The organism is Mycobacterium venezuelense, assembly GCF_054919535.1.
Map to the genome: position 1 here is coordinate 167,837 of NZ_JBONDW010000007.1, position 56,854 is coordinate 224,690.

At 66.1% G+C, this 56,854-nt stretch carries 53 protein-coding genes (2 of these 53 cut by a window edge); 21 read left to right on the forward strand and 32 right to left on the reverse strand.

The features are described from left to right. The 11 genes in view from ACRCUN_RS13805 to ACRCUN_RS13855 are tightly spaced (at most 28 nt apart) and all read right to left on the reverse strand, a layout consistent with a single transcriptional unit that may run on beyond the window. A protein-coding gene (locus ACRCUN_RS13805; RefSeq protein ID WP_462142365.1) for a putative baseplate assembly protein crosses the window boundary here: on the reverse strand, positions 1 to 1,452 show its 5' portion. Its footprint begins 516 nt before the window's first position; the window shows 1,452 of its 1,968 coding nt (coding positions 1–1,452); it begins with the start codon at positions 1,450 to 1,452; its stop codon lies beyond the left edge, outside the window. 2 nt (positions 1,453 to 1,454) lie between these two features. Next, positions 1,455 to 1,913 carry a gp25 family contractile injection system sheath assembly initiator gene (locus ACRCUN_RS13810; RefSeq protein WP_462142202.1) on the reverse strand — a complete coding sequence of 153 codons (459 nt, stop codon included), beginning with the start codon at positions 1,911 to 1,913 and terminating at the stop codon, positions 1,455 to 1,457. Between the two features lie 4 nt (positions 1,914 to 1,917). Then, positions 1,918 to 2,202, reverse strand: coding sequence for a PAAR domain-containing contractile injection system baseplate protein (locus ACRCUN_RS13815; protein WP_067851183.1), 285 nt, complete (start codon positions 2,200 to 2,202; stop codon positions 1,918 to 1,920). A 14-nt stretch (positions 2,203 to 2,216) separates the two neighbouring features. Next, positions 2,217 to 4,031, reverse strand: a complete 1,815-nt coding sequence (locus ACRCUN_RS13820; RefSeq protein WP_462142203.1) for a VgrG-related protein — start codon at positions 4,029 to 4,031, stop codon at positions 2,217 to 2,219. 5 nt (positions 4,032 to 4,036) lie between these two features. After that, positions 4,037 to 4,801, reverse strand: coding sequence for a CIS tube protein (locus ACRCUN_RS13825; protein ID WP_462142204.1), 765 nt, complete (start codon positions 4,799 to 4,801; stop codon positions 4,037 to 4,039). Next, a complete protein-coding gene (locus tag ACRCUN_RS13830; protein ID WP_462142205.1) occupies positions 4,794 to 5,327 on the reverse strand; it encodes a phage tail protein in 534 nt (177 codons plus the stop codon). Before ACRCUN_RS13830 ends, ACRCUN_RS13825 begins: the two co-directional genes overlap by 8 nt. After that, positions 5,290 to 7,434, reverse strand: coding sequence for a hypothetical protein (locus ACRCUN_RS13835; protein ID WP_462142206.1), 2,145 nt, complete (start codon positions 7,432 to 7,434; stop codon positions 5,290 to 5,292). Before ACRCUN_RS13835 ends, ACRCUN_RS13830 begins: the two co-directional genes overlap by 38 nt. Before the next feature lie 12 nt (positions 7,435 to 7,446). Further along, the gene (locus ACRCUN_RS13840) at positions 7,447 to 7,593 is read right to left on the reverse strand and encodes a DUF6760 family protein (RefSeq protein WP_198538897.1); all 147 of its coding nucleotides are present in this window, start codon (positions 7,591 to 7,593) and stop codon (positions 7,447 to 7,449) included. Next, complete coding sequence (locus tag ACRCUN_RS13845) at positions 7,590 to 8,054, reverse strand: hypothetical protein (RefSeq protein ID WP_462142207.1); 465 nt, start codon at positions 8,052 to 8,054, stop codon at positions 7,590 to 7,592. Before ACRCUN_RS13845 ends, ACRCUN_RS13840 begins: the two co-directional genes overlap by 4 nt. Next, positions 8,039 to 8,485 carry a phage tail protein gene (locus tag ACRCUN_RS13850; protein WP_036437200.1) on the reverse strand — a complete coding sequence of 149 codons (447 nt, stop codon included), beginning with the start codon at positions 8,483 to 8,485 and terminating at the stop codon, positions 8,039 to 8,041. Before ACRCUN_RS13850 ends, ACRCUN_RS13845 begins: the two co-directional genes overlap by 16 nt. A 28-nt stretch (positions 8,486 to 8,513) precedes the next feature. After that, on the reverse strand, positions 8,514 to 10,055 hold the full coding sequence (locus ACRCUN_RS13855) for a phage tail sheath family protein (RefSeq protein ID WP_462142208.1): 1,542 nt from the start codon (positions 10,053 to 10,055) through the stop codon (positions 8,514 to 8,516). A gap of 189 nt (positions 10,056 to 10,244) precedes the next feature. On the opposite strand from ACRCUN_RS13855, the gene ACRCUN_RS13860 reads away from it, so the two are divergent. From ACRCUN_RS13860 to ACRCUN_RS13870, 3 genes are all read left to right on the forward strand, one after another. Beyond that, complete coding sequence (locus ACRCUN_RS13860; protein ID WP_462142209.1) at positions 10,245 to 10,970, forward strand: eCIS core domain-containing protein; 726 nt, start codon at positions 10,245 to 10,247, stop codon at positions 10,968 to 10,970. A gap of 20 nt (positions 10,971 to 10,990) precedes the next feature. Then, positions 10,991 to 14,842 carry a phage tail protein gene (locus ACRCUN_RS13865; protein WP_462142210.1) on the forward strand — a complete coding sequence of 1,284 codons (3,852 nt, stop codon included), beginning with the start codon at positions 10,991 to 10,993 and terminating at the stop codon, positions 14,840 to 14,842. Positions 14,843 to 15,214: 372 nt separating this feature from the next. Beyond that, positions 15,215 to 15,604: a hypothetical protein gene (locus tag ACRCUN_RS13870; RefSeq protein WP_462142211.1), complete on the forward strand. Its 390-nt coding sequence runs from the start codon at positions 15,215 to 15,217 to the stop codon at positions 15,602 to 15,604. Between the two features lie 80 nt (positions 15,605 to 15,684). On the opposite strand, the gene ACRCUN_RS13875 is transcribed toward ACRCUN_RS13870, so the two are convergent. Next, entirely contained in the window at positions 15,685 to 17,196 is a 1,512-nt protein-coding gene (locus ACRCUN_RS13875) for a hypothetical protein (protein ID WP_462142212.1), read from the reverse strand. 222 nt (positions 17,197 to 17,418) lie between these two features. On the opposite strand from ACRCUN_RS13875, the gene ACRCUN_RS13880 reads away from it, so the two are divergent. Genes ACRCUN_RS13880 through ACRCUN_RS13890 form a run of 3 tightly spaced genes read left to right on the forward strand, consistent with a single transcriptional unit; the run spans position 17,419 to position 20,308 of the window. Beyond that, a complete protein-coding gene (locus ACRCUN_RS13880; protein ID WP_462142213.1) occupies positions 17,419 to 18,903 on the forward strand; it encodes a peptidoglycan DD-metalloendopeptidase family protein in 1,485 nt (494 codons plus the stop codon). Next, positions 18,900 to 19,397, forward strand: a complete 498-nt coding sequence (locus tag ACRCUN_RS13885; RefSeq protein ID WP_462142214.1) for a hypothetical protein — start codon at positions 18,900 to 18,902, stop codon at positions 19,395 to 19,397. Before ACRCUN_RS13880 ends, ACRCUN_RS13885 begins: the two co-directional genes overlap by 4 nt. Positions 19,398 to 19,408: 11 nt before the next feature. Beyond that, entirely contained in the window at positions 19,409 to 20,308 is a 900-nt protein-coding gene (locus ACRCUN_RS13890) for an RsiV family protein (protein WP_462142215.1), read from the forward strand. A 22-nt stretch (positions 20,309 to 20,330) separates the two neighbouring features. On the opposite strand, the gene ACRCUN_RS13895 is transcribed toward ACRCUN_RS13890, so the two are convergent. From ACRCUN_RS13895 to ACRCUN_RS13905, 3 genes are read right to left on the reverse strand one after another with little or no spacing between them, the layout of a single operon-like run. Next, a complete protein-coding gene (locus ACRCUN_RS13895; RefSeq protein WP_462142216.1) occupies positions 20,331 to 22,340 on the reverse strand; it encodes a hypothetical protein in 2,010 nt (669 codons plus the stop codon). Beyond that, complete coding sequence (locus ACRCUN_RS13900) at positions 22,333 to 24,387, reverse strand: ATP-binding protein (RefSeq protein WP_462142217.1); 2,055 nt, start codon at positions 24,385 to 24,387, stop codon at positions 22,333 to 22,335. Before ACRCUN_RS13900 ends, ACRCUN_RS13895 begins: the two co-directional genes overlap by 8 nt. An 8-nt stretch (positions 24,388 to 24,395) precedes the next feature. Continuing rightward, entirely contained in the window at positions 24,396 to 25,076 is a 681-nt protein-coding gene (locus ACRCUN_RS13905; protein WP_462142218.1) for a Pvc16 family protein, read from the reverse strand. A gap of 640 nt (positions 25,077 to 25,716) precedes the next feature. Between ACRCUN_RS13905 and ACRCUN_RS13910 the strand changes: the two genes are divergently transcribed. After that, the gene (locus tag ACRCUN_RS13910; protein WP_462142219.1) at positions 25,717 to 25,878 is read left to right on the forward strand and encodes a hypothetical protein; all 162 of its coding nucleotides are present in this window, start codon (positions 25,717 to 25,719) and stop codon (positions 25,876 to 25,878) included. An 87-nt stretch (positions 25,879 to 25,965) separates the two neighbouring features. Here ACRCUN_RS13910 and ACRCUN_RS13915 read toward each other — a convergent pair whose 3' ends face one another. The 5 genes from ACRCUN_RS13915 to ACRCUN_RS13935 form a co-directional block, all read right to left on the reverse strand. Beyond that, the gene (locus ACRCUN_RS13915) at positions 25,966 to 26,592 is read right to left on the reverse strand and encodes a response regulator transcription factor (protein WP_462142220.1); all 627 of its coding nucleotides are present in this window, start codon (positions 26,590 to 26,592) and stop codon (positions 25,966 to 25,968) included. A gap of 206 nt (positions 26,593 to 26,798) precedes the next feature. Then, positions 26,799 to 27,428 carry a hypothetical protein gene (locus ACRCUN_RS13920; RefSeq protein WP_462142221.1) on the reverse strand — a complete coding sequence of 210 codons (630 nt, stop codon included), beginning with the start codon at positions 27,426 to 27,428 and terminating at the stop codon, positions 26,799 to 26,801. A gap of 190 nt (positions 27,429 to 27,618) precedes the next feature. Continuing rightward, positions 27,619 to 29,325 carry an LpqN/LpqT family lipoprotein gene (locus ACRCUN_RS13925; RefSeq protein WP_462142366.1) on the reverse strand — a complete coding sequence of 569 codons (1,707 nt, stop codon included), beginning with the start codon at positions 29,323 to 29,325 and terminating at the stop codon, positions 27,619 to 27,621. A gap of 89 nt (positions 29,326 to 29,414) precedes the next feature. Continuing rightward, the gene (locus ACRCUN_RS13930; protein ID WP_462142222.1) at positions 29,415 to 29,912 is read right to left on the reverse strand and encodes a hypothetical protein; all 498 of its coding nucleotides are present in this window, start codon (positions 29,910 to 29,912) and stop codon (positions 29,415 to 29,417) included. Next, complete coding sequence (locus ACRCUN_RS13935; RefSeq protein ID WP_462142223.1) at positions 29,909 to 31,402, reverse strand: peptidoglycan DD-metalloendopeptidase family protein; 1,494 nt, start codon at positions 31,400 to 31,402, stop codon at positions 29,909 to 29,911. The genes ACRCUN_RS13930 and ACRCUN_RS13935 overlap by 4 nt, the downstream gene beginning before the upstream one ends. A gap of 246 nt (positions 31,403 to 31,648) precedes the next feature. Between ACRCUN_RS13935 and ACRCUN_RS13940 the strand changes: the two genes are divergently transcribed. After that, a complete protein-coding gene (locus ACRCUN_RS13940; protein ID WP_462142224.1) occupies positions 31,649 to 32,443 on the forward strand; it encodes a hypothetical protein in 795 nt (264 codons plus the stop codon). A gap of 64 nt (positions 32,444 to 32,507) precedes the next feature. Here the strand turns inward: ACRCUN_RS13940 and ACRCUN_RS13945 are convergent, their stop codons facing one another. Both ACRCUN_RS13945 and ppgK read right to left on the reverse strand, forming a co-directional pair. Then, positions 32,508 to 33,932 (reverse strand): RNA polymerase sigma factor, encoded by a 1,425-nt coding sequence (locus ACRCUN_RS13945; protein WP_462142225.1) that lies wholly within the window; start codon positions 33,930 to 33,932, stop codon positions 32,508 to 32,510. Positions 33,933 to 34,137: 205 nt separating this feature from the next. Then, positions 34,138 to 34,947, reverse strand: coding sequence for a polyphosphate--glucose phosphotransferase (gene ppgK / locus ACRCUN_RS13950; protein ID WP_462142226.1), 810 nt, complete (start codon positions 34,945 to 34,947; stop codon positions 34,138 to 34,140). Positions 34,948 to 35,106: 159 nt separating this feature from the next. On the opposite strand from ppgK, the gene ACRCUN_RS13955 reads away from it, so the two are divergent. After that, positions 35,107 to 35,943: an inositol monophosphatase family protein gene (locus tag ACRCUN_RS13955; RefSeq protein WP_462142227.1), complete on the forward strand. Its 837-nt coding sequence runs from the start codon at positions 35,107 to 35,109 to the stop codon at positions 35,941 to 35,943. Here the strand turns inward: ACRCUN_RS13955 and cei are convergent. Beyond that, positions 35,917 to 36,567, reverse strand: a complete 651-nt coding sequence (cei, locus tag ACRCUN_RS13960; protein WP_462142228.1) for an envelope integrity protein Cei — start codon at positions 36,565 to 36,567, stop codon at positions 35,917 to 35,919. The genes ACRCUN_RS13955 and cei overlap by 27 nt on opposite strands. Positions 36,568 to 36,732: 165 nt before the next feature. Between cei and ACRCUN_RS13965 the strand changes: the two genes are divergently transcribed. Further along, positions 36,733 to 37,035, forward strand: a complete 303-nt coding sequence (locus ACRCUN_RS13965; RefSeq protein ID WP_067851231.1) for a DUF4193 domain-containing protein — start codon at positions 36,733 to 36,735, stop codon at positions 37,033 to 37,035. 59 nt (positions 37,036 to 37,094) lie between these two features. Here the strand turns inward: ACRCUN_RS13965 and ACRCUN_RS13970 are convergent, their stop codons facing one another. Then, positions 37,095 to 37,574, reverse strand: coding sequence for a DUF3093 domain-containing protein (locus ACRCUN_RS13970; RefSeq protein ID WP_462142229.1), 480 nt, complete (start codon positions 37,572 to 37,574; stop codon positions 37,095 to 37,097). 25 nt (positions 37,575 to 37,599) lie between these two features. Between ACRCUN_RS13970 and dut the strand changes: the two genes are divergently transcribed. Together dut and ACRCUN_RS13980 are read left to right on the forward strand one after the other, a co-directional pair. Beyond that, positions 37,600 to 38,064 carry a dUTP diphosphatase gene (gene dut / locus ACRCUN_RS13975; protein ID WP_462142230.1) on the forward strand — a complete coding sequence of 155 codons (465 nt, stop codon included), beginning with the start codon at positions 37,600 to 37,602 and terminating at the stop codon, positions 38,062 to 38,064. Further along, complete coding sequence (locus ACRCUN_RS13980; protein WP_462142231.1) at positions 38,064 to 38,831, forward strand: DUF3710 domain-containing protein; 768 nt, start codon at positions 38,064 to 38,066, stop codon at positions 38,829 to 38,831. The genes dut and ACRCUN_RS13980 overlap by 1 nt, the downstream gene beginning before the upstream one ends. Positions 38,832 to 38,837: 6 nt before the next feature. On the opposite strand, the gene ACRCUN_RS13985 is transcribed toward ACRCUN_RS13980, so the two are convergent. Beyond that, positions 38,838 to 39,536: a thioesterase domain-containing protein gene (locus ACRCUN_RS13985; protein ID WP_462142232.1), complete on the reverse strand. Its 699-nt coding sequence runs from the start codon at positions 39,534 to 39,536 to the stop codon at positions 38,838 to 38,840. A gap of 135 nt (positions 39,537 to 39,671) precedes the next feature. Here ACRCUN_RS13985 and ACRCUN_RS13990 point away from each other — a divergent pair, with 135 nt between their 5' ends. Further along, positions 39,672 to 40,043, forward strand: a complete 372-nt coding sequence (locus ACRCUN_RS13990) for an OB-fold nucleic acid binding domain-containing protein (protein ID WP_067851241.1) — start codon at positions 39,672 to 39,674, stop codon at positions 40,041 to 40,043. A 104-nt stretch (positions 40,044 to 40,147) separates the two neighbouring features. Next, on the forward strand, positions 40,148 to 40,741 hold the full coding sequence (locus tag ACRCUN_RS13995; protein ID WP_462142367.1) for a DUF3159 domain-containing protein: 594 nt from the start codon (positions 40,148 to 40,150) through the stop codon (positions 40,739 to 40,741). 6 nt (positions 40,742 to 40,747) lie between these two features. Here the strand turns inward: ACRCUN_RS13995 and ACRCUN_RS14000 are convergent, their stop codons facing one another. Then, on the reverse strand, positions 40,748 to 41,416 hold the full coding sequence (locus ACRCUN_RS14000; RefSeq protein WP_462142233.1) for a potassium channel family protein: 669 nt from the start codon (positions 41,414 to 41,416) through the stop codon (positions 40,748 to 40,750). A 34-nt stretch (positions 41,417 to 41,450) separates the two neighbouring features. Further along, the gene (locus ACRCUN_RS14005; protein ID WP_462142234.1) at positions 41,451 to 42,125 is read right to left on the reverse strand and encodes a potassium channel family protein; all 675 of its coding nucleotides are present in this window, start codon (positions 42,123 to 42,125) and stop codon (positions 41,451 to 41,453) included. A gap of 108 nt (positions 42,126 to 42,233) precedes the next feature. On the opposite strand from ACRCUN_RS14005, the gene ACRCUN_RS14010 reads away from it, so the two are divergent. Further along, positions 42,234 to 44,231 carry an APC family permease gene (locus tag ACRCUN_RS14010; protein ID WP_462142235.1) on the forward strand — a complete coding sequence of 666 codons (1,998 nt, stop codon included), beginning with the start codon at positions 42,234 to 42,236 and terminating at the stop codon, positions 44,229 to 44,231. Beyond that, a complete protein-coding gene (locus ACRCUN_RS14015; protein ID WP_462142236.1) occupies positions 44,228 to 45,421 on the forward strand; it encodes a class I SAM-dependent RNA methyltransferase in 1,194 nt (397 codons plus the stop codon). The genes ACRCUN_RS14010 and ACRCUN_RS14015 overlap by 4 nt, the downstream gene beginning before the upstream one ends. Here the strand turns inward: ACRCUN_RS14015 and ACRCUN_RS14020 are convergent. Genes ACRCUN_RS14020 through ACRCUN_RS14030 form a run of 3 tightly spaced genes read right to left on the reverse strand, consistent with a single transcriptional unit; the run spans position 45,418 to position 48,268 of the window. Next, positions 45,418 to 46,698, reverse strand: a complete 1,281-nt coding sequence (locus tag ACRCUN_RS14020; RefSeq protein WP_462142237.1) for a D-amino acid dehydrogenase — start codon at positions 46,696 to 46,698, stop codon at positions 45,418 to 45,420. The two genes, ACRCUN_RS14015 and ACRCUN_RS14020, sit on opposite strands and share 4 nt — an antisense overlap. Next, positions 46,695 to 46,847 (reverse strand): hypothetical protein, encoded by a 153-nt coding sequence (locus ACRCUN_RS14025; RefSeq protein ID WP_462142238.1) that lies wholly within the window; start codon positions 46,845 to 46,847, stop codon positions 46,695 to 46,697. Before ACRCUN_RS14025 ends, ACRCUN_RS14020 begins: the two co-directional genes overlap by 4 nt. Continuing rightward, a complete protein-coding gene (locus ACRCUN_RS14030) occupies positions 46,844 to 48,268 on the reverse strand; it encodes a sodium:solute symporter family protein (protein WP_462142239.1) in 1,425 nt (474 codons plus the stop codon). Before ACRCUN_RS14030 ends, ACRCUN_RS14025 begins: the two co-directional genes overlap by 4 nt. A 133-nt stretch (positions 48,269 to 48,401) precedes the next feature. On the opposite strand from ACRCUN_RS14030, the gene ACRCUN_RS14035 reads away from it, so the two are divergent. Further along, the gene (locus tag ACRCUN_RS14035) at positions 48,402 to 49,568 is read left to right on the forward strand and encodes a CdaR family transcriptional regulator (protein ID WP_462142240.1); all 1,167 of its coding nucleotides are present in this window, start codon (positions 48,402 to 48,404) and stop codon (positions 49,566 to 49,568) included. Positions 49,569 to 49,577: 9 nt separating this feature from the next. Here ACRCUN_RS14035 and ACRCUN_RS14040 read toward each other — a convergent pair whose 3' ends face one another. Together ACRCUN_RS14040 and ACRCUN_RS14045 are read right to left on the reverse strand one after the other, a co-directional pair. After that, the gene (locus ACRCUN_RS14040; RefSeq protein ID WP_462142241.1) at positions 49,578 to 50,657 is read right to left on the reverse strand and encodes a GGDEF domain-containing protein; all 1,080 of its coding nucleotides are present in this window, start codon (positions 50,655 to 50,657) and stop codon (positions 49,578 to 49,580) included. A gap of 121 nt (positions 50,658 to 50,778) precedes the next feature. After that, positions 50,779 to 52,005, reverse strand: a complete 1,227-nt coding sequence (locus ACRCUN_RS14045) for an FAD-dependent oxidoreductase (RefSeq protein WP_462142242.1) — start codon at positions 52,003 to 52,005, stop codon at positions 50,779 to 50,781. Positions 52,006 to 52,078: 73 nt separating this feature from the next. On the opposite strand from ACRCUN_RS14045, the gene ACRCUN_RS14050 reads away from it, so the two are divergent. From ACRCUN_RS14050 to ACRCUN_RS14065, 4 genes are all read left to right on the forward strand, one after another. Next, positions 52,079 to 52,705, forward strand: coding sequence for a TetR/AcrR family transcriptional regulator (locus tag ACRCUN_RS14050; protein WP_462142243.1), 627 nt, complete (start codon positions 52,079 to 52,081; stop codon positions 52,703 to 52,705). Positions 52,706 to 52,771: 66 nt separating this feature from the next. Further along, positions 52,772 to 54,064, forward strand: a complete 1,293-nt coding sequence (gene nhaA / locus ACRCUN_RS14055; RefSeq protein ID WP_462142244.1) for a Na+/H+ antiporter NhaA — start codon at positions 52,772 to 52,774, stop codon at positions 54,062 to 54,064. A gap of 28 nt (positions 54,065 to 54,092) precedes the next feature. Beyond that, positions 54,093 to 56,006 (forward strand): 1-deoxy-D-xylulose-5-phosphate synthase, encoded by a 1,914-nt coding sequence (dxs, locus tag ACRCUN_RS14060; RefSeq protein ID WP_462142245.1) that lies wholly within the window; start codon positions 54,093 to 54,095, stop codon positions 56,004 to 56,006. 21 nt (positions 56,007 to 56,027) lie between these two features. Then, positions 56,028 to 56,854: the 5' portion of a TIGR03564 family F420-dependent LLM class oxidoreductase gene (locus ACRCUN_RS14065; protein ID WP_462142246.1), read on the forward strand. Its footprint extends 79 nt past the window's final position; the window shows 827 of its 906 coding nt (coding positions 1–827); it begins with the start codon at positions 56,028 to 56,030; the stop codon falls past the right edge of the window.

A 56,854-nucleotide genomic window follows, 5' to 3' on the forward strand; every position in this document is an offset into this window, starting at 1 on the left:
CCGTTCGTCGGCGGCGGTCAGGCAGTGCGCCCTGGCGACTTCCGGGGCGATGTCGAGGGTCAGTTGCTCGAAGTCTTGTGCCGTGACGGCTTTTCCGCGGGTCCGCAGCAGCAGCGGGCCGCGCGCCTTGACCTCGTCGACGGTTTCGGCTTCGGCACCGCCTACCGCCGCCCTGCGATTTTCGACCCGCGACACATACGGCACACTGGTTTTGAGCACGCGGATCTGGCCGACGCCGACGTTGCCCTTGCGGCCGCCGCCGGTGCGATAGGCCGACATCCTGATTGTCGCCGTCTTCCGCGGGATCCTGCCGTACTGACGAATGGTGCCGTCCGACTCGCGGACCACGGGGCCGAACACGACCTCACCGGCGACCGGGTCGATATGAAACGACTGACTGGAATCGTCCTGATCACCGAAGTGTTCCACCGGCCTCCAGTCGGTCATGTCACCTTCGGCGACAACACGCAACGAACTGCCCGCCCACGGAAGAACCGGCCGGTGCTGCAATGCGAAGCGTTGCCCGGCGGTGCCGTCGGACGTGCCGATCGTCTCGTCGCGCACGACCCGGGCGTGCACGATGCGCGCGGTACCGCCCACCGTGCACGCCGAGATCGAGGTGATGAACGGAGACTCGCTGTAGGTCGACTGCCCGGGCGCGGGGTCGACCAACCGGCAGCGCAGCCAGCCGCGGGCTTCACCGCCGACGCGCGGCGGGGAATCGAGCACATGACCGCGCGGCACGTGCAGGATGACGTCGCCGGGCTTGTTGAACGCCTTAGTCTCGTCGGGTCCTGGTTCGCACGCCACCCAGTCGTTCCCGGTCCAGGCTTCCCACAGGTACGGGGGGTTGGTGGGGTCGACGCCGACGCCCGAGACCCGGCAGTTCACCCGCAGCAGCACCGCGCACGACGGTACCGCCCGGTCGAGTCCGATCAGGAGTGCGTCTCCGGGCATCGGACGTTCGGAGAAGCAGCGAAATTCGTTGCCGCCGACCTCATTGCGTTGCGTGACGGGTTCGCCGCCCTCGGCCATCGTCGCGACCCGGCCGCCGTCGAGCGAACACGGAATGATCTCGAGCTTCTCGATTGTCGAGAAGACGATCGGTTCGTCGAGATCGGTGCGGTCGGTGCTGACCTCGGATTCCTCGCGCACGGTGATGGGTTGTTGTTGGGGTGCCGACAGCCAGAAGGTCGCCTCGCCCTGGGCGGCACCGGGTGGTCGCAGTTCCAGGCCGAGCAATTCGAGGAACTTGATGTAGTTGCGATCCGGAACCCGGTTGAGCCGGTAGATGAGCTGGTCGACCATCATGGCGAATGTCTCGATCAGCGTGATGCCGGGGTCCGAGATGTTGTGGTCGGACCACTCGGGGCAACGGCGGTGGACCAGCCGGCGGGCGTCGTCCACCAGGCTCTGAAAAGTCCTGTCGTCCAGGTTGGGTGCGGGCAGCATCGTCACGCCTCATTCAGCTGGTAGGCGGGTGGCAGCTCGCCGGCCTCGGGAGCGCCGGCCTCGTCGGGTATCACATAGAACGGGAACACCAGGTTTCGTTCATCGTTGTAGCCGCGGATGCGGTAGCCGACATCGATGTGGGCCATGCCGAGATCGTCCCGGTTGAACAGAACCCTGACGTCCTCGACATCGATGCGCGGCTCCCACACTTCCAAGGCCCGGCGAACATCGTTGGCGATGGCCGCCAGTGTGGCATCGTTCATCGGCGAGAACAGATGGTCCTGTATGCGACAACCGAATTCAGGACGCATCGGCCGCTCTCCGGGAGATGTCCTGATGATGATCTCGATCGCTTGCTCGATGTCGCGGACGTGCGTGGCCAGACCGATCCCGTTGGTGGGGTCGACTTGCAGCGGGAAGTTCCAGCCCGCGCCGATGAAATCGTTGGTGAAATCGCTCATGTCGTCAGCCTCCGATCAGGACCGTGGGGCAGCCGGGCGGAAGGATCGGCGCGCCACAGCCGGTCATGTCGCCGACGCGGGCGGCCGGCATACCGCCGATCAACACGGTCGGACAGCCCGGCGGCAGGATCGCATTGGGCGGGTGGGGTACGACCCCGGGGAATGCGCACGCGTGAGTGGTTCCCACTACTGCGGCAGGCATGCCGCCGATCAGCACGGTCGGAACGCCCGGGGGACCAATGGTGCCGGGATGTGCGGTCAGATCGCCGACGCGCGCGGCTGGTGGCATGGCCGTTGCTCCTCTCAGTTGATCTTGACCGGTGCGCCGGTGATGACGTTGGGCCCACCGGCTTTGAACTCGCCGGCGGCCTTGGCCGCAACCTTGACCGTGGTGCCTTTGAGCGACAACGCGACCTGGGTGTCGACATCGACGGCTCCCGATCCACCCGACACCGTGACACCGTTGGTTGCGGTGATGGAGATCTTCTTACCTTTGAGTTGCAGGTCAGAGGACGCTGCGTCGACAGTGATGCCCTTCTTGCCCTCGATCAGGACGCTGCCGTCGCTGTGCACGACGATGCTCGTGCCCACCGAATCCAGGGTCAGCTTGAGCTTGCCGTCGCCGGTTTCGGCGGTGATCCCCTCGGTCTTGCCGTCTTCGTCGAGAAGATCCAACCGGTGGCCGTTGCGCGAGACGAACGAGCGCCGGTTGACCGCACCGGATCCGGTGTCGATCAAGTTGGGTCCCTTGGTGTTCACGGTGTCCACACCGTTGTACAGACCGCCGAGGACGTAAGGCCGTTGCGGATCCTGCTGCTCGAACGCCACGAGCACTTCGTCCCCGACTTCCGGTATGACCATGGCGCCGCGGTCTTTACCGGCCCCAGGCTGCACAGTCCTGGCCCAGTCGCTGACGTAGTCGTCGGACAGCCACGGGAAGGTCAGCTTGACTCTGCCCTGGTGGGTGGGATCGTTCGCGTCACTGACCACACCGACCGTCACCCCAGCCGCCGTCGAGGCTCGCCCGCCTGCCGCGGTCAGGCCGTAAAGGCTGCGTTCCTGGCGGCCGGTCACCGAGAAGGCCGTCGTGTAGCCACCATTGGCCGGGTCGTAGCGGTGGCGCGCCGCGGTGATGGTGTACTTGCCGTCGAACGGTTGGCCCGCATTGTCGATCTTGATGCTCACGTTGGCCCGCAGTTTCGGATTACCCCGGGCGACCGCGTCGATTTCGGCGAAAGAACTGCCGATTTCCTCGGTGAGCGCGGCAGCGGCGGTGTCGGCCTCGGACTGCGTGCGGTATGCGACGTCGGAGGCGACATAGCGCGGATCGCCGAACGGCTTGGCAACATCCGCGGGCTTCATGGTCGGAAGCTCAACGCTTTTCGTGCTGGCCGCAAGCGTGCTGACGATCTTGCGTTTCTGCGCTACATCCCACCCGCGCACCTCGACCTCGGCGACTTGTTCCGCGGCGGTGATCACCGACCGGAACCGCAGGAGGTCAGTACCCAGCCGCAGCACCAACGGATCGGTGTCTTGCGCGTCTTGCGACGGCGCACGATTGGCTTCCTCACGCGGACGGAAGTTCAGCTTGTTGTCCCGTACTGTCAGCTCATAGCCGATGCGTCGGGCCATCGCATCGAGGAACTCCCAATCGGTCTGCCCGAATTGCCCGAGATGATCGAAAACCGTTTTACTCGCTTCGATTTCGCCGGCGGCGATCTTGGTCCGCTGCGAGATCTCGGTGACGGCATCCGACGCGGTGGTCTGCGCGTACGACTTGGTGTGGCGGCCCCGAAACAACCGGTGCGCTGGATCGTAACCGCGGATGACCGTGAACGATCCCGGCCCACCGACCTCGGCTTCCAGCGATGTCACCTCGGCCTCGATCAGCTTTTCGGGCGTTTCGGTCTGTGTGCTGGAGATCGTGATCTTGACCTTCGTGCCCATCTTCACTTTGGACTTCTCGATCACGATCCGATTCGGGTCGCGGAAGCGCAACATGAACGCGTCAGGAAGGCGCAGGCTCGAATCGACATACGCCGACGTGAGCAGCGGGCTGATGTCGTCAGGCAGTGCGGTGCCGTCGAATTCGATCAGGAACGACGCGGCGGTGGCCATGCTGATCAGACCGCCCCTGCCACCAGCGCTTCGCGCCGCGGCAGCTTGAGCCGGGTGCCGTTGGGTACCCGCATCGGATCATCGATGTCGTTGTAGGTGGCAAGCGCCCGCCACAGTTGGGGGTCGCCGTACTCACGGTAGGCGAGGAGGGCCAGCGAGTCGCCGGTGACCATCGTGTGTACGTCGTCAGCCCATTGCGCGCCGGACGTGGGGTTCTGCTTCGGATCGGGCGTGACGTCGATTTCCTCCAGATTGATCGAGCAGGTCGCTCGGATCGGAACACCGTTCGCGGCGAATCGGGTGTACTTGGCCTGTACCTGGCTGATGTAGGCGGCGAAGCTCTTGACCTGACCCCAGTTGAAGACCACCAGAAACGGCATGGCCTGGTCACCTTCGGTGCACGGGACACAACAACTGAACAGCTTGTCCACCGATGCGACGACGTCGACGCCGTCTTTGGCGGTCGCGTCGAAGTACAGCTCGAGGCTGAGCTTGCAGGGTTCGGCCCCGGAGAACTCGGGCGGCCCGGCCTTCTTCTGCTTGGTCGGTTTGCGTTCCCACTTGGCCGACTTGGTGATCGAGACCTCTTTGGGGTTGAACTGGAACGTCACCTTGTCCTTGAGGGACCCCAGCTCCGGCTTGCCACCCTTGACGTGCTTGGGTTCCCAGAGTTCCAGAAATGCGTACTGGGGTTGTGCCCAGGTGTCCGGAGCGCTGTCGCCCTTCCTCTCGGGTGGTGGCGCTTTGAGTGCGATCGTCTTGTCAGCCATTGGGACTGCCTTTTTCCGGAGTGAAACCGTGGTGGGCGATTTCTAGGGTCTCAGTGAAGACTTTGGGGGAGTCCAGGTTCAGGCTCGGGCCGGTCCAGCGAACGGGCACCACACCTTCGAGCTGCCAGGTCATCACCGGATTTCCCGCGGCGTCCATGGCTTTGATCTCACCCGTGGTCGGTTTGAGCCCGTTGAGTGCCTTCACGATCCACCTGGTCAGCTTTTCGCTGTCGGGGCCGATGGGACGGGTCAGCTTGATGTTGCTGTATTTCATCCGCGTCGGCAGTTGCCAGATCAGCCCGTTGTTGCCGCCCTCCTCACGCTGTTCCATCACGACCTCTAGGCCGAAACCTTCGCAGCTGCTGAACTTTCCGACGTCGGTCTTGTCGAACTTGACCGCGAAACAGACCCCGACGAACACCTCGTCTTTGTCTTCCGGCGGCAGTTTAGGGGGGCTCATCGGTCTTTTCTCCTCGTCGCGCAACCGCTCATCGGCCCAGGTCCATGAGGACACCAGCCCGCTCACGGTCCAGCCACAGTTCCGCGCGTAACCGTGCCGCCAACGGGTCGTAGAGCCGGTTGACCAATTCGTCGACGTCGGGCGCGGCTGGGGCCGGCGCGCCGATCGCCGGGGCGGCCGTCAGCATGGGCCCGGCGACCGGCACTTCGGTCGACGGCGGTGCGGAATCGCCTACCGGTGCCGGCTCGGGAGTCGATTCGGCGGTTTCGCGCTGCACGCTCGGCGGGGCGAACGTGATGGTGTTCGTGGCGGCGTCGTAGCTCGTCCTGTCGGATGACCCCGTGCTGAGCGGTGTTTCATGCGTTGACGTCTCGGCGAAGGAGTGACTGTCGCCCACCGCGGCGGTGGTCACGTGCTCGAATCGATCCGGCGAAGGGCCGAACATGCGTTGCAGGCCGATCGGGCGAGGGTTGTGGAAGACGTCTGAGTGTTCGTGCGGCTGTGTCGATTCGGCGCTGCGCTGCACCTCGCCGCTTCGACGCACGGGCGGCAGCACCACAAGGCGCCTTCCTGCCGCGGTCGATCGCTGGACGATGGACGGTGCCGACAATTCCGCGGTGCTGCGTGGCGGGCCGGCGGCGGGCTGTGGTGTGGAGTGGGCCACCGGCAATGTCATGCGCTGCACGGCTTCGGGTTCGGCTGCGCCGGATGCGGGGTCTGCGGGTGCAAACCGATCGGATACGAACAGCTCCAGCGATTCGAATTCGGGCGAGTGGCTTACCGCGGTTGAGGACGGCAACTGAACCGATGTCGGAATCTCGCGAGGGCTCTGGTCGGAACGGACGTGCGGACCTTCGGCCGCCGCGGGAACCGGTGGACGTGCGGACGCTTCGGCGGGAGACCGCTGCACAGCCGGCGATCCGAGACGCGCCGGCGCCGCCGCGATCGGCTCGGTCCGGCTCAACGGGCGGGCCTGGACGACGGGCAGGCGCTGGACGGCGGTGGTGGGGGCCTGGGACGCACGCGGTGGAGCACCCATCGACGTCGTCGTGCTGCTCGGCTGATCCGGTGTGACGGCGATCCGGTGTACGACGAGTTCGGGCGGTGCGCTGCTCGTATTCGGCGCAGGTGTCGGCGGCGTGGCCGGTACGGCGGAAGGCTCGGTGGTCGCTTCCGCCGGAGCGTCGGCATCGATCGGCACCACCGTCGGTGTCGGCGATTGCGCGGATTCGGCGATGGAGCTATTGCTCGCGTCGGGTAGCGGGGTGCGCTGGATCGCCGCGGCCTCCCGAGCCGTCGGCCCGCTGCCGAGCGCGTTGCTCGACACACCCCCGGGCACATTCTGTGGTGCCTCTACCTCGGGTCGATTGCCACTGACGGGTGCGGGCGGTTCCGCAGCGGTCAGCGTCCGAAGCGCAGGCAGCGGTGAACTCGAGGGGAGACGCTGAACTGAAGACAGTGTTCGCAGCGGCGCCGCGGTCGGGGTGTGCTCGTGAACTTTCGGAAGTGGCTGCACCACAGGCGAAGTCATACCGGTGTCGGATGGTGTCCGCTGAACCGGCGTCGGCGCTGCGGACGGGGGTGCGGTGGGCGCGCTCACCGATGGGGCCGGCAGCTCGGGTGCCGGACCGGGCGGCGGTGCGGGCTCGTCGGCCACGTCCAACGGTCGACGCTCATCGGGATCGCTGGCCTCGACCATCGCCTTCGGTCCCGCATAGGCCACGTCTGTGGCGTCCACGGCATAGACATGCGGTGCCGGCTCATCGACTTCGGCGACGCCCTCGGCGGTCCGCTGAATTGGCGCGGCGATCCCAACGTGCGCTCGCTGTACGGATGGAAACCGAGGATTCCACGTCCTTGGCGTCGGTTGTGCCGGCGGCGCGGGCGGCGGTGCGCTTGCACTCGGGGCGCTTCTTGCCAGATTCAGCACGGGCAGGCGGTCGGCATTCTCAGCTGCCAACAGTTGAACCGGGCGGGTGAAACCGGGGTTCTGTGAGGTGGTCAGTGACTCGGTGAATCCGGCCAGCTGGGCGGTGGATTCGAGCCCGACGGTGCGTTGCAGGGGAGCCATCCGTTGCCAGGACGGTGTCGGTGGGATCACCGGCGCGGGCGGGCTCGCGGTCTGCGCCGCAGCCGAATCCGCTGATCGACCCCAGGGCCACCATTTGGGCATCGGTGCCTCCCTCTAGTTCTGTGCGGCGAGGTTGCGGGTCAATTGCACGAATCTGCGGCGGTCCGCATGCTCGAGGTCGAGCACCGCGTCGAGTTGCCAGTGCAGGTGGTAGGCGAGGTAGGAGACCTCGTCGTAAAGTGCGTCGACTCCGCACGTCACGATTCCCCCAGGCGGCTCCCGGCAACATCGACGGCAAAGTCGTTGCTGCAGTGCGGGCATGTGACCCGGGCGTGCGTATGGCCGTCTTGATTGATTCGGCGGTACAGGTCTTGCAGGAAGGCCAAGTCGGACGCGAACAAATTCTCGATGACTCCGCCGTGCACGTCCTCGATCCCGCCGATGCGGGTGACGACGCGGCTGATCAGTACCACCGCAAGGTAATTCGGGCTTTCGCGGACCCGGTCATCGCGTTGCGAGACCAGTTCATCCCTCGCGGTCGCCAGCCGCATGACGCCGTCGCGGTGGACGGTGCCCGCCGGGTCCACGTAACCGCGGGGCAGTACGAACGGGAACTCGGTGCGCAGTTCGCGTATTTCGTCGGCGGAAGGCATCTGCCCCGGCGCGTCGGCCAGGGCAGAAGTCCCGTGAATGTTGCCTCTGCGCATCAGGCCGGTTCGCACTTCTCGTATGTCAACACGAGCTTTTCGGTCATGACGCTCGTGTCGCCGGCCTTCATCGAACTCAGTTCGAGGCTCTTGGGCCACGCCGCGGTGAGGTTGTAGCGCTTGACCTCCTCGCCCTCGTAGTCGAACACGATGATGGAGCCACCCTTGCGGGCGTCCTTCATCTTGCCGAGCTGCGAATCCTTCACCCACTTCTCGAACCCGTTGTCCTTGGTCAGTGGACGGGTCAAGGTGCATTCGCCGGCTTTCCACCGTCCAGGCAACTTTTTGACGTTGTATTTGCCGTCCTTGGCCATGTTCGATTTGTATTCGATGACGTCCTGCTCCATCTTGAGGCCGGTCACCTCGGTGATGGCCTTGATCTGTATGCCGTCGAACTCGAGTCCGAACGAGTGGCCTACCGAGCTGTCGTCGTCCTGCAGCGCCATGGTTGTCTACCCTTTCCTTCGGTGTGGCTTACTCGGCGACCAGGCTGGTTCCGCCGGAATACTGCGAGAGGCGGAAAATCACGAACTCCGCGGGTTTGACTGGCGCGACACCGATCTCGCACACCACTTCACCGGCGTCGATGCCTTCGGCAGGGTTGGTCTCGTCGTCGCACTTGACGTAGAAGGCCTCGTCGGGAGTCAGCCCGAAGAGCGCGCCTTTACGCCATTCGTTGACCAGGAACGCGCTGATGGTGCGGCGGATCTTGGCCCACAGCGAGTAGTCGTTCGGTTCGAACACCACCCAGTCGGTGCTGGTGAGAATCGACTCCTCGAGGTAGTTGAACAGGCGCCGGATGTTGATATACCGCCAGGCCGGGTCCGAAGACAGCGTGCGTGCGCCCCAGACTCGAATGCCACGACCGGGAAACGCGCGAATGCAGTTGATACCGACCGGGTTCAACAGATCGTGTTCGCGGCGGGTGATCGAATTCTCGACATCGATTGCACCGCGGACGATTTCGTTGGCGGGAGCTTTGTGCACGCCCCGCGTGTCGTCGTTGCGGCCCCAGATCCCGGCCACGAACCCGGAGGGCGGCAGGTACTTGCCGCCGCCGGTGGTGACCCACGGCCAGTACAGTGCCGCGAACTTGGAGTCGTAGCGTGCCTTGTCCACTCGCCATTCTTTGATCTGCTGGGCGTTGAGGCCAGGAGGCGGGTCCAGGATCGCCATCCGGTCACCCATCAACTCGCAGTGCGCGATCATCGCCGTCTGCACCGATTGCACGGTGTCCAGATCGATCGCGCCGCGCTGGTACGCGGTCAGCAGATCCGGCATGCAGACCATGGTGATCTCGTCGATGGTCTCCAGACCCGCGACACCGCTGCGTTCTTCGACGTTGCCGACGTAGTCGTCGCTGCTGAGCCGCTCGGGCGCAGTCGCCACCGCGACGTCCTCGGGTGCGGCCAACGCGATCTGCATACCTGCGTGCAGGTCTTCGGCCGGCTTGCCGGGGATCTGCTCGACCTTCACCGTCTGCGACGCGGCGTTCACGACGGTGGCGACGTTGTTCTTACCGCGGGCCGTGGTGACGTTGGGAAACTCCTCGACGACCTGGCCGTCGCGATGCACGACGAGCTTGACGCCGCTGGGCTGTTCCTCGCCCTCGTTGTGGAAATTGCTGATCTCGACACGCAACCGGTCGGGAGGCGTGCTCGGGTCGAGCGCAAGAATACGGTAGTTGGCCAGCACGGCCTGCGGAGTCGCTTCCAGCTGGGGTTGGCCACCGGCCGAACCGTTTTCGCCTTCGCCGTCCCCGATCCGGACGATGTACGAATTGCCACCGCCGTTCTGGAAGTACGCCGCGACGGACTCGGCCAGGCACGCGCCTTCGATGGTGTCGCCGAAGGTCTTCTTGTATTGGGTCCAGTTGCTGATCAGCGTGGGCTTGTTGAACGGACCTTTCTCGGCAAGGCCGATGAACGCCGCAACAGCGGTGCCCACGCCTTCGATAGGCCTTGAGCCGGAGTCGGTTTCCTCGACATAGACACCCGGCGACAGATACGTCGGCATTGCGCCTCCTCGGTGGTCTCGATGGGCTGGCCACGATCGTGCGCTGGTTCGACGGGCGAGACGAGGAGCGCGGGGACTGCCGCGTGGGCACCGCTTCGTGCACTTTGAGGCAGTCCCGCCCGCGCGCCTTGCCAACCACCACGCGCACACCGGATCGTTGATGTACAGACGCAAGGGAAGCGGGGCAGCATGCGAACCCACGACAGCGATCACACGCACGCATCGGAGTTGCGTCCGAAGGCATCTCGGCTGGAGGAGCCGGAATCGGCGATGGCCATCCGGGCAGCCCTGTCGGGCAGGCTCGACGCTGCGGGCCCGGCCGGGGTCGCCGGGTTGCAGCGCGTGGCGGGCAACTCCGGCGCGTCGGCTTTGATGGACGAGGACCGCTCGCCGGTGCACAACGTGATCGGTTCGGGCGGTTCGCCGCTTCCGGCCGATCTGCGGACGGATATGGAGGGCCGGTTCGGCCATGACTTCGGTGACGTCCGCGTGCACAGTGACGGCGCGGCCCACGAATCGGCCAAATCGGTGAACGCCCAGGCGTACACGGTCGGATCTGACATCGTCTTCCAGAGCGGGAAGTACGATCCGGCCTCGGACGCCGGCAAGCACATGATCGCCCACGAGCTGACGCATGTCGTTCAGCAGCGCAGCGGGCCCGTCGACGGCACCGACGCGGGCGGGGGCGTCAAGATCAGCGATCCGTCGGACCGCTTCGAGCGGGAGGCCGTGGCGAACGCAGACCGCGTGATGGCCGGCCCGTCGCCGTCGCCGGTCGCCGCTGTACCCGCGGGTGTGCAAAGGGCTGCCGACGACGCCGCGGTCCAGCGCCAGGAGGAGCCTGCCGAGGAAGAAGAGACGGCGCAGACCTTCGTGCAACGCCAGGACGAAGAAGCCGAAGAAGAATCGGCCTGAGCAGAGTCGGCGTATCGGAAATGACGGAGCCGGCTCGGGCCGCACGGCCGGTCAATGACGCACTGACGGAGGGCCGTAGGAGAGCCGGGCCGGCGCGACCCAACGGCGGTGCGGCCGGTCTCGCGGCGCTGCAGCGTGCGGCTGGGAATGCCGCGGTGAACGCGCTGCTGATGGGTAAGCTCCGGGCTCCTGGCAAGGACGAAATCGACGCCGCGCTCAGGGAAATGCGCCGTGATGAGCCCGCGATCGACACGGTCGAGAAAGGCCTCAAGGCCGCCAAAGCGGTCGGCGTGCCCGTCGAACTCGAAGGACCGAAACCGCCACCGTCGGCGCTCGCGGTCACCACGACGGGATTCGGGCCTGCGGCGGTGGCGCCAAAGAAGCCGGTGCCCCCGCCCAAGCCCGTGCCGGCCAAGAGTCCCCTCGGTAAGGCCGCGGCCAAGCCCGCCAAGCGGACGGGCGGGGGTGGTGGTGCCCGACCGGCGGCGACACCGACGGCTGCCGCGGGTACCGGCGCATCGGGTTCCGCGGCGTTGTCTGCTGATCAACTGTTGCAACCGCCGGTGCCGCCGAAATCCGTCAAACCGGGTCAGGATCCGGCGTTTTCGGCCGTGACCGCGAATGTGAAGTCCTTCGCCAAGGAGAAGCGTGCGCATCCACCGGCGGCCGCCAAAGCCAAGGAAGCACAGGATGCCGCGCTCGCCCCGACCGACGACATCGCGGGTCAGGCCAAAGCCGCCAAGGTCGACACGATGGACGCCCAGCAGGCTGGGTCGTTCGACAAGAAGGCGTTCATCGCGGCGGTGAAGGCGGCGATCGAGGCCAAATCGCCGAAGACGTTGAGCGAAGCCGACAACTACGCGAAGTCCGGCAAGGCGGGCGAAGTCAAAGGCGATGTCAAAGGCCTGGTGACTCAAGGTAAGGAGGGTCAGGAAAAGGACATCGAGACGGCCACGGCCGCGGCGCCCGACACCTCCAAGGCCGTCGCGAAACCGGTCACGCCGATGGGACCGGAACAACAGGGCCCGGCGCCGGCCATCCCGGCGGCAGGCGCGGTGCCCAAAGCGGCGCCGCCCGAGCAACTCAACCTCGAGGCCGGCAAGCAGCAGGCCAACCAGGAGATGGCCGACGCCCAGGTCGACGAGAAGCAGCTCGCCGAGTCGAACGAGCCGGATTTCCAGCAGGCCCTGGCCGACAAGAGAGAGGCCGCCGCCCACGCCGATACGGCTCCGGGCGCGTTCCGCAAACAGGAGGCCGACGTCATCGCTCAGTCGAAGACCGAAGCCGCCGCCGAGACGAAGGCCGGTGTAACCGGCATGCAGGGCTCGAAGGCCGCCGCGCTGGCCAAGCTCGTTGCCGACAAGGGCAAGACGAAGTCGAAGGACGAGGCGAAGCGCGCCGAGGTCACCGCCCGCGTCCAATCCATCTTCGCCGCGACCGAAGCCGACGTGAAGAAGATCCTGGACGGCATCGACCCGAAGGTCGAGAAAGCGTTCGAAACCGGCGAAGCCGACGCCCGCAAGATCTTCGAGAGCTACGTCTCGGCCAAGATGTCGGCATACAAGAAGGACCGCTACAGCGGTTGGCTCGGCGGATTGCGTTGGGCCAAGGACAAATTGGTCGGCATGCCCGACAAGGTCAACAAGTTCTACGAGGCCGGCCGCGAGCTGTACCTCAAGCAGATGGACAAGGTCATCTCCGACGTGGCCGACATCGTCGGCAACGATCTCAACGCGGCGAAGAAGCGGATCGCGACCGGCAAGGCCGAGATCGCCTCGTACGTCAAGAGTCTGCCGGCCAATCTGCAGAAAGTCGGCGCCGAGGCATCCAAGGAGATCAACGACCGCTTCGAGCAACTCGAAGACGACGTCAAATCCAAGCAGGACGCCGTCGTCGACACCCTTGCGACCAAGTACGTCGACGCCCGCAAGGGCCTCGACGAACGCATCGAGGAATTGCAGGCCGAGAACAAGGGACTGGTCGACAAGGCGATCGGCGCGATCAAGGCCGTCATCAACACGATCCGCAAGCTCGCCGCGATGCTGATGGACACCCTGGCGCGGGTTTCGAGTGTGGTCGGCGACATCATCAAGGCCCCGGTCCGCTTCCTGGGCAACCTGGTTGCCGGCGTCAAGGGCGGCATCATGCGGTTCAAGGACAACATCCTCGAACACCTCCGCAAGGGACTGATGACGTGGCTGTTCGGTGCCCTGGCCGAGGGCGGCGTCGAGCTGCCCGACAAGTTCGACCTGCAGGGCATCATCAAACTTCTCGCGTCGCTGTTCGGCCTGACGTGGCGCAACATCCGCAACCGGCTGGTCAAACAGATCGGTGAGCCGGCGATGGCCGCGATCGAGAAGGGTGTGGAGATCTTCCGCACGATCGCCACGGCAGGTGTCGCCGGACTGTGGCAGATGCTCGTCGACAAGCTCGGCGACATCAAGGAGATGATCCTCGAACAGGTCAAGGACTTCGTGATCACCCGGATCATCACCGCGGGCATCACGTGGCTGATCGGTCTGCTCAACCCCGCCGCGGCATTCATCAAGGCCTGCAAGCTGATCTACGACGTCATCATGTTCTTCGTCAACAACGCCGAGCGGATCATGAAGTTCGTCAACACGGTGATCGACTCGGCCGTCGACATCGTCAAGGGCAACGTCGGTGGCGTCGTCGCCAAGATCGAGGACGTTCTCGGGCAGATGGTGCCGATCCTGATCGGCTTCCTCGCCAGCGTCATCGGCATCGGCGGCATCGGGCAGAAGATCCGCGAGATCATCGGCAAACTGCAGAAGCCCGTCAACAAGGCGATCGACTTCGTCATCAAGACCGGGCTGAAACTCGCCGGACCGATCATCCGCGGCCTCAAAGGAATTGGCGGCAAGGTCAAGGCGAAGGTCGCCGCGGGCAAGGCGTGGGTCAAGGGTGTCGGGACGAAGGTCAAGGCGAAGGTCTTCGGTGGCGACGACTCCGCAGAGGGAAGACAAAAGCGGCTAGACAAGGGCATGGCCGCAGGCGTCTCGGCTGCCAACCGATTCGCGGGCAGACCCGTTGGAGACAAGGTGTTGCGCCCGATGCTCAACGCAGTACGTGTCCGTTACGGGCTCGGCGTTCTGGAGCCTATCCAGCAGGGAGGGCATTGGGCTGTCCACGGTCAGGTACAGCGGGCTACCGCGCCCACGCGGGCCGCAGTGTCCGACAAACCTAACCAACAGTCCTCGCTAGAAGAGGTAATGAGCCACTTGACCAATCCGCCACTTCCTGATCTGCAGATCGCGTTGGACGTGTTCTCGAAAGAAACGCACGCCTTTGCAAATTGCCCCGACCAGAGTAGGCGCTACAAAAGCACCAGCGGGCAACACGCTGAGTGGCATTTTGACCGTGATGTCCGTGCAAACCTGGATCGCTGGGTCGATCCAGCGAAATATCCGCCCAGTTCGACCGTGCCTATCACCTTGAAACTCAACCGGACTCCGTGCGACCAGTGCAGTCTAGTTCTACAAAGCCTTCAACAATCCAAAATACGTGGCCGACGGGTGGACCTCACCGTCCTTGCTACGAGCGTGTATGGCGGCAAGGCGTTCGAGAGAAAGTTGCAGGAAGGAGAGCCAGATAAGACAGTGAGAGTGCCAATACCCCGCAGCAGCCTGGAGTCGCTCGCCATGTTGCAGAGCTCTGGCGTCAAACTCGGCGTTTGGGATATCTGGGACCGGATCGGCACTGCGGTCTTGGCGAGTGATTCGCGGTTAGCAGGACTCGATGCTGAACTCATCAAACGCAACCAAGCCCAGAGACGACTACTTGAGAGCCGGCTGGCAGGCGTCCTCAGCCAACTTACCAAGCCCGTCTGGGGATATGATCCCAAGCGTTAGATGCCATCGTCGATCTTCTTGAACGTGGCCGTTCGTCGACGACTGCTGGACTCGCATCCATTATTGAGGTCCACTGGAACGATGAAGCGCACAATGCGCAAGTTCCGGCGCGACTCAGGGTCTGCTGTCATAGCTTCCGCGCGTCACTTGGGAGCTGAGGATCGGCTTATTCAGCGCGCAACAACGACGCCGCAACGTACGCAGATCCTCACCGACCTCCAACGTGCCGCTGGTAACGCGGCAGTGGTGCAACTCCTGACCCGTCCACACCAGCCGACTGCAACCGTCCACAACGGCGGCCCGAGTGTCTCCCTACATGGCGACACGACCGCGGCGTTCGACGGCGGGACATCGAAGTGGACACCGAAATCGATGAAACGTGCGAAAAGCTGCACCGAATGCCCCGAGGACGACCCGTGCCTACATGCCGTGGGCACGTTCAACGTCACGTACAAGGCCGACGTGACGATCAAGATGCCCGACGTCCCCGACGGCCTCTCCGCGTGCCAGGAACGCCGGGTCCGGGCGTTCCTGCGGGACGTGCTCGGTCCGCATGAGCGTGAGCATGCCCGCCGGTTCCGAACCTATGACGGCACCACGACGCATCGCATCGACTTCACCGGTTGTGGGACTACGGCGCTGCAGGAGCATCTGCAGGAGATCCACGACAAGGAGGAGGCGAAGCGCCACGCCGATGCCGAAACACTGTCCGCCGCAATCGATCCGTTCAACAAGCCGATCGATCTCGACTGCAAGGACTAGTTGCCCAGAAGTGTGATATCGCCGGTGATAGCGCACTTTCAAGAGGAACTACGTCCGCTTGCCGCGACACGCCCGGATGCTCAAGAACCAAGGCCCGGCTGAGCCATGACCCGTCCCACAAATGCCTTCCGTTGCGTGGCCACAAAATAGGGACAGGGCATCGACATCGACACTTCGAAACTCACCTGCTCGACGCGCGGTGCAGGTGGCGGCGGCCCGGCCCCGACATAGCTGCCGCACCCGGTTTCGGGTGTGCCGGTGTAGCCCGGCGGACATACGCACGTGCCGCTGGCGTTGCGACTGCTGATTCCCGGACATGGGCTCACGCAACTGCCGTTGTAGAGTTCGGTCCCCGCGGGGCAGCCGCAGGTTCCGCCGGCGCCGCGCACTTGGCCCGACGGGCACGGGCTCACACAACTGCCGTTGTAGAGCTCGGTTCCGGCGGGGCAGCCGCACGTGCCGCCACTGCCCCGGACTTGCCCTTCGGGGCAGGGGGAGACGCAGGTGCCGTTGTAGAGCTCGGTTCCGGCGGGGCAGCCGCAGGTGCCGTCGCTTCCGCGGACTTGCCCTTCGGGGCAGGGGGAGACGCAGGTGCCGTTGTAGAGCTCGGTTCCGGCGGGGCAGCCGCAGGTGCCGTCGCTGCCGCGTACCTGACCGTCGGGGCATGGTTCGGGTTGGCAGGTGCCGTCGCTGCCGCGCACCTGGCCTTCAGGGCAGGGCTCCGGTTGGCACGTGCCGTTGGCGTCGCGGACTTGTCCCTCTGGGCACGGCTCTGGTTGTGGCGATGTCACCTTCGGACCCGTGGTGGGGCATGTGGCATCGGCCGCCACCGTGCTGCCGTCCGGGCACTGCTTGGTGCGTGGCCCGATCCTCGGCTCGGGACACATCTGATCGGGTGCCACGGTGGTGCCATCCGGGCATTGTTTCGGTGGCGGAGGAGGATTCGGCGCGCATGGGCCATCGGGAGGCGGTTGATGGGATTGTCCCGGCGGACAGACCGGCGTGCGGAATTCGTTGACGGGGAAGAACGAGATCTCTTCGACACGCCATCCCTCGGGGTTCTTCTTGGCGACCACCCGCTCGATGCGCATCGTATTGGTTTCGAGCTCTTTGCCGTCCGGCGTCTTGACAGTTTGGGTCACCACGACGGCGCGCTGCACGGTATCTGGCTTGTCCGCCGGGTGTTCGCCGGCAACCAGCAGCGCATCGGCGGTGACCTCGGCCTTCTTGGCCTTCCAGTCCTGCCACCACACGCTGTTGCCGCGTTCGAGCGTGTCCTTGCCCGCCCGAAGTTCCGGCCCGAAATACGGCAACGCGCGGTTATAGGCGTCCAGCGTCGACGAGTCCCGCGCGGGGTACCAGGTGAACATCGTCTCGAGGCCGTTGACGATCGCATCCTGGGCTTCGGCGGGAGCGGTCTCGTCAGCGTCCGTACCGGTCGGCTCCGGGGCGTTGCCGGACGGGCCGCAGGCCGCGACCACGAACACCGCGGCAGCAAGCAGCGCGGCAAGAAGGGCCTGGCCGCGTCGCCGTCGGCGGTGCCGGCAATCCGGGTGCCGTCGGCGGTGCCGACAATCCGGGTGGCGTCCCATGCCGTCTCCTCGCACCGGTATGTGTGCTGTCCCATCATTGTTCGGTCTGGACCGAGTCGCCGCGACGTCCGTTGGTGCGTTCGTCGTCGGCTGGTAGGGCAGTACTCGCTGACCGATCGGGCAAACCCGTCCTGCGGGCGATGACGAACCGTTGTGTGCGGCGGGACACTGCTCAGTGCAGGCGTATCTCCGTACTGCCGATGCCGCGACGAAAGATGAATGATGACAGCCCTCTTCACGGTTTCCAGGAGAGCTTTCCTGATCGCGCTGTGTGTGAGCGTCGCGGCCATGCTCATCACACCGGCGCCACCGGCCTGGGCGGCAGGGGTGTGTGCGCGCAACGGAAAACCATTGGCAGACGGCACGTACACCACCACGTCGGGTTTCGGGCCACGCGGCAACTCGATTCACCAGGGTGTCGATCTTGCGGGCAGTGACGGTACCGACATCTTCGCGGCGATGGACGGTACGGTGGCTGCCGCCGGACCGGCCAGCGGCTTCGGCCAGTGGATCGTGATCGACTCGCAAACCCGCACCGGCCTGGTGTCCACGGTCTACGGCCACATGTACCCCGACGGGGTGCTGGTGCGCCAGGGGGCGGCGGTCCGAGCCGGTGACCACATCGCCGACATGGGCAACAACGGCCAATCCACGGGCACGCATCTGCATTTCGAGTATTGGGAGGGTGGGCGGCTAAGCCACGGCCAGGCCGTGGATCCGGCGTTCATCGTGAACGGTCAAGGGACGTCGGCGAATCAGTCGACCGCACAACAGGCTTCGGCTGCCGCCGATTGCCGGACCGGGGTGCTCAAGCCGGGTCTGGTACCGCCTGCGTTCGTCCCCTGGCTGCTCAAGGCCGGTGCGATGTGCCAGGGCATCACCGCCCCGCTGCTCGCCGCGCAACTGGAGGCCGAGAACGGATTCCGGCACGGCCCGACGGCACCCGTCTCGTCGACCGGGGCCAAAGGGCCCGCGCAGTTCATGCCCGGCACCTGGAAGACATGGGGTAAGGACTATGACAACAGTGGTCCGCCGCCAGATGTGAACAGCATCGCCGACGCGGTGATGTCGCAGGGCGCGTTGATGTGTGAGAACTACCGATTGTGCTCGGCGGGAGTCTCGAACGGCTCGCTGGCCGGTGATCCGGTGGCCCTCTCATTGGCCGCGTACAACGCTGGATTCGGGGCGGTACAGCGGAACGGCGGTATGCCGTCGGGAGGTGAGTACACCACCCAGACGCAGCCTTACGTCTACAAGATCATGCAGCGCGCCAAGGCATTCGAGGCAAGTCCCGGCCTTGGTGGCATGCCGCCCGAGTCGGTGCCGGTTACCGGCGGACCGACGACGATCGTCGACGCCGCAACCGAGTTCAAGGGCAAGAAGTGGGTGTGGGGCGGCGGCGGAGTCGACGGCCCGACGCGCGATGGGTTCGACAGTTCCGGGTTGACCTACTACGCCGTCGTGCGCGGTACCGGCGGCAAGGAAATATTGCCGCGCACCGCCGACGAACAGTGGAACGTGGGCAAGGAGATTCCATTGGCCGAGGTGCAGCCCGGCGACTTGGTCTTCAGCGGCTGGGACCGGCATGACCGGCCGTCTCACGTCGGGATCGCTCTCGGAAACGGCGAGATGATCCACGCCGACCCGGCTCGCGGTGTGGTCGTCGCCGAGTTCTACCCGGAGTCGAAGGCGCGGCGCGTGTCATGAAAACTATTGTTGCCGCCGTTATCTGCCTGATCATCGTCGTCATCGGACCGGTCACCGGCTGCAGGTTGGATCCGCTGCCGATAGACCAGGCGGCCAGCGTCGACCTCAGCGACCCTGACCAGGTGATCGCCGATGCACTGACCACGATGTTCACCTGGCGCCCGACCCAGGACGAGTCCCCGGACGCGGCCTACCGGCGGGCAGCGGCTTACCTCTCCGGCGACCTTGCCGAGCAGGGCGAGCAGACGACCACACCGGGCCCGGGATCGCAGTGGGATCAATGGCGTTCTGATGGTGCGAACGTGACCGCCAAGGTGTATTTCCTGGCCGACGAAACACCACCGAACTCAACCGATGTCACCCACCGCGTGGTTGTGGTGGTGCAGTCGGTCGCGACGTTGGACAACCGGCTGATCGACGAGATACGCCACACCGCGTGGGTGACGGCGAAGCGGTCGAACAACGGTTGGCGCGTCACCAGTATCGAGTTCTGAGGGGGTATCCCGTGCTGTTCAGTGGTGGGCGGATTCTGGTGGCGGCCGCGGGTGCCATCGTCCTCGTCATCGTCGCGATCTACGCGGTGCGGTCGGTGTGGTGGGATCCCAACTCGAAATCGGCGTCGATCACGTCGCCGACCTCGGTGTCCGGCAGCATCGCGAGCACGCCAGAAACGGACGGCTCGGGCGGCGGCGGGTCGGGCGATGCCTCAGGTGGGGGCTCAGGTGGTGATACGGGTGGTGGCGGAGGCTCCGGCGGCGGAGATGCCGGCGCCGGGGGAAGCTCGGAGACACCCACTGAGCAGCCACCTTTCACCGCGGCAACCGAGCAGGTGCAGCGGTTCCTCGGCACGGTTTTCGTCGATGTCGAGGTGCCTCGTGTAGAGGGCGGCAATCCCGAGGTGGCCACGGTCTTCAACGACGAGATGGATACCGCGCTGCAGGCTCAGGCCGACTCGGTGACGGGTGGAAGCCTGGAGGGCCGTCCCGGTAGCGAGGTGCGGATCGGCGAGCGGGTACTCAGTGGCGTGCTGCGGACCGCGGCCGTCGACCTGGCCAAGGCGCATACGATGCCGTTGGCCAGCACGGTGGTGGTCGACTCTGAGAGCGGCAGCCTGATCACCTTGTCGTCGCTGTTCAATGACCTCGACGAAGGATTGGCCCGGTTACAGGAGGAGTCGGAGACGTTGGGGCCCAACACCGACTTGGGTGACAGCTTCGATACCTCCGGTTTGGAGCCGACCGAGGAGGTCTTCGGGCGGTGGTCAGCCGAATCCTCCGGTATGCGAGTGTTTTTCGAGCAAGGTGTCGTCGGTCCGATGGCGGCCGGCATCGTCGAGTTGACCATCCCCTGGGACAACCTGAGCGACGTCATGAAGCCGGGTGTGGCCGATATCGTCGCGAGCTAACATACCGCACAGGACACCCGGCTCACGCCGTACTGCGTTTGATGCAGAACCCGCCGATGATCCCGATTATCGCTCCGACCACCACCAACGGCACACCGTACGCGATACCACCCGATTGCAGCCTGCTCATCGCGAACACGACGTAAAGCACTATCGATGCGCCCGCGAGAAATCCCGACACGATCGTATAGCGTCCTGAGGCGCTGAGGATTCCGAGGAGCATCACCCCGGCCAGCACGAGAATGATCGCGCGGGTCACGGGCTGACTCACCATCATCCACGTCTCGACGTTCGTCGGAGCTATCTGCCCTTTGTCGTCGAAGATGTCCTGTAACCGACCCAATTCACTGGCGGCATAGTTTCTTCCACTCAGAAACCAGGGCCGGAACGCGCCGAGCACCATGATGAGCCCGCCCAGCAGGGTGGCGGCCAGCCGGATCAGCGGCAGGATCTCTGACATGGACTGGGTGAAGCGGCCTTGGTCCTCGACGGCGCTGGTGCCGTCTTCGGCGCGAACGGTGAACTCCCGAGACACTTCTTTCCCGGATCCGGGCAGATTGCCCCAGACCCGGAGTGCCGCAGTCGCGATGGTCCCTGGCGGGATGTCGAGGCGTGACGGCGTGAAGGTGAAGCGCAGAGCCGCTTCCGGGTCGGTACCGGACAGCCAGGCGCTCAGGGGCAGAGCGCCTTTGGTGTTGTCCAAAGTCACGCGGAACCGGGCTCGGCGGCGGTTGCGGACTGATACGTGTTCGGGCTCCAAACGCAGCTGCGCCGTGGTGATCGGAGAGGTGCTCGCGGTCTGCACGAGAGACCCGGTGGCCTCGCTCTCGTCCGTCCCGTCGTTGCAGAGCACCATGATGGGGCGCTCGACTTCCTCACCTGGATGGGGCAGCGGCGCCTGCACGCTGGCCAAGATGCGGGCTTGCTCACCGGCCCGCACGTACAGCTTCGGTTGGGAGAAGGAAAAGCGCACCACACCTTCCGGATCGCGGCCGGCGAAAATCAGCCGCCGGTCCTTACTGCCCCGCCGGTTGTCGACGAGTATGGCGATTTCTGCCGATGTGGTGTCACGGATGCGGGTCACGGTACGTTCCAACCGCAGTCGGACGGGGCTGTCTGCCGGGGCTTGGGATCGTTCCTGAACGACGTTGACGATCGTTTCGACCAGCCCCTGGTCACTGGCCGCGGTCAGCTTGAGTGATCGAGGTGCCTGTTGTCCGTAATCGATTGGCGGCGCATCGAATCGGACATCGACGAAGATGAATCGTCGTGGCGGCACCTCGACGGTACCGGGACGGAACCCGAATCGCACCACACTCTCCGGGTCGGCACCCGTGAGTGAATACCGTTGGGGGTAGTTGCTTCCGCTGTTGTCAAGCCGTAGCCGGAACCGGCCACTGGTCTGGTCACGCAGTCGGACTACCTGGGGTTCTGCCGTCATCGTGATCGGCCCGCCGATCCGCGGCACCGTGACGACGAGCTCGGCATCGGCCCGTTTGCCCGGATCTTCGACCGAACAGATCTGGATGTGAAGCCGGAAGCGTTGCACGTAGACGTCGAAGCCGTCCCGGATGGTCAACGAAACCGTGGTGACATTTTCTTCGTCGGTGAGTACCCGGATCTCCGGATGTTTGATCTCGAGCCATTCCGGGGCTCGCGGCGCGACGACGGTGTAACCGTCCACGATCGACGACCGGTTGCGGATGCGGACGTCGACCGTGCCTCCGGTGTGTGGGTCGAGTTCGACGTCGGGACTGTCGACCGTGACGGTCGGTGCTTCCGCGGGTTGCCGATTCGCCGCGGGTGGGCGCCTGGGGGTGGGCGGTGGCGACGTGCGCCGGAGCTGGTCGCGTGACACGGCGGGAAACTTCTGGCTGTGCGTCTCGCGCACAATGGGCACCGACGCGGTCAGCGGCGCGCCGTCGAGTGACGCCACCCCGGCGTCCCACCCCAGGTAGAAGTCGCACTTGGTGCAGAACTGTGCGTCGGCGGCATTCTCGGCGCCGCACTGCTCGCAGTGATGCTCAGTCATTGGCGGTCCCCTTCGCATTCTCGCCGCGCTCGTGGGTGGGTAGTAGCCGGCCGAGTTTCCGGTACTCCTGATGGATGGCTGCGCCGATATGGTCGGAGCCGATGGCCGAGCCAGTTTCGGCCGCCAGGTAGGCGGCCGTGATCGCTGCCGATCGAATGTTCCCGCCCGACAACGGAAATGAGGCGGCGAAACTCTCCAGCTCGAGGTCGCCGCGGGTGGGAACCGGTGCGGCCAGGCAGTGCTGCCACAGCGCAAGTCGCGCCGACTCGTCCGGGAGCGGAAAGTCGACGACCATGTCGAGCCGTCGCGTGAAGGCATCGTCGAGGTTGGCCCGCAGGTTTGTGGCGAGTACGGCCAGGCCGTCGAACGTCTCCATTCGCTGTAGCAGGTAGGCGCTTTCGATGTTGGCGTAACGGTCGTGCGCGTCGCGCACCTCGCTGCGTTTGCCGAATATCGCGTCCGCTTCGTCGAACAACAACACCGCGCTCACCCGTGACGCTTCGGTGAAGATCCGTTCGAGGTTCTTCTCCGTCTCCCCGATGTACTTGTCGACGACCGTCGCGAGGTTGACGGTGTAGAGATCCAGACCGAGATCGCCCGCGATGACTTCGGCAGCCATCGTCTTCCCGGTGCCGGAGTCCCCGGCGAACAGTGCGGTGACCCCGGTCCCGCGTCCGCCACCCGGGCGCATCCGCCACTCCGACAGCACGATCTCGCGCGTGCGTGCCCGGGTTGTCAAGTCCCGCAGTTGTTTGAGCGTCTTGTCCGGCAGTACGAGATCGCGCCACGAAACGCCCGGCTCGATGCGCCTGGCGAGGTGTTCCAGACCGGCTGCGTTCTGGGAGCGTGCGCCGCGGCGCAGGTCGTGGTCGCTGGGCATGCTGCCGTTGGAGCGGGCCAGCGCTTCGGCAGCCGTGATCGCCGCAGACACCTGACGAGGGCCGAACACGTACTGGGCCGCGATATCCGCGACGTCGACAGACTCGGCGAGTGGTCCGAGTTCACGTCGCCAGAGCTCGCTGCGTTCACCGACCGTGATTCTCGCGGCCTCGGCGATCAGCGGTACGCGGTCCGACCAGTTGGGGTCCCAGGCGGACGTACCGGTGAGGACGACCGACACCGGCATCCTGGCCAGCCGGAAGACGATGTCGGCGGTATCGGGCCCGAGCGCATCGATCGGGGAGACCACGAGTGCGGCGCCGCGCAGCAGTGCTTCGCGGCCCAACACGGCGATGGTGTCGTGCACGTCGCCGTTGGCTACCAATCGTGCTGCGTCACAGACCATGACAGTCTGTCCAGCCGCGCCGAGCGCGTCGGTGGCGACCGCCGCACCCGAATCGTTCACGGTCTCGCGTAGGTAGCACAATCGCACGCCCGACTTGAATGCCTGTGCCAGTTCTCGTGATTGCGCGCAATGATGGCCCTGAGGTTCGACCAAGATGCCGGACAAGGCGGCGTCGGGCGTGTCATCGCCGAGCAGATAGGCGGTCACACGGTCCGGCACTCGCATGGACCGCGTCAGAAACGGCCGGTCGGCGTCGTCGATCACCACCAGCGAGTTGTCCACGAGGGCCGAACCCGGGGCCAGCATCGCGCGTGCCGCCGCATCGAGTGGAGAAAGATCCGACAGCTCCAGTGCCAGGCCGACGGTCGCGCGGCGGCGAGTGACATCGTCGTTGAGGTAGCCGTACAGCTTCTCGAAACGAGTGTCGAGATCGGGCAACTGGCAGATGATGAGGAACTCCACCTCCAGGTCGCACAGACCGGCCGAGCGGGCCAGCACCCGCAAACGGAGTTCTATCCCGGCGGCCTCAGCGGTGTCGGCGCGTTCCTCCAGTGCGCCGCGGAGAGACTCGTTGACGGGCGGCGGTGCGGGGCTGGGTGAGAGCAGCGCATCGACGACATCGTCGCTGAGGTACAACCCCCGGAACGGATCATCGGGCGCGGGATCGTGGCCGCGGCGGTGCGCGACCAGGGTGCGCACGCGTTCCTCCACCAGCATTGCCCGGCCGAGCAGGTAGCGAGTGCTGTCCAGAGGCATGTCCATATGCGGTCCTATTGCCTGCGCTGACGCTTGCGGACCCGCACCGCGCCCGACGGGGGTTCCTGGCCGAATGCCGGGTCGCCGACGGCCCGGCGCTGTGCGGATTCCTGAGCCGCCGAAGCGTCCATTCGGTTCGTGTGCAGCCGCGGTGGGCGTTCCACCGGAGGCCCGGCAGCGAACGAGCGGCCCGTATCGGTGGGAGCCGTGACGACGATGTCGAGTGAGGGCTTCAATTCGCCGCCCAGCGCGGTCCACACGTCGGCGAACGAACGGTCCTCGGGTGGCGGGAGCGCTACCGAGACCGGGACCGGAAGCCCTAGCGCCGCAATCGAACCGGTGAGGACCTCGGCGGGAAGTGCCTCGTACCGCAGAAAACAGCTCAGCAGGGCAGCCAGCAGACGGTGCTCGTCCTCGGGTCGCTGAGTCCAGGCGGCGACGAGATAGGACAGTTTGAAGTACCGCGGGGGAAGATGGCGCGCAGTCACCCGATTGCCGTCGTACTCGTTGAGCAGGCCACGTTCGCGACGCCGCAGATCCTCACGGATGTCGTACAGATAGACGCCGACAGTGGGGGCGTTGCGCCGGCTGGCCCAATCTTTGGTCGGCGCATCGAATTCCACGTCGACCTCGGTCGGGTCGACGGCTTCGCGCTCGATCAGGGTGCGCAGCGCGTGATCGACTTCAGGTATCACTTGCCTATCGTTCCGTGGAGTCAGTTGTCGGCGTACGAGCGTGTGTTCCGTTGGGAAGGCATTGGTTTCTGCCCCAAGGGGCAGGGCTCAGGGCACTGGTGGCGGGCAGTCCGCCGGTGTCGGCGCGGTGCTGCCGTCGGGACAGGTAACCGGCGGAGGCGGTGGAGGCGGTTTCGGCGACGGGCAGGTCTGCCCGTTCGGGACGGTGGACCCGTCGGGGCACGGGATTTCCGGACAGCTCTGCCCGCTCGGCACGGTGGTGCCGTCCGCGCACTGGACCGGCGGCTCACAGGTCGCGGGAGCGGTGGCGGTCGTGCCGTCCTCGCAAGTCTGGACTTTGAGACAGTCGGCACCGGATGCAACCGTGCCGTCCGGACAGGACGAGACCAAGGGACACTGCGCATCTGCCGCGACGGTACTGCCGTCTTCGCAGACTTTCGATCCACTTCCGGACCCGGACCCACTCCCGGAACCGGACCCGCTCCCGCTCCCGGTCCCGGAATCGGCGGAATCTTCTGGGGTTGTTGTGACTTCCACCGTCGGTGTAGCCGTTTGAGTCTGCGTCACCGTGGTCGGAACCGACGTTTCCCCGTCGCCGCCGACGGTTACGAACAATGTCACGACAGCGATCGTTGCTGCGATGGCGGCCGCCGTGAAGAGCACTCCGGGCCGTCGGTACCAGGGCAGGGGAGCGGGCCCGTCCGCGGCGAAACCGTCCTGGTACGTGTGCCTGTCGTGTTCGTACGGCACCGCGTACCGGGTCGGTGCCATGTCCTCGGGCGGCACGTCCGACCATGCCTGATCGGGCGGCGGCAGGCTCCGCCCGACGCGCCGTGTCTCGTCGCGCGGATCGGGCGGCCACTCGTCCATGTGTCGGCTGCCGCTCGCGTCAGATGAGACCTTCGCGTACCGCGTACGCGACGGCGTGGGAGCGGTTGCGCAGCTGCAGCCGGGTCGTGACATCGTGCAGAACGTTCTTCACCGTGCGCTGGCTGTAGCAGAGCTGTCGGGCGATCTCGTTCGTGTCATGGCCGTCGGCGATCAACCGCAGCACTTGGATCTCGCGGTCTGAAAGGCCCGTGAACGTCAATCCGCGTGGCGAAAGTACTTGGCGCTGAAGCCGTCCGACCTGACCCAGGAGATTGCCCAACAGGTCAGCGGGGATGACGCCCTCGCCGGCCGCGACCTTCTGGATCGTGCGCACGAGCAGATCCGGCGTGGCCTCTCCCCGGCGCAACAGCCCGCTCACGCCGACTTCGGCGGCGCTCACGACGGTGCTGTCGTCGATCGCGCTCATCACCAGGACGGTGTGGGCAACTCCGGCTTTCTTGAGTGACCGCAGGATTCGGGTGGTCTCATCGTCGAGGGCATCGGCCACGGCGATGCCGACGTCGACACCGGCCAGCTCACCGGCTTCGACAACATCGACCTCGGGGCGCATCCGCAACTGGCTGATCACCCCAGCCTGCAGGATGGGATCGTCGGCGTAGACATAGGTGGACACTCGGCGCTGCATGGCAGTTTCCCCTTCGGGCGGGCGGTCAGTTGCAGATGAGTATCCGGAAGGGCATCAACGCTGGCTCAACACCGATCGGCGGATTTCTCAACAAACGCTCAACGGGCTCTCGAACATGCGTCACGGTCGGACACGCTCGCGTGTAAGGGAGCGAGTGATTCTGTCCGCGTTGACTATTCGGCGTCTGATCGAGCAGCTGACTCCACTCAGTAGACCGTGTCGATTGTGCTCGACAGGCCGTTGTCGCAATTCACGGTGACGCGGAATGTCGAGCCGGTCGCGGGTCCGTCGGGAGCGATCCGCGTCTCCGCCGAACCGGCCACGGTGAAGGGATAATCCCGCCGGTAGCCGATCGCCGTTGCGGTGCCCGCCACCGCAACGGACGTGAACATGCAACCCACCGGCTTGTCGCTGTTGGTGATCGCCACGGTGGCCGTCCCCGGTTGGTCGAACCTGAACACGAGTCCCGGTGGTGGAGGAGGCGGCGGCGCCGGCGGTGGCGCGGGAGCGGGAGCGGGCTGCGGCGCCGGGCGGGGTACCGCACGCCGAGGTGCGGGGGCCGGAGCGGGCTCCGGTGGGGGCGCGGCCGCCGGGGGCGGGGGCGGTGGCGGCGGTTCCCACCATTCGCTCGTCACAATGAGTGAGAATCTCGACGATCCGGCGCTCGCCCCGGTGAGGTCGCGGGGCATGGTTCCCGGCTCGCCCGGATCGGAGACGACGCTTGCCACACCGGCGATCAACGCCGCGAAAGCAGCCGCAGTGCCGAGGCGCCGGGACCACGGCGGAAATAGCAGTGCCTTGCCCGGCGCGAATTCGTCGTCGACTTCGGCGTCCATGGCTACTCCTTTGATCGGGCTGGGCTCGCGACGGTGTGAGCAGCCGGCACGGAGGCGTGACACGGCTGCGCGATACCGCCGAGGGGCGACATGTCGAAAGTGTGCCTGCCAGCGACAACGCCGACACGAGTAGCGCCATACTCGAATTTCTGAACGCTGTCCGCGTGCGCGGGGGTCGTTTCTGCGCAGATCACGGCTTGATCCCGGTTTTCTGGACGATGACGCCGGTCGCAGCCTTCAACGCGTCGGCGTCGGCCTCCGGCCCCTCGGCATTGAGCTGCAGGACATAGAAGCCGCTCGCGTTCTCGATGACCACCGTGTTCTGGGCGATCATTCGCGTCACGCCGTTCTTGGTGTACGAGCCGCCGAGCCTGGATGCGGGAAAGCCGGCCAGGGTGCTCACTTGACCGTCTCCGCCTTTGTAACCTGGCAAATTCCTGACCTCGCCGGGCGCGACGGCAAGGAGCTTGTACGGATCGGCATCGCCGGTCAGCTTCACGACGGTCGCGATGATCTTGGGTGGATCGTTTGGATCGGTCGGCGCTTTGGCCACGATCCCGCCGTACAGGGCATCGGCCCCTTCGGGAATCGGTGTCCAGCCCTCGGGAACCGGTAGGTCGATCGTCGGCGCACCCGGTGTGCCGCGGGTGACCGTCGTTTCCTGGATGTTGTTGTTGGCGATGTAGTCGGCGATCGTCTCATTGGGGCCCGCATCCTGATCAGACGTCGCGGGAGCCGAGCTGGTTGCCGCCGGCGTCGATGTGTTCGACGACTTCGAGCTCTGAACGACGGTGAACACGATCAGGCCGCCGATGAGGATCACGCCGATGATGAGGGCGCTGGCGAACCAGGTGTTTGTCTGCCAGCGTCTCCGGACGCCTGCCAGGCCCTGGGCGATGGCGGCCGACACGCCTGCGGGCTTGCCTTCCCGCGACTGGCGCGGCGCGGCTTCCGCCGGGATGTTCGGAAGGGGCTGCGGTCCCGGGCGATTGGGGTCGGTGGGCGGGCGCTTGTGGGTGGCCGCCGCCGGGTCGAGGTGGCGGGGCAGGCTGTGCGGCCCGCTGCGTTCCGTCGGGGGCACGCGAAACGGGCCGGACTCGGTGGGCGGCAGCGGCGGCTCGGGCAACGGTCGTGTCATCGGGGTCGTGATGGCGCCCTGGGCGGCACGCGCCAAGTCCACCGTCGTCGGGTACCGCTTGTCGGGGTCTTTGGCCATCCCGGTGGCGATCACTGCATCGAACTCGGACGGCACGCCCGGGTTGGTGGTCGAGGGCCGTGGCGGAGGCGCCGTAAGGTGGCCGGCCACTTGGCTTTCCACACTCTCGCCGGGGAACGGCCTGCGGCCGGTGAGAGTTTCGTACAACACGCAGGCCAACGCGTAGATGTCCGAGCGGGCGTCCACATCGGACACCCCCAACCGTTCCGGCGCCATGTATTGCCATGTGCCGATCACAGCGCCGGTCGTCGTCAATCCGGTCTCCCCGGCGGCCCGCGCGATCCCGAAGTCGATCAGGTAGGCGAAGTCGTCTTCGTCGAGCAAGATGTTGGATGGCTTGACATCCCGGTGCACCAACCCGATTCGGTGCGCCGCATGGAGCGCCTTGGCGACTTCACCGATGATCCGCACCGCACGTGCCGGCTCCAATGGACCGTCCTGGGCGATCACGCTCTGGAGGTCGCGGCCTTCGATCAGCCGCATGTCCACATACAGCCGCCCCTCGATCTCGCCGAACGTGTGAATGGGGATCACGTGCGGGTTGTTGAGTCCGGCCGCCGCGAACGCCTCGCGGCGGAAACGCTGTTCGAACGCAGGATCAGAGGCGAGGTGTGCCGAGAGAACCTTCACAGCGACCATCCGATTCGTCACCGTGTCGAACGCTCGCCACACCTTGCCCATGCCGCCGCCGCCCAGCGATTCGATCAGCCGGTAGCGGCCGAATGGCTTACCCTCCTCCACTAGGCACCTCCCATCGGCGACGGCCAACCTCAGAATTCAATGCTGGTCACCCGCCAGCCGTCGTCCGAGTTCGTGGCGGTAATCCATGCGGTATGACGGATCTCATCGATCAACCTGCGGTCCTCGGTCATCGCGGACTGGACGATCACGACAACCCGGTGCATCTCGTCGGCGGAGTTGGGCGGTGTTTCGTCGACGACGAAGTATGCCTGCGCAGCGACAGTGGCGTTGTCGAGGCGCCACTGATCCCACTGCGACCCCGGGCGGGGCTCGGCTGCGCTGTCGGCTTGTTTCGCCAGATCGTCCGAAAGGTAGATCGCCGCGCGCTCATAGGCGGCGTTGGGGGACGCGTCGCGAGTCGGGTTCCACGTGAACATGGTCTGCATGGCATTCGCGATGACCTGATCGGGGTCGCTGCGGTCGACGTCGGCGGGGGTTGCGACCGGCAACGGATCCAATGCGCACCCAGACGCCGGGAACGCGGCCAGCATCGCGGCGAAAGCACTTGCGAGAACTTGGGTTTTCATGTCATCCGCCGAGCGCGCGATCCGGGATAGAAGTCGGCTGTCACGACTCCTCGATCCAAGTCGGCGTGAACCATCTGGCCGTTGCCGATTGCGATCCCGACATGCGACGGGCGCACCCGGGCGTCGCCGAGAATGCCGCCCAGGCGAGTCTTCCCGATGCCCCAGCCACTGAACACCAGATCGCCAGGCTGAACCTGGTCCAGCGGAACCTCTTTGCCGAAGCTCCATTGCTCGTCTGTGGTGCGCGGCAGCACGATCTTGCCGTCAGTGCCCCGATTGACGGCGAAGAACGCCAGGCCCGCGCTGTCGAAACCGTCACGGGTCGGACCGTCGAAACTGCCGCCGCCCCAGACCCATTTCTTGCCTTTGAACTTGGTGGCGGCATCGACGATCGCCTGGTTGCCCTTCGCAGGACCGGCTGAACCCGGAATCTGCGGAGCCCCGCCGAACGACGGTGAGGCCTCGAACGCCCTTGCGCGTTGCATGATCGTGTACACGTATGGCTGGGTCTGGATGGTGTAGTCGCCACCGGACGGCATGCCGCGGTTTCTCTGCACTGCCCCGAAACCCGCGTTGTACGCCGCCAGTGCGAGCGCAACCGGGTCACCGACGATCGAACCGCTTTTTATCCCGTCCGCGCAGAGCTTGTAGTTCTCGCACATCAGCGCGCCCTGGGCCATCACGGCGTCCGGGATGCTGTTCACATCAGGCGGTGGGCCGCTCCCGTCGACATCTTTGCCCCACACTGCCCACGTCGCGGGCATGAACTGCGCCGGCCCCCGGGCACCGGTCGGCGACACGGGCGCGTTCGTCCCGTGCCGGAAACCGTTCTCGGCCTCCAATTGTGCGGCCAGCAGCGGTGCGGTGATGCCCGGACACAGCGCACCGGCCCGGAGAAGCCACGGGACATACTCCGGCGGAACCACGCCCGGCTTGCGTACTCCGGTCTGGCAATCCGCGGCCGCGGAAACCTGCTGGCCCGCAGTCGCGTCCGCGGGCAGACTCGGCCCGTTCAACACGAACGACGGGTCGACCGCCTGCCCCTGGGTCAGGCGGCCGCCCTCCCAGTACTCGAAATGCAGGTGCGGGCCGGATGATTGGCCATTGTTTCCGACCTCGCCGATGTGTTGTCCTTCTTTGACCGGCGCGCCCGGCTGTACCAGGACGCCGTCGGAGTACATGTGGCCGTAGACGGTCGAGACCTTGCCGGTGCGGGTTTGTGAGTCGACGACGATCCACTCGCCGAATCCGCTCGCGGGCCCGGCCGCCGCAACGGTGCCGTCCATGGCGGCGAAGATGTCGGTACCTTCGCTTGCCGCCAGGTCCACACCCTGGTGCATCGAACTGCCCCGTGGCCCGAAGGGGGAAGTCAGCGTGAAGGTTCCGTCGGCGAGCGGCTTGCCGTTGGATGCACAGACGCCTGCGGCCCAGGCCGGGTGCGGCGGCGTGACGAAGACCGTGACCATACACACGCAAAGCGCGACCGGCATGATTCGCGTGCGTATCGTGAGCCGGACTGTCATGGTGAATCTTTCATCGCCGTCAACGAATTCGACAACACGCCATCGCGACGTGCATTGAGTGAGTGTCGCTTCCGCATTGACTGCGTGTCACCCATCCTGCGCGCGTTCTGCCCGTTCGGTCAGCCAGAAGTGCCCGAGCGGCCGTCGCCGAGCGCCGGCACAAGCTGAACAATGAGGGACACGGTCGGCCACGAGTGTGTGCGAGGAGGCGGCATGAGACAGCGACGCGTCCTGCTGGCCATTGCCGCGGTGCTTGCTGCGATGTCGCTCGTCGCGGTCGGTTGCGGTGGGTCCCAACCGGAGCCGGGCTCGGAGCATACGGGGACCGACAACGATGAGACCACGCTGTCCGAGGCGGAGCAAGTGATCCTCAAGGCGATGAAGACCATGTTCACGTGGTCACCGGCCCGGGACGATTCACCGCTCGACGGTTACAACCGTGCACTGCCACTCCTCGGCGGGGAACTTCTGGAGTTCAGTTTCGAACTCGGCAACAGCGTGCGCGTGCAGGAGTGGAAGGACGCGAAACTGGAAGTCACGGCCGACGCACTGCTCGTGCCGAGCGAACATCCGAAGGACACACCGGATACTGTCGAGCGTGCCGTGATGCTGACCCTGACCGCGACGGCGCCCGACGGCAAGCTGATCTCGTCCATCACCATGCGGGTCGAACGCGTCGTGGCGAAGAAAAGTCCGGAGGGTTGGCGCGTCGAGGACGTTAGCTTCTTCCCGGAGAACGAGTTTCGCACGCAGACGCAGATCTGCCCGCCGGGGCAGTCGAATCAGCCGCCCCCCAACGGCCCATGTGTGCCGAATCCGCCGCCCCCGCCGAAGCACTGCCCGGACGGCGCCGCTGTGGCCCAGGACGAGATCTGCCCGCCGCCTCAGGGCGGCCCGGAAACCAAGCAGTGCCCCGATGGCACCTCGGTCCCGGCGAACGGGCCCTGCCCGCAACGACGGCGGCCGAAGCGCGTCGCGCGCCGGCGCTCACCGACCATCGCCCGGTAGGACGATCCACCAACGCAAACGGCGGACCGGATGGAATCCGATCCGCCGTTTGGCCGAAAAATGATCAGTCGAGGTAGTCGCGCAGCACCTGCGAACGGCTCGGGTGGCGCAGCTTCGACATGGTCTTCGACTCGATCTGGCGGATGCGCTCCCGCGTGACGCCGTAGACCTGGCCGATCTCGTCGAGCGTGCGGGGCTGACCATCGGTCAGGCCGAACCGCAGCCGGACCACGCCGGCCTCACGCTCGGACAGCGTCTCCAGCACGGACTGCAGCTGATCCTGCAGCAGCGTGAAGGAGACCGCATCGACGGCCACGACGGCTTCGCTGTCCTCGATGAAGTCGCCGAGCTGGCTGTCGCCCTCATCGCCGATGGTCTGGTCGAGCGAGATGGGCTCCCGCGCGTACTGCTGGATCTCCAGCACCTTCTCCGGCGTGATGTCCATCTCTTTGGCGAGTTCCTCGGGAGTGGGCTCGCGGCCCAGGTCCTGCAGCAGCTCGCGCTGGATACGGCCCAGCTTGTTGATGACCTCGACCATGTGCACCGGGATACGAATGGTGCGGGCCTGGTCGGCCATCGCGCGGGTGATGGCCTGCCGGATCCACCAGGTGGCGTACGTGGAGAACTTGTAGCCCTTGGTGTAGTCGAACTTCTCGACCGCGCGGATCAGACCCAGGTTGCCTTCCTGGATGAGATCGAGGAACGCCATGCCGCGGCCGGTGTAGCGCTTGGCCAGCGACACCACGAGGCGCAGGTTCGCCTCCAGCAGATGATTTTTCGCGCGATCGCCGTCGCGGCAGATCCACTGCATGTCGCGGCGCTGCTGAACGGGCAGCTTCTCGCCCTTGTCGGCCAGCTCGGCCAGTTTCTGCGTGGCGAACAGGCCGGCCTCGATGCGTTTGGCGAGCTCGACTTCTTCCTCGGCGTTGAGCAGCGCGACCTTGCCGATCTGCTTGAGGTAGGCACGCACCGAGTCCGCCGATGCGGTGAGCTCGGCATCCTTGCGGGCCTGCCGCAGCGCCTCGGACTCCTCCTCGTCCCAGACGAAGTCACCGGACGCCTTGTCCTTCTCGGACGGTTCGGCGATGTCGTCGTCGCCCGCCTCGGGTTTGGCCGCGGCTGGGGCCGCACCCTCGACCGCGTCCTCCTCGCCGGCTTCCTCGTCCTCGTCGTCGGCGTCCTCGACGGTGTCGTCGTCGGTGTCGAGATCGTCGAGTTCCAGATCGGTGTCTTCGACGTCAAGATCCTCGCCAGGCTCGGCTTCGAGTTCGTCGGTCACCTCGAGGTCGTCGGTGGCGGCGTCCTCCGGCTTGGTGCCGGGGGCCTTGGCCGCCCGCTTGGCCGGAGCCTTCTTGGCGGGCTTGGCGCCTGGCGTCTTGGCCGCGGCGCTCTTGGCTGCCCGCTTGGCTGGGGCCTTCTTGGCGGGGGTCTTGGTAGCGGTGCGCTTCACCGGCTCTTCGGTTGCCGGGCTTGCCTTTGTCGCTGCCACGTACACCCTTTCGGTCTTGCGTATTTCCGATGGGCATGGGCATACACCACCGGAAGCGTCGTCTGTCGAATGTTGGCGTTGTTATCGGCTGGGATACTCGCCGCTATTCGGTAGGCGGCCGCCGATGACCATTGTAACGACAGTGTGTGCATTCACCGCGCCGAGCGGCAAATTTCGGCACGTCGGCCAGCCGTCCGGACCGTTGCTACTGCGCGGTAGCCGTGACGTCGACAGCCGATGCCATGGCGGCACCGACGATGCCGGCGGTGTTCTGCAGCGCCGCGGCCACCACCGGCGTCCGGTTCTTCAGCAGGGGCAGCCACTTGTCGGCCTTGCGGCTGATGCCACCGCCCGCGATGAACAGGTCCGGCCAAATCGCGTTCTCGATGGCGATGAGGACCTTGGTCACCTCTTCGCTCCAGCGCTCGTAACTCCAGTCCTTGCGCTCCTTGACCGAGGAGGCCGCCCGGTGCTCGGCCTCCTTGCCGCCGACTTCAAGGTGGCCAAATTCGGTGTTGGGCAACAGAACACCGTTGTGGATCACCGCCGATCCGATACCGGTGCCGAACGTGAGCAGCACGATGACGCCCGTGTTGTCCTTGCCTGCGCCGTACTTCTCCTCGGCAAGACCGGCCGCGTCGGCGTCGTTGAGTACGGTCACCTGCTGCCCGTCGAGCGCCTTGCCGATGATTTCTGCCGCGTTCACCCCGATCCAGCCCTTGTCGACGTTGGCCGCCGTCCGGACGATCCCGTCGGTCACCACACCCGGATAGGTGACACCGAGTTCGCCGGTCCAGCCGAACTCGCGGACGACGGCCGCGACGGTTTTCGTGACGGCTTCCGGGGTTGCCGGCTGCGGTGTCTCGAGCTTGAACCGCTCACCGATCAATTGCCCGGTATCGAGGTCCACGATGCCGCCCTTGACACCGCTACCGCCGACGTCGACACCGAATCCGCGACGCCCGGTGCTGCCGTCGGCGGTCGGATCAGCCGCGGTTGACTCGGGTGCAGTCATTGGATGCTCCTTTGTGGGACAGGCAATTGCGTGGCTGGTTGACGGGCTGGGGGACGAACCGGGGCGACGCGCCTCACCCTAGTTGTTCATGAACGCTCACGCTGGCGGTCTCGCATCCCGGCGAGCGACTTTTCGGCGCAAACGTGTTGCGATAGTGCGGTGACTGAAAACAGTGCCGACTCAGCCCACCTGCGTGACGTTGCCGAGCAGTTGGCAACCGAAGCCGCAGATTTTGTCCGACGCCGTCGTGGCGAGGTGTTCGGTGCCGCGTCGGGTTCGCCCGAGAAGCCGATTCGTTCGAAGAGCACACCCACCGACCCGGTGACCGTCGTCGACACCGAGACCGAACGGTGGCTGCGCGAGCGGCTGGCGGTGCTGCGCCCGGGCGAACACGTGCTCGGCGAGGAGGAAGGCGGCGAGCAGGACGGCCGGGACGGCGTTAGTTGGGTGATCGACCCGATCGACGGCACGGTGAACTTCGTCTACGGGATCCCGGCGTACTCGGTGTCGATCGCCGTCCAGCGCGACGGCCGGTCGGTGGCGGGCGCGGTCGCGAACGTGGCCGCCGGTGAGGTGTTCTCCGCGGCGTTGGGTCATGGCGCTCACGTGCGGAAGGGCGAGACCAGGACGCCGCTGCGGTGCAGCGTGGCCGACGATCTGTCGATGACGCTGGTCGGCACGGGCTTCTCGTACGTCGCCGACCAGCGCAGGCGGCAGGCGCGGGTGCTGGCCGAGATTCTGCCGGTTGTACGCGACATGCGCCGGTTCGGATCCTGTGCCCTCGACCTCTGCATGGTGGCCGCGGGCCAGCTGGATGCCTACTACGAGGAGGGCGTCAACGTCTGGGACTGGGCAGCGGGGGCGCTGATCGCGGCGGAGGCCGGAGCCACGGTGTGGCTGCCGACGGGCTCGGGCCCTGGCCGCCTCGGGGCGTGCGCGCCGGGGGTCGCGGATGCGCTGCGCGCCGCTCTAGCAGACGCCGGTATGGATCTTTGACAACAGCTCGGAGTCGGCGGGCGCGGTGGCATCGGGCCGAAGGCTGGCCAGTACGGCGTTGATGTCGTCGCTGCTGCTCAGCTCGGTGAACTCCGTGCCCAGCGCCAAATCGACTGTGGGGTCCGGCCTTTCGTCCTGAAACAGCTCGGTGCACGGTGCCACGAGCCAGACGGCCGCGGCTGCGGCGCGCCCGTTCGGGCCGAACCGGATCTGGCCCTGGCATTCCAGCCGGGCGCTGGAGTAGATGGCGTCGTTGGCGGCCTCGGGCTGGGCAAAGCCCAGGTCGCGCAATTGGCCGGCGATCTCGCCCGCCTGCCCGCCCTGGCCGCTGGCATTGAGCACCCTGATCTTGGTGTCGGCGAGCGGCGCGGGCGTGACCTCGATCATGTCGGAGCCGGTCACCTGCTGGCCGAGTTTCGGGGTTGCCGGATCCGTCGCCGGCGGTGGGGCGTTGCACACCGTGGCCTGCTGGACGTCGGCCGGCTGGTTGAGCGCGATGATCCAGACCATCAGGGTCACCACCGCAAGTGCGACGAGCAACACGATGCTGGGGACAAAGTTGCGCCGACGGAACGGTCGACCGTGCCGGTCGAACGCGGTGCCTTCGGTGATTTGCGAGACCACCTCTGCACTCTAAGGCCACGCTCGCCTGGTGCGGCGTCAGAGCTCAGGACGTAGTGTGATGTAAATCACACTGAAACGTGTGGCAATACGGGCACGAATCATTTGGGGAATGCGTTCGACGCTGGTACAAAGCTCTGCTGCAAGGTAAGGGAGGGGACACAGACGATGGCTACCGACTACGACGCCCCGCGGCGCACTGAGACCGACGACGTTTCCGAGGACTCGCTGGAAGAGCTCAAAGCGCGGCGCAACGAGGCGCAGTCCGCCGTGGTGGACGTCGACGAGTCCGAAACTGCCGAGTCATTCGAGTTGCCGGGTGCAGACCTGTCCGGCGAGGAACTCTCGGTTCGGGTCGTGCCGAAGCAGGCCGACGAATTCACCTGCTCCAGCTGCTTCCTGGTGCATCACCGGAGCCGGCTGGCCAGTGAGAAGAACGGTGTGATGATCTGCACCGACTGCGCGGCCTGAGGGCTGCTCAGCCGCTGCAGTTAGATTCGCGGCTCAGCCGCTGCAGTTAGATTCGCGGCTCAGCCGCGGAGCGCCGCGAGCAACCGATCCGGGTGTCTGGTGCTGACCAACCAGTACGGGGTGGGGTCATCCGGATCGTCGAGAACGAGCAGAACCATCGGGCCGACCCAGGCCCGGTGCACGACGTAGGCAGCGGGATCCAACTGCCGGCCGAGCGCGGCGGATTTGGCCGACCGCGGTACCTCAGCGCTTCGCGATATAACACTGGTGGGCAGGTGTGCTGCCCCCACCCACACTTCGGTGTCGCCGCCCGGTCGGCTCACCACCCGCAGTTCGGTCTTGCTGAACCACATCAGGACGGCCGCCGCGACGGGGAACAACACCGCGTAGGGCACCCATTTCGGGATACCCGACACGCCCATGCCGACCTCGAGGGCAATCACTCCTGCCAGGACTGCTGCGGGCAGCGTCCACCACCAAGGCACCCACAACCGCTCGCGATAGCGCACGGTTTGGGTGGTTGCGCGCGTGTCTGACACGCGGCTCAGAGTAATCTGTGACGTCGTGTCCAACTCTCTGGCGGTCGTCCGATTGGATCGCGAACTCCCGATGCCCAGTCGGGCGCACGATGGCGACGCGGGCGTCGACCTCTACAGCGCGCAGGATGTCGAACTGGCCCCCGGGCAGCGGGCGCTCGTGCCCACCGGGGTTGCGGTTGCGATTCCGCACGGCATGGTCGGGCTCGTGCATCCTCGCTCGGGTTTGGCTGCGCGCGTTGGCCTTTCGATCGTCAACAGTCCGGGAACGATCGACGCCGGCTACCGCGGTGAGATTAAGGTTTCGCTCATCAACCTCGATCCGGAGACCCCGATCGTGGTGAATCGTGGCGACCGGATCGCCCAGTTGCTGGTGCAGCGGGTGGAACTTCCGGACCTGGTCGAGGTCACCTCGTTCGACGAGGCCGGTTTGGCCGACACCTCCCGTGGCGACGGTGGCCACGGTTCCTCCGGCGGACATGCGAGTTTGTGATGGCATTCGGAAAACGCAAGAGCAACGAACCGGCGAGCGACAACGGCAGCGAAACGCCCGCCAACGAACGAATCGAGCCTGCTGTGACGGATGAGACTGACGAGGATTTCGACGGCCCGTTCGACATCGAAGACTTCGACGACGCGGCGGTCGCGGCACAAGGCCGGCTCGACCTGGGATCCGTCCTGATCCCGATGCCCGACGGCGGTCAGGTCCAGGTCGAACTCAATGAGGCCGGCGCACCGAGCGCGGTGTGGGTCGTGACGCCCAACGGCCGGTTCACCATCGCGGCCTATGCCGCACCGAAGAGTGCGGGTCTGTGGCGGGAGGTCGCCGGCGAACTTGCCGATTCACTGCGGAAAGACGCCGCGTCGGTGGCAATCCAGGACGGCCCGTGGGGCCGTGAGGTGGTCGGCGCCGGCAATGGCGGCGTGGTCCGGTTCATCGGCGTCGACGGTTATCGGTGGATGGTGCGCTGCGTCGTCAACGGTTCGCCCGAAACCATCGACGCGCTCGCCGAAGAGGCTCGGGCGTCCTTGGCGGACACCGTGATCCGGCGTGGCGACACGCCCATGCCGGTGCGTACGCCGTTGCAGGTGCAACTGCCGGAGCCGATGGCTGCCCAGCTGCGGGCGGCCGCCCAGGCCGCGGCGCAACAGCAGGGGCAGCAGCAGACACCTCAGGACCAGCCGCCGGCCGAGCCGGCGGCCCGGCGCAGCGCGCAGGGGTCGGCAATGCAGCAGCTCCGCACCATCACCGGGGGATAGGCTTCTTCAGGCCTCCTGGAGGGCGGCGAGGCAGGCCGCACCCAGAACGCCGGTGTTCACGCCCATCTCCGCCAGTGTGACGGTGCGCAACGCCGCACGTGGCGCGGCGGCTACCCATTCGAACCCGACCTCGGCCGGGTGCACCGGGTCGTCGGTGGCCACCGCCACACCCATCGGCACGGTGAGCCGTTCCAACTCGGCACAGCTTGGGGCGTCGTAACCGGCGGCCTCGTCCATGGCCTCAGGCAATGCCGGCCATTGACCCACCCACGAGCGGGTCAGTTCGTCGGCCAGCCAAGCCGGACTGGACTCACGCATCTGCGCGACGGTCGCCGCAAGCCCCTCTCGGCGCAGTAAATGGGCGGACTGGCGCGCCAGCAACGCCGCGGGCGCGTTCTGCGGAGAACCCATCCAGGGTGGCAGGGCGGCCAGCACCCCCACGGCACGGCTGGGATGGTCGAGTGCCCATCGGGTGGCCACCACCGCGCCGATGGACACTCCGCCCACGGCGATCGGACCGGACCGCGCCGCATCGTCGAGCGCGTCCAGGTACCCCGCGACGAGCCGGCCTGGCTGCGGCGGTGGCGTCACCACCATCGCGTTGACGCCATGCAGCGCAGCCGAAAACGCCCGGTAGACGTAGTCGTCGTCGGATCCGGTTCCGGGAAGTAGAACTGTTGTGACACCACGCAGAATGACGCTCATCACATGATCGTGCCCGCCTCGTCAAATTACCGGCGTGCCGACACACACCCCGCGTGGCATTCGGGGAATAAGAGGTCTACCGTGGCGTTGGTTGGGTGGATCCACGGTGGATCCGCGAAAGGTCAGGAGAGGACCATGGCTACGGCCGAAGGGTATCTGCGCCGGCTGACGCGACGCCTGACGGAGGACCCCGAGCAGCTCGATGTTGAAGAGCTCAGCGACGAAGCGGCCAACACCGGCGCGCAGAAGGCGATCAATTGCCAGCGCGGCCAGGAAGTGACGATGGTCGGGACCCTGCGCAGTGTCGAATGTAACGGCAAAGGCTGTTCTGGCGGCGTCAAAGCCGAACTGTTCGACGGGACGGACACGGTGATGCTGGTGTGGCTGGGACAGCGCCGCATCCCGGGTATCGAGTCTGGCCGCACCCTGCGGGTGCACGGCCGCGTCGGCAAGTTGGAGAACGGTACGAAAGCGATCTACAACCCGCACTACGAAATTCAGAAGTGAGCCAGGCCGAAAGCGGCCCAGGCAACGCACCCCCAGGCCCAACGAGCGAGCCGGAGTTGGCGTCAGCCCAGCCGAACAGCGGTGGTCGGGCGATCCTCGACCAGATGGGCGGCATCAGCGGCCTGATCTACTCCACACTGCCGGTGGTCGTATTCGTGCCGGTGTCATCGGCGTTCGGGCTCATGCCCGCCATCGGAGCCGCTCTCGGTGTGGCGACCCTCATCCTGATCTGGCGGCTCATCCGCCGGGAATCGGTGCAGCCCGCGATATCCGGATTTTTCGCGGTGGGGATCAGCGCGCTGATCGCCTACATGGTGGGGGAGTCGAAAGGCTATTTCCTCCTTGGCATCTGGACGTCGCTGCTGTGGGCGGTGGTGTTCGCAGTCTCGGTCCTGATCCGCAGGCCGGCGGTCGGTTATGTGTGGGGCTGGGTCAATTCGCACGACCGGGGCTGGCGCGACGTCCGCAAGGCGGTGCTGGCGTTCGACATCGCCACCATCACCTGGGTGCTGGTGTTCGCGTCGCGGTTCCTGGTGCAGGAGTACCTCTACGACGCCGATGAGACGGGTTGGCTTGGCTTCGCCCGGATCGCGATGGGCTGGCCGCTGACGGCGGTCGCTGCGTTGGTGACGTATCTGGCCATCCGCACCGCGCAGCGTGCCCTGCACGCACACCAGGCGGCTCAAACGGCCGACTGAGTGGCCTCAGCGTGACGCCGGGCGCAGCAACAGTTCCCGCAGCTGGTCTTCCACCTCGGTGGCCGCCACGAACAGCAGTTCGTCGCCGCCCTCGAGCGGTTCGTCGGATTCCGGCACGATCACCCGCGCGCCACGCAGGATCGTCACCAGGGCCGCGTCGCGCGGCAACTCCAGCCGTTTGACGGGTTTGCCGCCCCACGGGGTGTCGTCGGGCAGCGTGATCTCGACGAGGTTGGCCTGGCCCTTGCGGAATTCCATGAGCCGCACCAGATCGCCTACGGCGACTGCCTCTTCCACGAGTGAGGCCAGCATCCGCGGCGTGGACACGGCGACGTCGACGCCCCAGTTCTCGTCGAACAGCCATTCGTTGCGTGGGTCGTTGACTCGCGCCACGACCCGCGGCACCGCGAACTCGGTCTTGGCCAACAGACTCACGACCACGTTGACCTTGTCGTCGCCTGTGGCGGCGATCACGACGTCGAACTCTTCGAGCCGCACCGACTCCAGCATCGTAAGCTCGCACGCGTCACCGAGCCGCCAGTGCGCGGCCGGGATCGCGTCGACATCGATGTGGTCGAGGTTGCGTTCGAGCAGCGTCACCTCATGGTTGCTCTCGAGGAGCTCGCGGGCGATGGAGCGGCCGACAGCCCCGGCCCCGGCGATCGCGACCTTCATCGGGGCCACTCCTCACGTTCGTCGGCCGCGCGCATCATTCGGACTCCAGGTCTTCGCTCGGCGGCAGTGCCGCGATGGCCAGTGCTTCGGCGATGTGACCGGCGACGGCTGCGACGTAGACCTGATCGCCGGCCTGGATGACGGTTTTCGCGTCGGGCAGATGACCGCTGCCGAACCGGATCATGAACGCCACGCGCCCGCCGGTGGCCGCCTCGAGGTCGGTCACGCGCCGCCCCGCCCAGTTCTCGTGCAGCGGAAGCTCGGCGACACCGACGCTGCCAGAAGGATCACGCCATTTAGTCGTCTCGGTCTCTTTGGTCAGCACGTTGAGCAGGCGGTCGGTGGTCCACGGCACGGTCGCCACGGTCGGGATACCGAGTCGCTCGTAGACGGCCGCACGTTTGGCGTCGTAGATGCGCGCCACGACACGCTCGACGCCGAAGGTCTCCCGCGCGACCCGCGCCGAGATGATGTTCGAGTTGTCGCCGGATGACACCGCGGCAAATGCGCCTGCCTCTTCGATCCCGGCGCGCAGCAGCACATCGCGATCGAACCCCATGCCCAGGATCCGCTCGCCCGGGAACTCGGGGGACAACCGGTGAAACGCAGTGCTGTCCCGGTCGATGATGGCGACGTCGTGGCCAATTCTGGCCAGGCTGTCGGCGAGGGACGCGCCGACCCGGCCACATCCCATGACAACTACACGCACCAGACGGTCCTTTCCGGCAGCAGAAAGATCAAGCTATCTCAACCCGTGCACTGACGAACGCTACAGCTTTCTGACACCCGTTCGCCTTCGGGCTTACTCTTGGCACTCGTGTCCAAGCTTTCGACGGCAGCGCGCCGGTTGGTCCTGGGACGGCCGTTCCGCAGCGACAAGCTGTCCCACACACTGCTGCCCAAGCGGATCGCGCTGCCGGTGTTCGCCTCCGACGCGCTCTCATCGGTCGCCTATGCACCGGAGGAGATCTTCCTGGTGCTCTCGGTGGCCGGGCTGACGGCGTACTCGATGTCGCCGTGGATCGGCCTTGCGGTCGCCGGGGTCATGCTCATCGTGATCGCGAGTTATCGGCAGAACGTGCACGCCTACCCATCTGGTGGCGGTGACTACGAGGTCGTGACGACCAACCTGGGCCCGACAGCCGGCTTGACGGTGGCCAGCGCTCTGCTCGTGGACTACGTGCTCACGGTCGCGGTGTCGATGTCGTCGGCCATGTCCAACATCGGCTCGGCCGTGCCGTTCGTGGCTCAGCACAAGGTGATTTTCGCCGTCGTCGCGATACTGCTGCTGGCATCGATCAACCTGCGCGGAATCCGGGAATCCGGCACCGCATTCGCGATCCCCACCTACGCATTCATGTTCGGCATGTTCATCATGCTGGGCTGGGGTCTGTTCCAGATCTATGTGCTCGACCACCCGCTGCGCGCGGAGTCGGCCGGCTTCGAGATGCACGCCGAACACGGCGAGGTGCTCGGTTTCGCGCTGGTATTCCTGGTGGCCCGGGCATTCTCGTCCGGATCGGCCGCGCTCACCGGCGTTGAGGCGATCAGCAACGGTGTGCCGGCATTCCGCAAGCCCAAGTCGCGTAACGCTGCCACCACGCTGCTTCTGCTCGGTCTGATCTCGGTCACGCTGTTCATGGGCATCATCATGCTGGCCAGGGCGACCGGCGTGCAGATGGCCGAACGTCCGCATGAGCAGTTGGTCGGAGCGCCTGCCGATTATCACCAGAAGACGCTCATCGCCCAGCTCGCCGACGCGGTGTTTCACAATTTCCCGATCGGCCTTTACCTCATCGCCGGTGTCACCGCGCTGATCCTGGTGCTGGCGGCCAACACCGCGTTCAACGGGTTCCCGGTGCTGGGCTCGATTCTCGCGCAGGACCGGTTTCTGCCGCGCCAGCTGCACACCCGTGGTGACCGGTTGGCGTTCTCCAACGGCATCCTGTTCCTGGCATTCGCCGCGATCGCGTTCGTCGTGGCATTCCGCGCCGAGGTCACCGCACTGATCCAGCTCTACATCGTCGGAGTGTTCGTGTCGTTCACCCTCAGCCAGATCGGCATGGTGCGGCACTGGACCCGACTCCTGCGCACCGAAACCGATCCCGCGGTCCGCAGGCACATGATGCGTTCGCGGATCATCAATGCCATCGGTCTCACCGCCACCGGTGCGGTGCTGGTCGTGGTTGTGGTGACGAAGTTCCTCGCCGGGGCTTGGATCGCGATCCTGGCGATGACGGCGCTGTTCGTCTTGATGAAGGCCATCCACAAGCACTACGACACCGTGGCCCGCGAACTCGATGCGCAGGACGAGAACGAAGAAGGCGACATCGTGTTGCCGAGCCGCAACCACGCGGTGGTGTTGGTGTCGAAGCTGCACCTGCCGACCAAGCGGGCACTGGCCTACGCGCGTGCCACCCGGCCCGATGTGCTCGAGGCGATCACGGTCAGCGTCGACGACGCCGAGACCCGTGCGCTGGTGCATCAGTGGGAGGACAGCGATATCAGTGTGCCGCTCAAGGTCATCGCCTCGCCGTACCGCGAGATCACCCGACCCGTACTCGATTACGTCAAGCGGGTCACCAAGGAGTCGCCACGAACCGTGGTCACGGTGTTCATCCCCGAATACGTCGTCGGGCATTGGTGGGAGCAGGTCCTGCACAACCAGAGTGCGCTGCGGCTCAAGGGCCGCCTGCTGTTCATGCCGAACGTCATGGTGACATCTGTTCCATGGCAGCTCAATTCGTCGGAGCGGCTCAAAGCGCTGCAGCCGCAATCGGCACCGGGGGATGCTCGCAGGGGATTCCTGGAGTGAACGAACTGACCCTTACCACCGGTCCCGCGGCCAACGGTGGCAGTTGCGTGGCCCGCCACGAGGGCCGCGTGGTATTCGTCCGCTATGCGCTGCCCGGTGAGACCGTGCGCGTGCGTGTCGTCGACGAGCGCGGATCCTTTTGGCGCGCAGAGGTTGTCGAAGTCATCGAGCCATCGCCGGATCGTGTCGCCTCGCTCTGCCCGATCGCCGGTGCCGACGGCGCCGGTTGCTGCGACCTGGCGTTCGCCGATCCGGCGGCCACCCGCCGGCTCAAGGGTGCCGTCGTCGCCAACCAATTGGAGCGGCTGGGCGGGTTCCATTGGCGCGACGAGGATGCCGCCAGCGCCGAACCCGTCGGTGCGTCGGGGGCGACCGGATGGCGCACCAGGGTGCGGCTGGACACCACGCCTGACGGGCGGCCCGGTTTTCACCGCTATCACAGCGCCGAGCTCGTCACCGATCTCGGCTGTGCGCAGTTGCCGGACGGTTTGGTGTCGGGTCTGGCCGACGCCCGCTGGGCCGGCGGTGCGCAACTGCACATCGCCCTGGATTCCGATGGTGTCCGGCACGTAGTGCAGTCGGGGCCCAAGAACGGCCGCAAGAGTCCGACGCGGGTGGTAGACGGCGATTACGAGGCCGTGCAGCGGATCGGACATCGCGTATGGCGAGTCCCGGTGACGGCGTTCTGGCAGGCGCACCGCGACGCCGCGGCGCTCTACAGCGAGCTCGTGGCGGGCTGGGCGCAGCTGCAACCCGGCATGACCGCGTGGGACCTGTACGGCGGAGCCGGGGTCTTCGCTGCGGCGTTGGCCGAACGCGTGGGGGAGAGCGGGCACGTGGTCACGGTCGACACCTCGCGCGGCGCGTCGCGCTCGGCCCGCGCCGCGCTGACCGACCTGCCGTGGGTGTCGGTGGTCACGGATTCGGTGCGTCGGGCACTGTCCGGGCAAAACCGGCCGGCCGACGTTGCGGTGCTCGACCCGCCGAGGACCGGGGCCGGGCGTGAGGTGATCGATCTGCTGGCCGGCGCCGGTGTACCCCGGATCATCCACATCGGTTGCGAGGCTGCGTCATTCGCCCGCGACGTCGGGCTCTACCTCGGACACGGCTACGGCGTCGAGGAGATCCGGGTGTTCGACTCGTTCCCGCTCACCCACCACGTGGAGTGCATCGCGGTGCTGACGCGCTAGTCGTGGGCACGCTGATACGACGGGTGCCTGCGGCGCAGAATCGGGCTGTAGGGCGTGGGATCGATGTCGGGCCGCTTGCCGTCCATGAGGTCGGCGAGCATCCGGGCCGATCCACAGGCCATGGTCCAGCCGACGTTTCCGTGCCCGGTGTTGTAGAACAGGTTGTCGTGACGGCCCAGGCCGATCAGCGGGGGGCCGTCCGGCGTGACCGGACGCAGGCCGGTTCGGTGATGTGCGCCGGCCCAGTCGATCGCACCAGGGAACAGTCGGTCGCCCGCGGCGAGGATGCGGGCGAAATCCGCGGGCGCGGCGCTGCGGTCGTATCCGACGAACTCCGCGGTCGCCGACATCCGCAGCTCACTTCCGAACGGTGACCACGCCACCATGTACCGCTCGTCGATGCCGCCGAGGGCCGGTGCCCGGTCTGGATCTTTGATCGTCGCGGTCACGCTGTAGCCCTTGGCCGGGTACACCGGCAGGTATACGCCGATGCCGCGGGCCAGCAGTGGGCTGGCCGATCCGGCGGCCAGCACAACGGCGTCCGAGCGGACCACACCATCGGCCGTCCGCATGCCGTTGATGGTCGACCCGTCGGTGGTCAGGCCGTCGATCGCGGTGGAAAGGTGGAATTCGACGCCGAGCCCGCGGGCGGCTGCCGCCAGCGCGGTGGCGAACCGGTGCGGGTCTCCGGTGCCGTCGGAGGTGTCGTGGATCGCTCCGGCGAACTGACCTGCTGCGTGGCGCAACGCCGGTTCGACGACGGCGATCTGCTCGGAGCCGAGTGCCTCCTGCTGACGCCCCTGGTCACGTAGCAGCGCCGATCTGCTCACCGCATCGGCGAACTCGGCTTCGCTTCGGTACAGATAGAGCACGCCCTTGTCGGTCTGGCTGAACTCCAGTCCTTCGCGATGGGCGATCTCGTCGAGCAGTCGTTGGCTGTAGCGCGCGAGTTCGAATTTCGCGAGGGTGTTGGTGCGTGACCGCGACGGCGTGCACTCGCGGAGGAACCGGAGCCCCCATCGGGCCAGGGCGGTGTCGGCGCGCCTGACTCTGATCGACGTCTCCTGGCCCATCAAGGAGTGCAGCAGCATCGTCGGCGCACTCGGCGACGCCCACGTGTACGAGTGTCCCGGTGCGATCAGGCCCCCAGTGCTCGCCGAGGTGTCGGTGGCTACTTCCGGCCGCCGATCGTAGACGTGCACCTCGTGCCCGCGCTCGGCCAGCGCGTGCGCGGTCGCCACGCCCACCACTCCTGCCCCGATGACAGCTACCTTCACCTCGAACGTCCTCCTTCGACTGAAACTTGCTCAGAACCGTTGTCGCGCAGCACTTCCTGAACATAGAAGCGCCAGCCGAGAAATCCCACCCACAGGGTCACGATGATGACCAGAACGGGTATGCCGTAGAAGAGCAGGTTGAGCATCATGCAAGTTCTCCTTGTGTGACCAGGGTCGGTTGGTGCCGGCGCGGGTAGCGATTGGCGGTTGCCGCCGCGACGGCGATGTAGACGATGAGATTGGCCAGAACGCCGGGGATCAGACCGTCGTCGAGCCCGAACGGGGCGTCGAGCCCCCACTGCCATACCGCGGTCACGATGGCGCCCGCGGCGATCGCCGACAAAGCGGCTGGTGCGGAACGGATTCCGAACAGAACCGCACCGAACAACGGCACGATGATCGTGGGCGCCCACAGCGCGTAGCTGTAGAGCAGCGCGTCGACGATGGACGGCACACTCAGCGCGAAAGTCGTTGCCGCGGCGCCGACTATGACGCTCGTGGTGCGTTCGACCGTCAGGCGCCGTTTGGGTGGCAAGGGGTCGACGCGCATCGGCTGGTAGACGTCCTTGGTCAGGACAACGGCCGTGGAATTCAGATAGGAACTCGCGGTGGACATCACGACGGCCAGCAGCGCCGCGATCACCAATCCCAGGATGCCGACCGGCATCAGTTGCATCACCACGGTCGGGAGCGCTTCGTCGGTCTTGATGTCGGGGTAGAGCACGAGCGCGATCAGCCCGATCGAGGCTGCGGTGAAGTAGAAGTAGAACGAGAAGAATCCCGCCATGGTGTAGCCGATCTTGGCGTGGCGCGAATTGGGCGTGGAGAACGTGCGTTGCGCGTACGGCGGTACCAGGGTCTCGCCCAGTAGTAACGCCACGAACAGGGTGAGGAACTTCAACGGGGTGTAGTCGCCGAGCAGTGTCAGGTGGTCGGAGGGCACCTGGCTCAACAGCGACGCCGGGCCGCCTACCGCGTCCAGCCCGATCAGGAGGGCTACCGGCAGGAACACGCCCAGGAAGACGAACTGCAGCATGTCGGTCTGAATCACCGCCCAGGCACCGCCGAAAGACGAGTACAACACCACGATGCCCATTCCGATGATCACCGCGGGGCCGGTCGGGACGTCGAGCGTCGCGTTGACGACAGTCCCGATCGCCAGGGCCTGGGCGCCGAGGATTCCCGAACACAACGCCAGGGACAGGATTCCGGTGACCACCCTGGCCGCTTTGCCGTAATGCTCGTCCATCACGTCGCCCAGGGTGTGCGCGCCGCGGTAGTTCTTCAGCCGAGGGGCGATGAACAGCCCGACGAGTACCGTCTGAATTCCGAACGCGCAGAACGCGAACATGTAGACGTATCCGTCGCGCATCGTCGCCCCGGCGACGCCGATCGATGCGCCGCCGCCGAGGAACGCCGCGGCGAGGCTGCCGAAAAAGACCGGCCAGACGATCCGGTTGCCGGCGACCGCGAAATCGTCGGGATTCTTGATCCGCCTCATGGTCTGCAGCCCGATCACGATCAGAAGGGCGAAATAGCCTGCGAGCAAAGCCCAGTCGAGAGGTGTCATGTGAACTCCTTGCCGAATTCGCATCATCGTATGGAGCAAACGTGACCCACGTCTCTAGGCAAAGTGCCTAAACTGTCGTTAATTCTGGAGGATCACTTAGGCGTATTGCCTAGTGCAAGGGGTAGGGGGTCACGTGCTCGGCCAAGCGCTGGCGCAACAGATCGCCAACGAGATCACCGACGTGATCGGTTACAACGTGATGATCTCCGACGAATCGGGGATCGTGGTCGGTAGCGGCGATACGTCGCGTATCGGCCAGTTCCATGAGGCGTCGGTCGAGGTCATTCGAAGCCGCCGAACGATGACCCATTCCAGCGCGGACGTCCAGAACCTGGTCGGTACGCTGCCCGGGGTCACCACCCCGCTCGTCATCGATGACGTGGTGGTGGGGACGGTCGGGCTCTCCGGACCGCCCGAGGAGGTCGAACGATTCGGCCTCGTGGTCAAACGGCAGACCGAGATCCTCATGCAGGAGGCGGCGCGGATCGGTTCCCGAGTCACCCGCGAACGCGCCGTGACCGAGTTGTTGCGGGAAGTGTGCGAGTGGCATCACTCTCGCGTGCCGGTGGCCCAATTACTGCGACGGGCAAGAACTCTCGGTCATGATCTGACACTGCCCCGCCGAATAGTGCTGGCGGCACTCGAAGACTCCGACGGTTCGCGGTACGAACACGATTCCGACCAGCTGATGCGGCACACCGAGGCGGTGTTCAACACGGCCGCCGACCTCATCGCACCGCTCGCGGGCACGGTGATCGCCGTCGCGGCACCAGACGATTCCGACAGTGGCGACCGATCGGTGCTTGAGCGCTGCGAGGAACTTGTCGCGGTGACGCGCACACAGCAGCTGAGCGCGCGGGTGGCGATCGGGTCCGCGGCTTCTGGCGTTGAGGAGTTGAATGTTTCGGCCCGCGACGCCTTCGACGCGATGCAGCTCGGTTCCGTGGTGGGCGGGCAACAGGCGGTTCGTCAGATCGAGCATTTCCGGCTGCAGCAGGCGCTTTCGGTGGTGCCGATCGATTCGCGCACGCGATTGACGGAGAGCGTCCTGCGCCCGCTGCGGCACGACCGGGAATGGCCGACCCTGCGCGCGACGCTGATCGCGTGGGGCGACAGCGCGTTCAACATCACCAGAGCGGCCGCGGGCATGCACGTGCACCGCAACACACTGATCTACCGACTGGACCGGGTGGCGCGACTGCTCGGCCGATCGCTCGACGAATCGGGTCTGGCGGTGGCGCTTTACGTGACATGCATGATGGACCAACTCGGCCGGGGCGCGAACACCACGCGGCTGTGACGCGCTGGTTCAGTCCTGGTTGGGTGTCGGTGTCGGGTAGTGGGCGTAGGTGGTCTGGTTACCGCCCGCGGCCCTGGACTGGTTCATCGCGCGCACAGCGAGGTCGACGAGCGCGTCGACGACCTGTTCGGCGGGAAGTTCGGTCAACGGCCGCAACGGGCTGCACGCGGTCCCGATGCTCGCGGTCAGCCGCATGGGTGTGGTGCTGATCGCAATCCTGATCCGGTTCACCAGCGGCGAAGGGTCATTCGTCTTGAAGACGTCAGCGATGAGGAATTCGCTGTCGGAGACGTGCGCCAACGGGACCCGGTGGCGCACGGTCTCCCGCATCGCCTGCCCGACGGCGACGCGCGCATGCAACGTACTGTGCGTGCCGTCCATATCGCTCAGAAGCGACATGTCATCGATGCCGACCGCGAGGATGACGACGTACTGGTCGTCGTGGCGGCTGTGCGAGCCGAGCATCGTGGCCGCGTGGATGTCGAACGCTTCCCGGTTGAGCAGGCCCGTCAGCGGATCGATCTCGTCGGGGTGCTGAACATTGTCGTGGTCGATCAGCCCGACGGCCATCCGGCACATCGCCGACGTCGTGACGATGACGAGCATGGACGCCACTGCGCCGCACAGGCCCAGCCAGACGTCGGTCATCGCGACCCGAACGGCGAGATAGGCGACGACGATGCCCGAGGCCAACCACGTCAGGATCAGCACGCGTCTGCTGTGCAAGAACGCCGCATAGGTGGTGATCAGGCTGAACGCCGCGGTGCCGAGCAAGCCGACCACCGGATCGGCCATCAGGATGCAGATGACCGCGATGCCCGTCGTGCCGATCGACACCACGAGCCAGGATTGATTCCGACTCGGCCACTGCCTGCGCCACCACCACCAGGCCATCAGCAGTCCGCAGGCGCTCACCCCGATCTCGAGGTAGCGCCCCACGCCCCGCGGGCCGGCCGGCGTGCCGAGCAGTAACAGCGGGACGACGCCCAAGCTGATGATCGTCACCGCCACGATGTGACGCATCCGGGTGCGCTGGCCCTGCGCGGCAAGCAGGGCAGTACGCGCGTAGTAGTTGTCGAAAGGACTCAATCCGCACCCCGGAGTAATCGATTTCGTAGTACACCCTACGTAATCACGACGCGATCGGTTTATTGCCCTTTTGGCGCCGTCCAACCGATTTCGTAGGCGCCGAATTTTTCGCGTCGGTAAATCAACGCAGCGACGCCGCCACCTCGTCAGGTTTGGGCTGCTCAGCCACCAGCCGCTGGATCGGTTTGAGTGCGATATCGACGCTCACGATCCGCATTGCGACCTCGCGCAGCACGGCGAGTCCGCGGCTGCGCCGAAACATGAGTCTGGCCAACTGGCGAGAGTTGTCCTGGGCTGCTTCGACCCGCGGGCGTTGTGTGCTCTCGTATGCGCCGAGCACGTCGGTGAGCCGGCGACCGTCGGTGCTGTTCAGCATCCGGCACAACACCCACGCCGATTCCATCGCCATGCCCGCGCCGATTCCCGCGGTCGGTAGGAATCCTGCGGCAGCGTCGCCGAGCAACACCGTGCGCCCCGTCGTCCAGACGGGGGAGCGGCAGTCGGTCAGCGACCAGAAATAGGGGTCGCGTTCGGCCAGGACGGCGTCGAGAGCGGCATCGATCGGTGGGGCGGTGACCTTGAGCGACTTGCGGAATTCGCTGACGAACGCGGCCGGGCCTGCGTCGGTGTCTGACCGGGGGCCGCCCAGGAACACCCCGACTGCTCCGGCGACCGGGTACAAGCCCGCGAAACGCCCTGCACCCCAGAGTTCTTCACCGCGCGAGGGCGGAACGGACTGCTCTGGCGCCCAGGCCACCCAGCCGCCCCACTGCGTGTCGACAACCTCGACCGGGCGGCCCGCCAGCACGAGTTCACGGGTTTGGGAACGGATGCCGTCGGCGATGATGACGAGATCGAACTCGAATCGGCGGGACTCGCCTGATTCGGCGATGGTCACGTGCACGGCCGAGTCCGTCTCGGTCAACGCCAGGACGGTGGAGTCCAAGGAGACCGCGCACCCGGTGCCGCTGAGCACGTCGATCAAGGCGCCGCGGGAGATGCCCCGATAGTCTCCGTAGCTTCCGAGTACGCGGCTCATCGAGTCGACGCGCACAAGCCGGCCGGTGTGCGCGCGCATCCCGTAGTCGTCGAACGGCACGCTCGCGCCGCGGTAGGCGGCACGTGCGCCGAGGTCGTCGAGGGCGGCGTCCGCGATCGGCATCAGCGCCAGCATGTATCCCGGCGGTATGCCGTCCGATGCGCGCTCGATGAGCACCGGATGATGACCGGCTCGGCGTAGCAAGCCTGCGGCGGTGAGCCCCGCGATGCCCGCTCCGACGATGAGAATTCTGAGCTTGTCCCGGGCGGTCGAGAGGTACTGCTTTTCGAGTGTGGTGGAGGTGAACACGGAATTCCTCTCGAATCGTCCAGGCGCGACGCTACCATTCTGTGAACCGGGTGGTCCAGTCTAAGATGTGGTGGTGCACAGTGGCCGGCTGAATCGGATGCCTGCCGAGCGGCGCCGCCGTTTGGTCGATGTAGCAGCGGCAGAGTTCGCTTCCGCGGGCTTCCGCGAGGCGTCGTTGAACCGCATCATCGCCAGATGTGGCATGAGCAAGAGCTCGTTCTATTACGTCATCGAATCCAAGGACGAATTATTCGAATACGTCATGGCCGAATTGATCGCGGATATCGCGAATACCATGGAGATCCCAGATCCCGGCGAATTTTGCGGCCCGAACTTCTGGCCACGGGTGGAGGGCTTTTTCACCGACCTCGTCTCGGTGTCACAGCGGGAGGAGTCGGCGCTGACGCTCGGCCGGATGGTCTACGGCGACGCGCCCGGCGGCGATGGCACCGCCTCGGCGGGCATGCTGGCCGCCGTGCGGCACTGGATCGAGGAGATGCTGCGGGTCGGCCGACGCTGCGGTGCGGTGCGCGATGATTTGCCAGAAGCGTTGCAGTGCACCGTCGTCCTGCGCATCCTCCAGGTTTTCGACGAGTGGACGGTGACCCATTTCGACGAGGTCGTCGGCGAGGATTTCGATCGGCTCGCGGCCGCGCAGTTCGCCACCGTCAGGCGCGTACTCGAGGCGTCCAGCTGTTAGCGTGATCGCAGAGGTGTGCCGGGAAGCCTGGTCGGCGCCATTGCATGCTGTCCACGGGAGCCCGCCATGACCAGTCCACCTGACCGCAGCCGTCCCCGGTTGCTCGCACGCTCGTCGTGGCCCGAGTGGCAACGCATCTCGGAGCTGCTGCGCGCTGAAACCGTCGGCGGTGCACTACTCCTCGCCGCGGCGGGGGCCGCGCTGGTGTGGGCGAACTCGCCCTGGTCTTCGGCGTATGACCGGATGTCGGCGTTCGTCATCGGTCCGGAATCGCTGCACCTGAACCTGAGCATTTCGGCCTGGGCGGCCGACGGGTTGTTGGCCATTTTCTTCTTCGTCGTGGGTGTTGAGCTGAAACGCGAGTTCGTCGCGGGGGATCTGCGCGACCCCGCGCGTGCGGCGCTGCCCATCGCCGCCGCGGTCGGCGGCATGGCGGCGCCCGCGGCGATCTTCATCGGAATCAACTTGTTCGCGGGCCAGCCGGAGAACCTCGACGGCTGGGCCGTGCCGATCGCCACGGACATCGCCTTCGCGCTCGCGGTGCTCGCCGTCCTGTCCAGCCACCTGCCGTCGGCACTGCGGATCTTCCTGCTGACCTTGGCGGTCGTCGATGATCTGCTGGCGATCATCGTCATCGCGGTCTTCTACACCGATCACCTGGCGCCCGGCCCGTTGCTCGCGGCGCTCGTACCGATCGCGCTGTTCGGTCTCGCCGTGCAACGCGGTCACCGGCAGTGGTGGATCCTGGTCCCGCTCGCGGTGGTGGCGTGGGCGCTCGTGCACGCGAGTGGCGTGCACGCCACGGTCGCGGGGGTGCTGCTCGGCTTCACCGTGCCGGTGCTGGGCCGCCACGCCGCCGCCGAACGCTTCGAACATCGGCTGCGGCCGCTCTCGGCCGGGGTCGCCGTCCCGGTGTTCGCATTCTTCGCTGCGGGGGTAACCGTCGGTGGCTTGTCCGGATTCGCTACCGCGCTCACACATCCGCTGACGCTCGGCGTGATCGCCGGCTTGGTGCTCGGCAAACCCATCGGCATCTTCTGCACGACCTACCTGCTGGCCAGATTCACTCACGCGAACCTCGACGAGGACCTGGCCTGGCGTGATGTGTTCGGCGTCTCATTGCTCGCCGGGATCGGCTTCACGGTGTCGCTGTTGATCGGCGAACTTGCGTTCGAAGAAAGCCCGGTTGCCGACGCCGACGTCAAAATTGCGGTGCTCACCGGGTCAGTGGTTGCCGGTCTGCTGGCCGCGGTCGTGTTGATCTCGCGCAATGTGGTTTACCGGCGCATCCACATTCTGGAGACCACCGACGCCGACAGCGACGGAGTGCCCGACGTCTACCAGCCTCGGCAGGACTGACTCCGGGATCCGTGCGTAGACTGACGGGATGCTTGAACAGGTCCGCGGCCCCGCAGATCTGCAGCACCTGTCGCAATCACAGCTAAGTGCATTGGCGCAGGAGATCCGTCAGTTCCTGATCCACAAGGTCGCTGCAACCGGTGGGCATCTCGGCCCGAATCTGGGCGTCGTCGAACTCACGCTGGCGTTACACCGAGTGTTCGATTCGCCACACGATCCGATCATCTTCGACACCGGGCATCAGGCCTACGTGCACAAGATGCTGACCGGGCGCAGACAGGATTTCGACACGCTGCGGATGAAGGACGGCCTTTCCGGCTATCCCTCGCGTGCCGAGAGCGAGCACGACTGGGTGGAATCCAGTCATGCCAGCGCCGCCTTGTCCTACGCCGACGGGCTGGCCAAGGCCTTCGAGCTGACCGGACATCGCAACCGCCACGTGGTTGCCGTCGTCGGCGACGGCGCCCTCACCGGCGGTATGTGCTGGGAGGCGCTCAACAACATCGCCGCGGCGGGCCGCCCCGTCGTCATCGTCGTCAATGACAACGGCCGCAGCTACGCACCGACCATCGGCGGGTTCGCCGACCACCTCGCCGGCCTCCGGCTGCAGCCGGGCTACGAGCGGCTGCTGGAGGAGGGCCGCAAGGCCGTGCGCGGCCTGCCCGTCGTCGGCGAGTTCTGCTACCAGTGCATGCACAGCATCAAGGCCGGTATCAAGGACGCGATCGCCCCCCAGGTGATGTTCACCGATCTGGGCCTGAAGTACGTCGGGCCCATCGACGGCCACGACGAGCACGCCGTCGAGAACGCGCTGCGCCACGCCAGGGGTTTCAACGCACCGGTGATCGTGCATGTGGTCACGCGCAAGGGCATGGGCTATCCGCCGGCCGAGAACGACGAAGCCGACCAGATGCACGCGTGCGGCATCATCGACCCGGAGACCGGGCTGCCCACCAAGGCGGCCAAGCTCGGCTGGACCTCGGTGTTCTCCGAGGAACTGATCAAGACCGCGGCCAAGCGTCGCGACATCGTGGCGATCACCGCGGCGATGCCGGGGCCGACGGGGCTGAGCGCGTTCCGCGAGAAATACCCGGACCGGTTCTTCGACGTGGGCATCGCCGAGCAGCACGCCATGACGTCAGCGGCCGGCCTCGCCATGGGCGGGCTGCATCCGGTGGTGGCCATCTACTCGACGTTCCTCAACCGTGCCTTCGATCAGCTCCTCATGGACGTCGCGCTGCACAAACTGCCGGTCACCCTGGTGCTCGACCGCTCCGGCGTCACCGGCCCCGATGGGGCCAGCCACAACGGCATGTGGGATCTGTCGGTACTCGGGATCGTTCCGGGCATCCGGGTCGCCGCGCCCCGGGACGGCTCCCGGCTGCGTGAAGAACTCGGCGAGGCGCTGGCCGTGAACGACGGTCCGACGGCCGTCCGGTTCCCGAAAGGTGATGTCGGCGAAGACATCCCGGCCGTCGAACGCCGTGGGGGAGTCGATGTGCTCGCCGTCCCCGCGGGCGGGCTGACCGACGATGTGCTGCTGGTCGCGGTCGGGTCGTTCGCGAAAATGGCGCTGGCAGTTGCCGAGCTGCTGCGTAATCAAGGCATCGGCGTGACCGTGGTGGACCCGCGGTGGGTGTTGCCGGTTCCCGACGCCATCGCCGAGTTGGCGCGCGCACACAAGCTCGTCGTCACAATCGAGGACAACGGCGTGCACGGCGGAATCGGCTCGTCGGTGTCTGCTGCGTTGCGCCACGCCGAGATCGACGTGCCGTGCCGAGACCTGGGTCTGCCGCAGGAGTTCCAGGACCATGCCTCACGGGGTGAGGTGCTTGCCGAGGTCGGCCTCACGGATCGGCACATCGCCCGCCAGATCACCGGCTGGGTGGCCGCGATCGGCGCACCGGTGGCCGAGGACGAAGTCAGCAATCGTCTTGACTAGACGCGAGCACTGACCGGCCACGTGGACATCAGCAAGATTGTCTTCCCGACCGGCGGCCTCGCCGCATACGTCGACGACATCGCCGCGTGCGAACGGGCCGGCTTTGACGGTGCCTGGGTGCCGCAGATCTTCGGTTGGGATGCGTTGACGGCGCTCGCGTTCGCCGGCGACCGAACCACATCGTTGCGTCTGGGAACGGCGGTGCTGCCGGTATACCCGACGCACCCGGTGGTCTTGGCGCAATCGGCGATGACGACGCAGGCCGCGACGGGCGGCCGGTTCACCCTGGGGCTGGGTACGTCGCACCGGTTCGTCGTCGAGAGCGTGTGGGGCATGGAGTTCGACCGTCCCCGGCATCGGATGGCCGAGTTCCTGCGCATCCTCGTGCCGGCGATGGCAGGCGAACATGTCGCCGTTGACGGCGAGCAGCTCAGCGCCACCACGCTACGGCCGCTGGAACTGCCGGGAATCGAGCCACCCGACATCGTGCTGGCCGCGATGGGACCGGCGATGCTGAGCCTGGCCGGCGAGCAGGCCCATGGCACGGTGACTTGGATGACCGGCGCGCGCACCATCGCCGAACATATCGTGCCGACCATCACCGCGGCCGCCGATCGCGCACAGCGTCCGGCGCCGCGGGTGATCGCGGGCTTGCCGGTGTGCGTCACGGACAACCCAGCCGCCGCCCGCGAGCTGGCCCGCAGCGAGTTTGCGGTCTACGACAACGTGCCGTCGTATCGCGCGATGCTCGACCGGGAAGGCTTCGCCCATGCCGGAGATGCGGCGCTGATCGGCTCGGCGGATGAAGTCGTCGACCAGATCGGTGCTCTGGCTGCCGCCGGTGCGAC

Excerpts from the sequence above, each read along its gene's own strand:
- ACRCUN_RS13810 (WP_462142202.1), bottom strand. The coding sequence starts at position 1,913 with ATGAGCGATTTCACCAACGATTTCATCGGCGCGGGCTGGAACTTCCCG.
- ACRCUN_RS13815 (WP_067851183.1), bottom strand. The coding sequence starts at position 2,202 with ATGCCACCAGCCGCGCGCGTCGGCGATCTGACCGCACATCCCGGCACC.
- ACRCUN_RS13820 (WP_462142203.1), bottom strand. The coding sequence starts at position 4,031 with ATGGCCACCGCCGCGTCGTTCCTGATCGAATTCGACGGCACCGCACTG.
- ACRCUN_RS13825 (WP_462142204.1), bottom strand. The coding sequence starts at position 4,801 with ATGGCTGACAAGACGATCGCACTCAAAGCGCCACCACCCGAGAGGAAG.
- ACRCUN_RS13835 (WP_462142206.1), bottom strand. The coding sequence starts at position 7,434 with ATGCCCAAATGGTGGCCCTGGGGTCGATCAGCGGATTCGGCTGCGGCG.
- ACRCUN_RS13850 (WP_036437200.1), bottom strand. The coding sequence starts at position 8,485 with ATGGCGCTGCAGGACGACGACAGCTCGGTAGGCCACTCGTTCGGACTC.
- ACRCUN_RS13855 (WP_462142208.1), bottom strand. The coding sequence starts at position 10,055 with ATGCCGACGTATCTGTCGCCGGGTGTCTATGTCGAGGAAACCGACTCC.
- ACRCUN_RS13860 (WP_462142209.1), top strand. The coding sequence starts at position 10,245 with ATGCGAACCCACGACAGCGATCACACGCACGCATCGGAGTTGCGTCCG.
- ACRCUN_RS13865 (WP_462142210.1), top strand. The coding sequence starts at position 10,991 with ATGACGGAGCCGGCTCGGGCCGCACGGCCGGTCAATGACGCACTGACG.
- ACRCUN_RS13870 (WP_462142211.1), top strand. The coding sequence starts at position 15,215 with ATGAAACGTGCGAAAAGCTGCACCGAATGCCCCGAGGACGACCCGTGC.
- ACRCUN_RS13875 (WP_462142212.1), bottom strand. The coding sequence starts at position 17,196 with ATGGGACGCCACCCGGATTGTCGGCACCGCCGACGGCACCCGGATTGC.
- ACRCUN_RS13880 (WP_462142213.1), top strand. The coding sequence starts at position 17,419 with ATGACAGCCCTCTTCACGGTTTCCAGGAGAGCTTTCCTGATCGCGCTG.
- ACRCUN_RS13885 (WP_462142214.1), top strand. The coding sequence starts at position 18,900 with ATGAAAACTATTGTTGCCGCCGTTATCTGCCTGATCATCGTCGTCATC.
- ACRCUN_RS13895 (WP_462142216.1), bottom strand. The coding sequence starts at position 22,340 with ATGACTGAGCATCACTGCGAGCAGTGCGGCGCCGAGAATGCCGCCGAC.
- ACRCUN_RS13900 (WP_462142217.1), bottom strand. The coding sequence starts at position 24,387 with ATGGACATGCCTCTGGACAGCACTCGCTACCTGCTCGGCCGGGCAATG.
- ACRCUN_RS13910 (WP_462142219.1), top strand. The coding sequence starts at position 25,717 with ATGGCGGCCGCCGTGAAGAGCACTCCGGGCCGTCGGTACCAGGGCAGG.
- ACRCUN_RS13915 (WP_462142220.1), bottom strand. The coding sequence starts at position 26,592 with ATGCAGCGCCGAGTGTCCACCTATGTCTACGCCGACGATCCCATCCTG.
- ACRCUN_RS13920 (WP_462142221.1), bottom strand. The coding sequence starts at position 27,428 with ATGGACGCCGAAGTCGACGACGAATTCGCGCCGGGCAAGGCACTGCTA.
- ACRCUN_RS13925 (WP_462142366.1), bottom strand. The coding sequence starts at position 29,325 with ATGGGCAAGGTGTGGCGAGCGTTCGACACGGTGACGAATCGGATGGTC.
- ACRCUN_RS13930 (WP_462142222.1), bottom strand. The coding sequence starts at position 29,912 with ATGAAAACCCAAGTTCTCGCAAGTGCTTTCGCCGCGATGCTGGCCGCG.
- ACRCUN_RS13935 (WP_462142223.1), bottom strand. The coding sequence starts at position 31,402 with ATGCCGGTCGCGCTTTGCGTGTGTATGGTCACGGTCTTCGTCACGCCG.
- ACRCUN_RS13940 (WP_462142224.1), top strand. The coding sequence starts at position 31,649 with ATGAGACAGCGACGCGTCCTGCTGGCCATTGCCGCGGTGCTTGCTGCG.
- ppgK (WP_462142226.1), bottom strand. The coding sequence starts at position 34,947 with ATGACTGCACCCGAGTCAACCGCGGCTGATCCGACCGCCGACGGCAGC.
- ACRCUN_RS13965 (WP_067851231.1), top strand. The coding sequence starts at position 36,733 with ATGGCTACCGACTACGACGCCCCGCGGCGCACTGAGACCGACGACGTT.
- ACRCUN_RS13980 (WP_462142231.1), top strand. The coding sequence starts at position 38,064 with ATGGCATTCGGAAAACGCAAGAGCAACGAACCGGCGAGCGACAACGGC.
- ACRCUN_RS13985 (WP_462142232.1), bottom strand. The coding sequence starts at position 39,536 with ATGAGCGTCATTCTGCGTGGTGTCACAACAGTTCTACTTCCCGGAACC.
- ACRCUN_RS13990 (WP_067851241.1), top strand. The coding sequence starts at position 39,672 with ATGGCTACGGCCGAAGGGTATCTGCGCCGGCTGACGCGACGCCTGACG.
- ACRCUN_RS13995 (WP_462142367.1), top strand. The coding sequence starts at position 40,148 with ATGGGCGGCATCAGCGGCCTGATCTACTCCACACTGCCGGTGGTCGTA.
- ACRCUN_RS14000 (WP_462142233.1), bottom strand. The coding sequence starts at position 41,416 with ATGAAGGTCGCGATCGCCGGGGCCGGGGCTGTCGGCCGCTCCATCGCC.
- ACRCUN_RS14025 (WP_462142238.1), bottom strand. The coding sequence starts at position 46,847 with ATGATGCTCAACCTGCTCTTCTACGGCATACCCGTTCTGGTCATCATC.
- ACRCUN_RS14030 (WP_462142239.1), bottom strand. The coding sequence starts at position 48,268 with ATGACACCTCTCGACTGGGCTTTGCTCGCAGGCTATTTCGCCCTTCTG.
- nhaA (WP_462142244.1), top strand. The coding sequence starts at position 52,772 with ATGACCAGTCCACCTGACCGCAGCCGTCCCCGGTTGCTCGCACGCTCG.
- dxs (WP_462142245.1), top strand. The coding sequence starts at position 54,093 with ATGCTTGAACAGGTCCGCGGCCCCGCAGATCTGCAGCACCTGTCGCAA.